Origin of the sequence: Haloarcula sp. S1AR25-4 (assembly GCF_031624555.1) — an archaeon.
GTDB lineage: Archaea > Halobacteriota > Halobacteria > Halobacteriales > Haloarculaceae > Haloarcula > Haloarcula pellucida.
This window is the reverse complement of record NZ_JAMQOR010000002.1, coordinates 277,199-331,502: the sequence shown is the minus strand read 5'-3', so window position 1 is coordinate 331,502 and position 54,304 is coordinate 277,199. Positions and strand designations below refer to the sequence as shown.

The window sequence follows — 54,304 nt, the reverse complement described above, 5'->3', positions numbered from 1 at the left end:
CCCGTTTAAACTCGCGGGCAGATGACACGGGGCCTCTCAGCGAGTCTCGTCGCCGTCCGGACGCGTCATCGCGACGCTGTACATCGTCCCGGCGAACTCCTCGCCGATGGCCTCGACCAGACGCTCGGCCCGCCGTTCCAGCGGGTCGCCCAGTTCCGGCGGGAGGCCTGCGATCGCGTCCGTCACGACGCCCGCGTGTGCAGACAGGTGGCTCGCGGTCCACGGCACCGGGTCCAGCAGCGTCCGCTCCCTGTCGAACGTCCAGCCGTGACCGGCGAAGACGCGCCTGAGCAAGGACGCCGGGTAGAAGGTCAGCGCCGAACGGCCGGTGGCCAGTTCGGTGGCGGCGTTCTCGACGGCGAAGAGGTCACGGACGGCGGCGCTCTCCGGGAGCGGTTCGTAGTCGTCGACGACGAGGTGACACCCGGCGGCCGCGACCCGCGAGAACTCCGCCGCGACGGCCGCCAGCGCCGCCGGGTCGAGGAGGTTACAGAGGCCGTGGGCGGTGACGAGGTCCACCGAGTCCGGGCGAAGCGGCGTCTGCCGGAGGTCGCCCTCGACGACGACGAGGCGGTCCGTGGCGTCGCCACAGCGGTCCCGCACCGCCGCGGCGTGGGCCGGGTCGTCGGTGACGGCATAGACACGCGCCGCGCCGGCCGCCAGTAGTCCAGCAGTCGTGTTCCCGACGCCAGCGCCCGCTTCCAGACAGACCCGCCCCTCGACGGGCCGGTCAGCTATGGCGGCCTTGACCGTCTCGGGCACGGTCTGCGATGGCGTCTCTTCGGCCACGGGTCAGTGGTGGAGTTGTTCTGGCACCGGACTGTCGTCGTGGCGGGACTGCTCGATGAGAGCGCGCTGTGTCGCTTCGTCCATTCCGTCGTACCGGCTTGCGGCGTCGAGTACCATCGAGACGAGTTTCGGGTCGCCCGGCGTCACGACGGTACTCAGGCCCTGCGAGGCGGCGAAGTCGAACCGGTCGCGGATCTCCTCCGGCGTGTCGACCGGTTCGTACCAGTTCGCGTACGGGCGGTCCTCCTCGGGGAGTTCCGAGGTGGGCGGCCACGACCCCTTCGCGAACGCCTTGATACCCAGCGTCCCGATGTTCTCCTCGCTCGCGCGCTCCAGTACGGCTTCGTAGTCGTATTCGTCGTCGTCCTTCCCGGCGACGACGGGGTTAAGCGGGAACATCAGCGTCTCCAGGTCGTCGATGCGGTCGATGGCGTCGAGGATCAGGTCGGGGTTCCCGTGACTCGTCAGTCCGAGGTGGTCTACCTTCCCCTCGGCTTTCGCCTCGCGGATGGCCGCGAGCGCGCCGTCGTCGCCCGTAATCTCGTCCAGTTCCGACTCGTACTCCAGTCCGTGAATCTGATAGAGGTCGATGGTGTCGACGCCGAGGCGGTCGAGCGACCGCTCCAGTTTGTGGGCCGCGCCGTCGTAGCCCCGTTCTTGGGTCTTACAGCCGAGGAAGATGTCCTCGCGGTGTTGCCGGAGTTTCGGCCCGAGTTTCAGTTCGGCGTCGCCGTAGGTCGGTGCGACGTCGAAGTGGTTGACGCCGTGGTCCAGGACGTGTTCGACCATCTGGTTCGCACCCTCCTGTTCCAGCCAGTTCAGGGCGATCGCGCCGAACGTCGCCACGGTGCTCTCCTGTCCGGTCGCGCCGAGTGGGCGGGTCTCCATATCCGTACGTCGGAGCGGACGCGCAAAACTGTTGGTGGCGACACGGTGAGACTTTTGCCCGCCGCCGCCCTTTTCTGTGGTATGTGTGGCCGCTACAGCCTGTTCGCGCCGCCAGCGGACCTCGAAGCGCGGTTCGACGCCGCCTTCGACTTCGAGTTCGAACCCCGCTACAACGCCGCGCCGAGTCAGTCCTTGCCGGTCGTCACGAACGACGACCCCGACACCATCCAGCGGATGGAGTGGGGACTGATTCCCTCGTGGGCCGACGCCCGCGCGGACCACGGCTACATCAACGCCCGCGCCGAGACGCTCGGCCAGAAGCGGTCCTTCGCAGACGCGTACGAGTCTCGCCGCTGTCTGGTGCCGGCCGACGGCTTCTACGAGTGGGTGGATCGCGCGGAGCACCGCTCCGCGAACAGTCGAGCGGCGACGCCGCGAGACAGCGGTGGCGGGGGCAAACAGCCCTATCGCGTCGCCCTGCCCGACGACGACATCTTCGCGATGGCCGGTCTCTACGAGCGGTGGGAACCGCCACAGCGACAGACCGGCCTCGGTGAGTTCGGCGGGGGCGGCGACGACGGCGGCGAGGACGACGTGGTGGAGACGTTTACCATCGTCACGACCGAACCGAACGACGCCGTCCGTGACCTCCACCACCGCATGGCCGTGATTCTCTCACCCGGAGAGGAAGAGACGTGGCTCACTGCCGATACAGCGACCGCTGTGGACCTTCTCGACCCCTACGACGGCCCGATGCACACGTATCCCGTCTCGACGGCGGTCAACAGCCCCAGTAACGACCGCCCGGAGCTAATTGAGGAAGTCGAGGTGTAGGACTTCGACACCCACAGTTTTCTGGTGGGGGGCTTACCCCGACCAATCGTGAAGCCCGCGATATGCAACCAGTCGCGGAGCCACCGGAGACACGCGCTGTCGCATCGGACGTAACGGACCTCGTCGGGAACACGCCGCTGGTCCGTCTGGATTCGTTCGCGCCGAATCTGCTGGGGAAGTACGAGGCGGCCAACCCGTACTCGGTCAAGGACCGCATCGCCGCCTACATGATCGAGGCGGCCGCCGAATCCGGTGAACTGCCGGAGGGCGGCACCGTCGTCGAGGCGACCAGCGGCAACACCGGCATCGGACTGGCGGCGGTGGCCGCGGCCCGCGGCTACGACTGCGTGCTGACGATGCCGGAGTCGATGAGCGAGGAGCGTCGTCGCCTCCTGTCGGGACTGGGCGCCGAGTTGGAACTGACGTCGGCCGACGACGGCATGAGCGGGGCCATCGACCGGGCGGACGAACTCGCCGCGGCCGACGACGCGGTTCGAGCCAGCCAGTTCGAGAACGAGGCCAACCCCCGCGCTCACCGAGAGACCACCGGTCCCGAAATCTGGCGGGACACGGACGGTGCCGTGGACGCCGTCGTCGCCGGCGTGGGGACCGGCGGCACTATCACCGGCATCTCTGAGTACATCGCAGAGGTGGAAGGCGCGGACGTGACTTCCGTCGCCGTCGAACCCGAAGCCTCTCAACTGCTGTCGAGCGACGACCCGGACAGCCACGGGATTCAGGGCATCGGCCCCGGGTTCGTCCCCGACATCCTCCGGACCGAACTGCTGGACGAGGTGCGCGTCGCCAGCGAGGACGAGGCAATGGAGGCGGCCCGCCGTCTCGCACGCGAGGACGGTCTCATGGTCGGTATCTCCGCTGGTGCGGCGCTTCACGCGGCCACCGAGTACGCACACGACAACCCCGACGAGACGGTCGTCGTCGTCCTGCCCGACACGGGAGAACGGTACCTCTCGACGGACCTCTGGGACGGCGGCGAGTAAGTCGGACTTACCGGCGGAACTCGTGTGGGTTCGTGTCCTCGGTCAGGACCCGTCCGTCGTCGTCGCGCTGGAACGCCTCACCGGCCAGCAGGAGGTATAGCGAGCAGCCGGTCGAGAGCAAGACGCCCGCGACGGGTATCGCGAGCGTCGTGCCCGAAAGAAACGGCAGGAGCTGGACGACGGCGATGCCGCCGAACGCGACGACGCCGACCCAGCGGCCCCACGGTCTCCGGAGTGCGATGCCGACGCCGGCGGGAACGAGGAATAGTCCCAGTGCGGCCTGACAGCCGCCCAGAACGAGTACTCCGACGCTGATCGCTGCGAGGACGGTGACCGTGCCGGAGACGACGTGGACCACGCCGAGCGAGAGAGCGAGTGCGGCGAGGACGTACAGTTTCGCCTCGCCGCTGTCATCGACCATAGTCCGCGTCGGAGCGTCTGAAACAAATACGTTGGGTAGCGAGAACTGCCCGCAGAACTGCTTACTGGACGCGCCCGAAGGCGAGGGTGCCGCTGATGCTCTCGATGTAGGCGTTGACGACCTGCCCCTCGCGAGCGCCGGAGACGAAGATTGTGTACTTGCCCTTCTCGGCGACGCCGTCGCCCTCGCGGCCAGTTCCGGTGATCTTGACCTCGTAGGTCTCGCCCTCTTCGAGCGTCGGTGTCTGCTGTTGGGTGGTCTTGCTCGCACTCTTCGAGACGGGGCGGAACGCACCACAGGCCTGACAGCGGAGCATGTCGACGCCGTCCTCGGTCTTGAGGACGGTGTCGGGCAGGCCACACTCCGAACACGTGACGTATTCGGCGACGTAGGCGTCGATTGCGGCCTGGAAGTCAGCGACGTCGAAGGACCCGTTGTAGCGGGCCTCGCCGCCGTCGAACTGCCCGTTGGTCCCGAGTTCGCGCTGGATACTGCTGTGGAGGTGCTGGGCGTCTCGCGAGAGCGCGTCGGCGATGGCGCCGAGGTTCGTCAGCCGCGTGAACGCTCCGTCTGTCTGTCCCTCGGGGTCCGGGATGGAGAGTCGCTCACCGGCCTCTCTGGGTTGGTCTGGGAGTACGTCGTACGCTCGCTGGAGTGCGGCCTCGTAGTTCATACCTGCTAGAGCGTGTTCTGACGTAAATGGGTTCCGTGATAGCCGCTGTCAGTTCCCGACGACGGCCCACAGCACCTCGTAGGCGGCGGGTAAGCTCGGGTTCACGAATCGCCGCCGAGATATGCTCACTATAACAAATTCCTACTCTCCGGTTGACTCCGCTATGACGAGTGATTCGTCAGAATCATTGAACCGCCGACAGTTTCTCGCGACGACGGCGACCGCCGCCGGTGGCCTCGCCGTCGCTGTTGGGGGGGTCAGCGCACACGACGACGGCTTCGTCGTCGAACAGGGCGACCGATGTATCCGCGTCGACCCGCTCTCGGGCGATAAGTCTGTCCGCGACCTCTACCGCTGGGGGCAGGAGGACTTTTTCTACAGTTCCACGGGGACGAAAGACCTCCAGCGAGAGGACACCAGCATCCTGTTTCTCTACGATGGGCCGGACGGTCTGAGTCTCGTCATCGTCCACGACAAACTCGACGACGACTCTCCCGGCGGGTCGGTCTCGTTCACTTTCGAGAACGTCCCGGCGGACGCGAGGTGGGTGGTGAAAGACGACTTCTACGACGGTTCTTCGAACTACGACCGGTGGGACATCGACGACACGGAGACGACAGTCGACTGGACGTGGGCCGCCGAGCGAACCGACGGCGGTGCCCTCCGTGGCCTCGACGTCAGCGACCTCTCGCTGCTCATCAGGCCGCGGTTCAACGAGGACGCCGACCTCTTCGGCGAGTTCTACGACGGCCGTCTCGACCGGTGGGAAATCCTCTCTGGCGACATCGACGACCCCGACCGGTACGAACTGGACCGTGAGAAGCATCTGCGCCTACGCCGTGGGGTCTGTGACGACGACCACGACGATGACGACGACCACGACGATGACGACGACCACGACGATGACGACGACCACGACGATGACGACGACCACGACGATGACGACGACCACGACGATGACGACGACCACGACGATGACGACGACCGGGGACGGGACAAGAAGCGCAAAGAGGACGACGAGGAACGTGGTCCGCCCGACCACGCCGGGCCGCCCGACCACGCAGGTCCGAAGGACGACGACGAGGAACGTGGTCCGCCCGACCACGCCGGGCCGCCCGACCACGCAGGTCCGAAGGACGACGACGAGGAACGTGGCCCGCCGGACCACGCCGGGCCGCCCGACCACGCTGGGCCGAAGGACGACGACGAGGACGACGACTGAGCGCTCAGCAATCGCCGAGCGGAATTCGGAGCCCCGTCCCCGCTCGCTCGACGGTGGTGCCGAACGGGGCCGAGAGCGAACGCATCCGGTCGCGTAGCCACTCCGCGGCCGCGTCGTCGGCGGGCGTCACCCGCGAGTTCGAGATCTCGACCGGGACCAGTTCCAGCGCCGAGAGCGTGCCATCGCGGACGACCAGTTCGAACAGGAAGCTCCGGTCGTTGTGGAGGCCGTCCTTGACGAGGTAGTCGTCGACGAAGTCGCCGGCGTCGTAGACGATGGGGCGGCCCCGATACGTCTCGACGCCCTGTATCACGTGGGCGCTGTGGCCGTGGACGACGTCGGCCCCCCGGTCGACGAGCCATCGGGCGAACGACTGCTGGGTCTCCGAAGGCGCGGTCTCCCAGTTGGGTCCCCAGTGCAGCGAGACGATCAACAGGTCCGGGTCGCGCTCGCGGGCCCGTGCCAGCGCGCCGCCGACCCAGTTGCGGGTGAGCCGGTCGCTCGATCTCAGCGGCGCGTAGGCGGTCCCTGCTGTGTCCGCACGGGCAGCGTAACTCGGTGACTGGTCGGTAGCAGCGACGACGGCGACGTCGACCTCGCCGACCGTGAGGTGGGCCGGTTCGAAGGCCGACTCTCTGTCCGGTCCTGACCCGGCCGTGTGCACCCCGGCGTCGTCCAGATGGGCGAGCGTGTCGGTCAGCGCCCGCGGCCCGAAGTCGAGAACGTGGTTGTTCGCCTGACTCGCGAACACCGTGCCGGCACTCGACAGGGCCGGAATTGCCCACGAAGGATGCGCTCGGAAGTGGAACGTCCGGCCGGGTCGCGGGTCGCCGCGGGCGGAGAGACAGCACTCCAGATTCAGGAACAGGCCGTCGAGCGCGTCGAGACGGGTCGTCATCCCGTCCCAGACGCCGGTCGGGTCGTCGCGCCAGCGGTCGTCGACGTTCCGACCCAACATCACGTCGCCGACGAACCCCAGTCGAGCTGTCTCCTCAGCGTCGACGGGGGCCGGACACTCGACGGCAACCTCGTCCACGCTGCCCAGACAGCCACCGAGGCCGGCGAGGGACGCGGCGAGGACGGCTCGGCGGGTCGGTGCCATTTCGTCAGTGACGAGGGGCGGAGCCCCCTTGAATGCGCTCCCGGGACTGGCCGCCGTGCGTATTCGAGGTGGTGATAGTCGAGTTCGTAGCCAGCCTCTAACGCCCGCTGCACTACCTCGCTCGATTCCCCGGCGCCGCGGGTCCACAACGAGGGCCCGGTGTCGTCCGCGCCGACGACGAGTCCCGGCACCGACACCGCCTCGTACTCGACGTCGTGGTCCTGCGTCGACGGCGCACTGCCCGCTTGGAATCGGTCTCGCATGGTCGAACGTAGGTGCCGAAGCTATCCAAGTTTCTCTCGCGTGCGGGACGGAGCCGGTTCACGCACGTTCTCGGCCCCACAAGAATTTCAGGCCGTCACGTCTACCGAACAGGTCTAGATGGAGACGGACTCGGACCGCCGCGCCCTCGCTGGTACCGTGACGCTCGTATCGCTCGGTCTCGTGATGGCGGCCGTCGCGTCCTACGACGTCGCCGAAGACGCCCTCGTACAGGGCGACCCCGTCGTCCTCACCCTGCTTGAAAACGCGGTTCCCTTCTCGCTCTCCCTCCTCGTCGTGGGCGCTGGCGTCCGCGTCTACACCGACGACGGGCCGCTCGAAGACCGCCTCACGGTCGCCCGCTGGGCGCTGGTCGGGACCGGTGGCGTCGCCCTGATGGTGCTGTGGACGCTCGGGTTCCAGCTCTGGCAGGGCAACGTCAAACCCGCGTTCATCGTCTCCTACACCGCACTTTGGGGCTGTGTCGCCGGCTTGCTCGTCGGCGTGTACGCAGTCAGACAGCGCAGACGCGAGCGGACTATCGAACGGGTCACCGACGTCACCGCCGAACTGTGGAACGTCGACACGGCGCTGGTCGGGGCGTCCTCTCGCGAGGAGATGGAACGGGCCGTCTGTGAGCGATTGACCGAAATCGACCGGTTCAGCTACGCCTGGATCGGCGACGCGACGGCCGCTGACGACGCCGTCGAACCGCGCGTCGCAAGCGGCGTCGATTTCGAGGGACGGGGCGCCGTTACCGACGGCGACCGCACCATCCAGCAGGCGGCCCGGCGCGACGGCGCCCCCACCGTGGACGCGTCGCCGGACACTGACCGCACCGCCAGAATCGCCGTTCCGGTCCGGTACGACGGCGCGCCCTACGGCGTCCTCACCGTCGGTGTCGACAGCGCGGCCGCGTTCGGCACGTTCGAGCGCGACGCGCTGGACGGCCTCGGGCGTCGCCTCGGCGACGCCATCCACGCCCTCCGCTCGCGGGAAGCGCTCCTCGCGGACACGCTCGTCGAATTCACTGTCGAACTCACCGGCGCCGAGCAGTTCTGTACGTCCGCGACGGCGGCCACCGACGCGGCGCTCGAACTGTCGTCGGCCAACGCGACCGAGGACGCGCCGTTCGCCGTCTTCACCGTCACCGAGGGCGACCCAGAGGCCGTCGCGGACGCCGCCGAGGCACACGAAAGCGTCGCGGAAGTGGTCCCGCTCACAGACGGCGATGGCGCGCCCGGGCTGCAGGTGTTGTACGACGACGACCCCTTCTTTACGGGCGTCGCCGAGGGGACGGGCCGACTCGCCGACGTGCGCGTCAGCGACGGGACGGCGACGGTCGAGGTCTGGTATCCCCGGTCGGCCGACACCGCCGACGCCGCACAGTTACTCGGGACGCCGCCAGCGAAGACAGAACTGGTCGGCCGCCGGACCGTCGACATCGACCCGGACCACGTCGAGGCCGTCGAGGATCGGGTCCTCGACTCGCTCACCGATCGACAGGCGACCGTGGCGCGAACGGCGTACTACGGCGGCTACTTCGAGACGCCGAGAGCGCGCACCGGCGAGGAACTCGCAGCGTCGCTGGACATCACCTCTCCGACCTTTCACGACCACCTCCGGGCGGCGGAGTCGAAACTGTTCGAGGCGGTGTTCGAACCCGAACGTGGGGACTGACCCTAGTTTATGAGCCGTGGCCTCTTTCAGGTTGGAAAGCGTACATGAAGCCATGTTCCCCGACACCGTGGCCCGGATCTGTCGCGATGTCGACGACCTCGACGAGCCGCTGGCAGTCGCCGTGACGCGGGCCGTCGCCGACGCGAAGGGGGTCGACCCGACCACGCTTCGACCACTCGACAGGACTCTCCCGAGCGATGCACTCACCGACCTCTACGACGACGCCGAGACGGAGCTAGCCGTCCAGTTCGAGTACGCCGACCACCCGGTGACCGTCCACGACGAGGGGGTCGTTCGCGTCTACCCGACCGACGCCTCGCTGGGAGACTGAGTCAACGCTCGACGGCGACGACGTGTGCGTCTGCCGGGTCGAACCCGACGACGACGTCGCCGTCCGGCGGATCGGTAGTCCGTAATCGAAGCGTCTCTCCGCCCCAGTCGAGGTGGGCACGCGTCGTCTCGCCGAGGAACTCCGTGCTCGTCACCGTCGCCGAGAGCGTCGTCTCGCCGCCGGAGAGCGAGAGGCGCTCGGGCCGAAGACAGAACGTGAGGCGGTCGCCGACGGCGACCCCGTCACGACTGTCGAGACCGACGCCGAGCGATTCGCCGCCGACGTCGACGGTCGCGGCAGGGCCATCTGCTCCCACGCCCACGTCGGTCACCTCGCCCGAGAGGACGTTGTTGTCGCCGATAAACGACGCGACAAAGCGGGTAGCCGGCTCGCGGTATATCTCCCGTGGTGTCCCCACCTGTTCGATATGCCCGTCGTGGACGACCGCCACGCGGTCGGAGACGGCCAGCGCCTCCTCCTGATCGTGGGTGACGTACACCGTCGTGATGCCGAGTTCCCGCTGAATCTCGCGGACCTGCACGCGCAGGCGCTCGCGGAGTTTCGCGTCCAGCGCGCTCATCGGTTCGTCCAGCAGGAGTAGGTCCGGCCCGGGTGCGAGCGCCCGGGCCATCGCGACGCGCTGCTGTTGCCCGCCCGAGAGCGTGTCGGGGTCGCGCTCTTCGGCCCCGGCGAGGTCGACCAGTTCCAGCAGGGTCGACACCCGTTCGTCCCGCGAGACGCCACCGGGCGGGTCGGTAAAGCGCAGGCCGTAAGCGACGTTCTCGCCGACGCTCATGTGCGGAAAGAGGGCGTAGTTCTGGAAGACGACGCCCACGTCGCGGGCCTCCGGCGGGACGCCGGCGACGCTCTCACCGTCGAACCTGACGGTGCCGTGCGTCGGCGTCTCGAACCCCGCGAGCAGGCGGAGCGTCGTCGTCTTGCCACAGCCAGAGGGGCCGACGAGCGTGAAGAACTCGCCCTCCCGGACCGACAGCGAGACGCCTTTCAGCGCGGTGGTGTCGCCGTAGCGTCGGGTGACGCCGTCGAGCGCGACCGCCGGCGTCTCAGAAGCCACCCTCGGCACCTCCCAGTCGGTCGATGACGACGAAACTGCCGGCCGTCACGACGAGCAAGACGACGCCCATCGCCGTCGCGGGGCCGAGTCGGCGGCCGATGAACCGCTCGATGGCGACGGGCATCGTGAACTGGTCGGTGCCGGTCGCCAGCACCACCGTCGCGGAGAACTCCCCCACCGAGATGGCGAACGCGAAGGCGGCCCCAGCGACGACGGCCGGCCACACCAGCGGCAACTCCACGTCCGTGAGCACCCGTGCGCGGGGCGCGCCGAGCGCCCGTGCGGACTCGACCAGCGACTGGTCTACGCTCTCCAGTCCGGGGGCGACGGTGCGGACGACGAACGGGTACCCGGAGACGGCGTGGGCGGCGACGATGGCGACGGCGCCGCCGACGGCGAGGCGCGTGCCACCGATTTCGACGCCGAACACCAGCCCTCGCAACAGGCCGATGCCGACGACGATGCTCGACACCGCGAGCGGCGCCATCCCGACGGCGTCGACGAGTTTCCGCCCGCGGTACTCGCGGGTGGTGAGGACGGCGACGACGACGCCCATCGGCAGAGCCAGCATGAGCGACCCGACGCCGAAGACGAGCGAGTTGCGAACGGCGTCCCACGGCGTCACCTGAAAGGCCGCAGCCGTCGCCTGTCGCCGGACGAGGAACTCGTAGTGGGCCAGCGTCAGGCCGTCCGGCCCGCTCACGCTCGCGTACACCATGCTGGCGATGGGGGCGACGAAGACGGTCAGGGCGACGACGCCGTACGCCGCGAGGCCCGCCCGCGGGAGCAGGTCACCGAGCGAGCGCGACGGCGGACGAAGCGGCCGCCGCGGGAGCGGTCGGATGCCGCGCGACCGGGCGCTGTGGCGCGCCTCGTACCGGAGGTAGGCGTACAGCAGTCCGAGCGAGATGACCAGTTCGACGATAGCGAGCGCGGCGGCCTCGGCGTACTCGAAGTCCCGTAGCAACTGATAGACGAACACTTCGACCGTCGCGAGTTGGAACCCGCCCAGCGCGAGGACGATGGGGAACGTGCCGAACGTGAACACGAAGGTAAGCGCCGCGCCCATCAGCACCGAGGGGTACAGTTGCGGCGCGACCACGTCCAGAAACGCCCGGCGCGGACTCGCCCCCAGACTCCGGGCCGTCTCGACGGCGCTGGCGTCGACGGACTCCCACGCCGCCGTCGTCACGCGGGCGACCAGCGGCGCGTTGTAGAACGCGTGGGCGATTATCACGGCCTCCAGCGTGAACAGCAGGTCGACCGCCCCGAGGCCGAGTGCGCCCAGCACGGCGTTCAGCGTCCCGTTCTGGCCGAACGTGGCGACGAATCCCACCGCGACCATGATGGAGGGGAGGACGAACGGCAGGATGGTCAGCGAGCGCAGGGTCCGCCGGCCGGGGAACTCGTAGCGGGCCAGCAGGTACGCCGCCGGCAGTCCGAGGACGACGCTCGCCACCGAGGAGAGCGCCGCCTGATACGCGGTGAACCCGACGACGCCGAGTCGCCGGTCCGCCGATAGCAGGTCTCCGAGCACGGCCAGCGGCGACTCGCCCGCCGCCAGCCCCGCGAGGTCACCGACGTAGAACGGGTCGGTGAGGATGCTGACGAACACCGAGAGTGTCGCCTGCCCCTCGACGAGGACGCTGTCGACGAACACCGTCGCCACCGGGTAGTAGAAGACGACGAGCAAGAGCGCCACCGTCCCGACGGCTACCGCCGGGAGCACGTACCGTTCGAGGCGAGCGCGGACCCGGTTCTCTCCGGCCCTGCGGCCCGCCCCCGTCCCGTCGGCGGCGTCGGGCACGTCAGTTCTGGGCGAACTGCTGGCTCCAGTCGTCTACCCACCCGCTGACCGAGCCCTGCAGTTCGTCGTAGGTGAACGTCACCGGTTCCGGCGGTTCCAGCGCGAACTCCGCGTAGTCGCTGGGCAACTTGGCGTCTGTCGTCGCCGGGAACGAAACGTTCCGCACCGCGATTTCGCCCTGTACCTCGGGACGCAGGAGGAACTGCATGAACTCGCGAGCGAGGTCGGGTTCGTTCGCGTTCTCGAAGACGGCCATCCCCTCGGGGTTGGCGTATCCCTGGTCGTTCAGGAAGCGAATACGGTGTTTCTTCAGATTCTGGTCGTAGCGGTTGGCGTACACCCGGTCGGTGGAGTAGGAGGTGACGATGGGGGCCTCGCCCTCCGACCACGCGCTGTACGAGTCGTCCCACGACCCCAGCACGCGGACGTCGTTGTCCTGGAGGTCGGCCCAGTAGTCGAGGTAGCCGTCGGCGCCGAACTGCTTGACGGTGTGGAGCATGAACGCGCGGCCGGTGTCGGAACTGCTCGGGTTCTGCGTGATGAGGTCGCCGGCGTGGTCCTCGGCCAGTAGCCCCTCGAAGCTCTCCGGGGCCGTCGTCGCCGTGCCGTCGAAGACGAGGCTGACGTAGCCGGTGTCGAACGGAACCGCGCGACCCTCCGGGTCGAACGTGAGGCCGTCTTTTATGTCACCCTGTCCGCTCACGCCGCCGGCGTCGGCGAACAGCGACTCGTCGAGCGTCTCGTCGACGCGAACGAGGTCGTCGGCGTTGAGCCCCACGTAGAGGTCGGCCTCGACGTCGACGCCGGCTTTCTTGCGCTCGATGTAGTGGTTGAGTTCGTTGCTCGGCGTCTGCCACACCAGTCGGGCGTCGAACTCGCTCTCGAACTGCTCTTTGAGCCACGCACCAGGGCTGGAGGAGGGCGCGTCGATGAACGGGCTGTAGGTGCCGACGACGAGCGTCTGCTTGCTCTCGGTACTCGTCTCGCCCGTGGTCCCGATACCGCTACACCCTGCCAGCGACGTCGCGACCGTCGCGCCGGCCGCCGCGAGGAAACTGCGTCTCTCCATTACGGCGTGGTCACACCCAGTGGTACTTAACCCCCGTGTTCTCCGGAAACGCGGTGTGAGTCCGCAGAACAGACCGTTCGCCGGGCCGTCTCGCCGGACTCAGCCGAACAGGAGGACGGCGTGCGCTCGGGTCGGTGGGCACCCGGGACCGAGTTTTAGGTGCCGGGCGGCGTAGCTCGACGCGATGGACCTCGTCGGCAAGTGCCCGCCGGACCCGAACTCGCTCGACGCCGCGGCCGACCGTGGCTTCGACAGCGTCGAACTCCACCTCCGCCCCGCCGACTTGGCGGACGTGGCGGCGACGGCCGCGGCGGTCGAGGCCGCGCCCGTCGACGCCGCCACGGTGCACACGCTCCACGCCCGCCCGGACGACGCCGAGCCGTTCCGCCGGAGCGACGCGCTGGCCGCCCGCCTCGACGCCTACCTCGTCGTCCACAGCCAGTACGCCCAGCACACGCACGTCGACACGCTGGAGGGGTACGACTTCGACGCCCCGTACGGCTACGAGAACAACCCCGGCGCGAGCACGTTCCACCTCCGGAATCTCGTGCTAGACCGGGGCCACGACCTCGTGCTGGACACGGCACACCTGTTCATGTCTCAACCCGACTACCTCGACGGCCTGACGGACCTCCTCCGAGCCGACGGCGACCGGGTTCGCGTGGTCCACTTCAACGACGCGACGCCGACCGAGGACGGCCTCCCGGTCGGTGCCGGGGCGGTGCCCCTCGAACGCACCGCCCGACTCCTCGACGCCCACTTCGACGGGCGCGTCGTCCTCGAAGTGATGCCCGACCACCAGACCGACGCGCTCCGGCAGGTTCGGGAGTGGGTGGGCTGACGCGCCCTCGGACACACCTTTTTCTCGGTCTGCGCCGATTGTCCCGACAGGATGTCAGCCGACGTGCTCGACCGGGCCCCCGACGACCGCGTGCAGGTGCTAGACCCCGACGGCGAGGTAGTCGCGCCGGACCTCCTCCCGGACCTCGACGACGCGGAACTCGTCGAGATGTACCGGGACATGCGGTTTGCCCGTCGGTTCGACGAGCGCATGATAAGCCTCCAGCGGCAGGGCCGACTGGGGACGTACTCCTCGCTGGCCGGCCAAGAGGGGGCACAGGTCGGGTCGACGTACGCGCTGGCCGACACTGACACGCTGTTCTATCAGTACCGTGAACACGGGGCGCTGGTCGCCCGCGGCCTCCCGTGGGAGTATCTGCTGTACTGGATGGGCTACGAACGGGGCAACGCCGCGCTCGCCGACGTGAACGTCTTCCCGCTGAACATCTCCATCGCGGCCCACATCCCCCACGCAGTCGGGTGGTCGTGGGCGGCCAAACGCGACGGCGACGAGCAGGTCGGCGTGGTCCACTTCGGTGACGGCGCCACCTCGGAGGGTGACTTCCACGAGGCGATGAACTTCGCCGGCGTGTTCGACACCCCGACCGTCTTCGTCTGTAACAACAACCAGTGGGCCATCTCGGTGCCCAGAGAGCGCCAGACGGCCAGCGCCACCATCGCCCAGAAGGCGAACGCCTACGGCTTCGACGGCGTGCAGGTCGACGGGATGGACCCGCTGGCCACCTACGTCGTCACGAAGGCGGCCCGCGAGCGGGCGCTGGACCCGGCCGAGGACGAACCCCGGCCGACGCTGCTAGAGGCGGTCCAGTACCGCTTCGGCGCCCACACCACTGCCGACGACCCGGAGGTGTACCGCGACGAGGCGGAAGTCGAGGAGTGGCGCGACCGGGACCCGCTGGCCCGGTTCGGCGCGTTCCTCTGGGACCGTGGCCTGCTGGACCAGGAGCGCCTCGACGCGATGAACGAGGCGATAGACGACGAGCTAGCCGACATCGTCGACCGGGCCGAGGACGTGGCGGCGGACCCGACGGACCTCTTTGCCGACGTCTACGCCGAGTCGACCGACGAACTCGACGCACAGCGCGAGTACCTGACCGACCTTCGTGGGCGCCACGGCGACGACGCCTTGCTGGACGAATGACCACACGCCCGCGTGGATTCGAGGGACGGCGGGCGGACCGGTCGCCAATCGTGCGCGTATCCACACATACATGAGCGTGGTTGTGGTAGGGCCAGTATGGTCCAGATCGACCTGACCACCAGTCAGGAGCAGACGCTGACTGCACTGGTCAACCACCACCGCTCCGCCGACGGGCCGGTGAAAGGCCAGACCATCGCCGACGACGTCGACCGGAGTCTGGGCACCGTCCAGAACCAGATGCAGAGCCTCGCCCAACTCGGACTCGTCGAAGGCCACTCCGGTCCGGAAGGCGGCTACGTCCCGACCGAACAGGCCTACGCGGCGCTCGGTCGGGACCCCGGCGCCGAGACGGAGTCGCTCACCGTGGCCCGTGACTTCGAGCGACTCGACGTCACCGTCGATGGGATACGGTTTACCACCGTCAACCACCCCGAGGAGTGCCGCGCCCAACTGCACCTCCAGCAGTCCGTCGGCCAGTTCTCCGTCGGCCAGGCCGTCGCGGCCGGGCCGACGCCGAAGCACAACCTCGTCGTCGCGGGGACCATCGTCGCCATCGACGACACCCAGAACACGCTCATCCTCGACATCGCACAGGTCGAGGCCCCGGTCGAACCGCCGGAGTGAGCGCCGCAGCGTCGGTGTCGGTCGTCGCGTTTGCGGTACCAGACGCGTTCACCGACCGACGATTCCTCCCTCGTCTATGTGCCGTCGGCTGACACGGCGGTCCCGCACGGCGAACGTACCGACCAACTCGACGGTCTCGCCGTCGAAGGCGGTCGATTTACCCGCCTGTGGGTCGACCAGCGGGTATGAGAGACTCGTTCGACGAATTCGACCACGAGACGCACATGCGTCGGGCGCTCGAACTCGCCCGCGAGGCGGCCGACCGCGGGGACCGGCCGTTCGGGTCCGTCCTCGTCAGGGACGACCGGATAGTGATGGCGGCGTCGAACCGCGTCGTCTCCGAGGAGGACGTGCGACGCCACCCCGAACTCGACCTCGCGATGCGGGCCCGTCGCGAGTTGTCGCCCGAGGAACGCGCCGAGACGGTCATGTACACCAGCACGGAACCGTGTCCGATGTGTGCCGGCGGCATCCGCCACGCCGGTCTCGGTCGGGTCGTCTACAGCGTCGGCGGCCGGGACATCGGCGACTTCACGGACCAGGGCGCGCCCGTCCAGTCGGCGGCGATTCTGGCCGGCGTCACCGAGGTGGTCGGTCCGGTCTTACACGAGGAGGGGCGGGCGATACACGAGGCGTTCGACTGGTAGTCACCGCTGCCACTCGTAGAACCACCACGCGCTCCCGAGCAACATGAGGCCAGCGCCGAGTGCGGAGGTGGCCGGTTCGGGGATGACGAACAAGACGAAGCCGACGACGAGCATCGTCACGGGCTCTATCTCGTCGTAGTACTGGATGAGAGACATACGGCGACTCTACGACGGCCTCCCTCAAAGCGGTTGGTGCGGCACTCGCAGGTGGGAAAGAGACTTGAGACAGCTGGCCGAGCTCGGGTACACGATGGCTCGCGCCGACGACTGGCTCGGCCATCACAGCAGGAGCCCCGACATTCGGTCGTCGGGCCTCTGGCACGTGACCCACGTCGAGGGGGCCTACGACCCGGCGTTTCTCGACCGGGCCGTCGACGCGACGGCACCGCCGTGACCCGTCCGAGCGAGTCGCCGACGGCATGCATACTCCGGCCGGGGCTATATCCGACCGGACGCGGTACCTACGGGCGAGACGATGACTACTGTCCACGACTCGCCGCTGAACAGACTCAGCGTGCTCTCGACGCTCGTCGACGCCGCGTTCGCGTTCGTCCGCGGCCGAACCAAGAGTGGCCTCGTACTGCTCGGTGCCGCCGCCCTCTCGCGGCGCGTCCCCGGTATCGGTACGGCCGCGTCGGTGTTGCTCCGACTGGTTCGACGGCTCCGATAACGGGCACCGAGGCACTGCCTATCGTCGGTCAATAGCGCACTAACCGCGAGGTAACGCGGCGATAGCGGCGTTGAGCGACGTTATTGCGGTGTTAACGCCACGTTATCGCCAGCTACGTACAGACGAACCGGTGGTTGACTCGTGTCGTCCTCCGGCGACGTCACTCCATGTAGCCCAGCGATTCGAGTCGGCTCTCGACTTCCTCTCGGTCGACGGCGTCGTAGCTCGCGTCCTCGCCGTCCGAGACGGACGCCAGTACTTCCTCGACGACGAACTCGACGTAGGCGCTCGCGTCCTCGAAGTCGGTGTACTGGAGTCGCTGTTCGACGTCGTCGACGAGCGCCGTCGGGAGTTCGACGCGGGTGACGCTCTCCGCGGGGACATCGGAGCGTGGCATGGACGATGAGAGTGCGGGCTATCGTAAAAACGCCAGCAACCGTTCAGACGCTCCGCCGCACAAATTGCGTGTTTATCGGCTGAAACAGTCGACTTATCTGCTGAATAATAACCCACGCTCTCTGACTCCCAGATGGCACATGCCCGACGACCAGAGCGTGGTCCTCGTCACTATCGATAGTTTCCGTACCGACTACTGTGGCGTCGCAGCCGGCGATACCGGCACGATGCCGACGCTCGCGGCCCACGCCGAGGACGGATTGGTGTTCGAGAACGCCGTCGCCCCGGGTGCCGCGACGTTCGCGTCGGCCACCTCCTTTCTGACGGGGACGGACCCGGTCGAACGGCCGGACGCCGCCGGTGCGACCCGCGAGGACATGAAAGCGCACGTCCGCGAACACATGGCCGCCCGACGGAGCGTCGCCGAGGAGTTCTCCGAACGCGGCTACGAGACGGCCGCGTTCACCGCGAACCCGTGGACCTCGCGGTACTTCGGGTTCGACGAGGGGTTCGACCGCTTCGAGGACTTCATGGAGAACGACGCGTCGAGCGACCTCCTCGAAGGGGGCGAACAGGAGAGTACCATCGGGACGCTGGCGATGAACGCCGCCAACTGGTGGCAGGGACAGGACATGTTCATGTCGTGGGAAGCGCTCGCAGACGAAATCACCGAGTGGACGGCACAGGCCGACGACCCGTACTTTCTCTGGGTGTTTCTGGTCGACAGCCACCTCCCCTACCTTCCGCCGAAGGAGTACCGGACACAGTCCCGACTCAAGACCTATCCCGCCAACATGGGGCTGTTCCTGAGTCGGGACTTGCCGTTCGAGTCCATCCTCCACGACGTGTTGACCACGGCCTACGAGAACTCGCTTGCGTACACCGACGAGTTCCTCTCGTTCCTCACTGACGAGGTGGGCGAGGACCCGCTGTTCGTCGTCCACGGCGACCACGGTGAGGCCTTCGGTGAACACGGGATGTACGGCCACGGCCGGCAACTGTACGAACACCTCGTGAACGTGCCGCTCGTGGTCTGTAACGGGCCGTCCGGTCGCGTCGAGGAACCGTTCTCGCTCAGTCGTCTCCCGGCGCTGTTGCACGGCCTCGCCAGCGGTGACGAGTCAGTCCCCGAGCGACTCACAGAGCCCTACGTCTACTCCTCGACGCGGATGCCGAACGTCGCCGTCCGCGGGAAAGATTGGAAGTACATCTGGTCGCCCGACGACCGGGAACTGTACGACTTGACCGACGGCGAGGATGCGGAGGTCGACGACGAGGACCTTCGGGCGGTCGGGCAGGACCTCGTCGACTTCTGGCTCGGGTCCCAATCGGAGAAAGAGCGGGTCGTCGCCGCCGCAGCGGAACTCGCCGAGAGCGGGCGGGTGTAGCGAGCGAGTCGCGACGAACCGGTGTACGGACTCTGCCGGTCGCCGTTACGCCTCGACGACAGTCGTTCCCTCGACCCGCGAGAGGTCGGGATTTTGCAACACGCGGTCGCGCCAGATGGCGAAGGTGATGAGATTCCACGTCACCGGACCGAACTGTTCGACGTGGTCCTCGTACATCGCCGACGGGACGAACTCGGGCGGGTCGTACCGCTCGAAGACGTTCGTCAGCGGTCCGTCCTCGAAGTAGCGCTCGACGGGGAGTGAGCCGGCACCTTTCGGCTGACGGACCGGATAGGCCGGCAGCCGTCGCTTCAGGAGCGACTTGAGGAGGTGTTTCGGGGTGAACGATCCCCGACCGCCGACGTAGCGTCTCGCCGGTGGCACCGAGAGCGCACAGGCGGTCAGTCGTCGGGTCTTGAACGGGGCGACGAGTTCGTGTCCGTGGACGTAGCCCAGTTGGCGCCACTGTTCGGCGGCGTTGTGGCGGAACGCACTCAGCAGATGACCGAGTTCCGCGTGGTCGACGAACCGCCCGCCCGAGGATCGCTCGACGCGCCGTTGCACGTACTCGGTCTGTCGTCGGAACCGCGACTCGACGGTCGCTTCGTCGGTACACTGCGCTACTACTTCGGGGTCGGTGTAGAACGGCAACCGCTGGGCGAACGCCGATGGGTCCGTGATCGGTCGGTCCAGCCACGACGCGATGTCTGGGAGGTGCGTCGCTCGCGGCAGGACGCTCGCGACGCCACGTCGCCACAGCGTGGTCAGACCGGGGGCGGCAAACAGCGGCGCGAGGCGGTCGGCGACGCGTGCACCCTTCACCGCGGGCAGGCCAAACAGCGCGTCGGCACCCTCTCCGTTGACGTAGACCCCGCTCTCGGCGGCCCTGAACACGGCGTCGGTGAGTACCGTCTGGTTGTAGTGGGACGGAAACCCGAGTGCGTCGACGCTCGCTTCGAGATGTGAGAGGAACGCCGACTCCGCGACGTCGTGGCGGTCGGTCGGCACGTCCAGCATCGCCACCGCTCTGTCCGCGGCGTCGACCTCCGAGGCGAACTCCGGCGAGTCCGTCGCCATGACGAGAGCGGGTGCGTCACCGAGGTAGGTGTGAAGCAGCGTCGAGTCGACGCCGCCCGAGAGCATGTTCCGAACCCGACGGTCCGGAAGCGTCTCGTCGAGAACCGTCGTCAGTACGTCGTGGATTCGCGATGGCGCGGTGTCGACGGCGGTCTCGCCATCGGGGTCGAGGCGATCGACGAGGCGCGTCTGTCGGTCACCGGTCGCCGGGTCGTAGGTGAGGTGACACCCGTGTTCTAGCCCCCGAATCGCCTCGACGTACGTCTCCGGTTCGATGGGGTTCCGAAAGAGCAGGTGGTCGGCGACCGCCCGCTGGGATACCGTGCGGTCCTCGACGGGGAGTTCCGCGAGTGCGTTCCGGAAGCAGTCGGCGACGACGACCGGTCCGTCCGGAACGTCCGCGACGTAGACGTTTCGCGTCGCCGTGACGCTCCGGTAGGCGTCGAGTCGCCCGTCGTCCCCGATTCGGACCGCGACGGCGTCGTCCGCGTCGAACCCTTCGACGATGTCGTCGACGTCGGCCCCGGTCTCGATTTGCTCGGCCAGTCTGTTCGGTCGAGTACCGGCGAGTATCCACGTTCCATCCTGTGTCACGACACGGTTCGCCGTCGGGGAGGCCCAGACGACGTGGAGGGCGTCATGCATGCAACGTATGAACCACCGACAGGATTCCCTTCCTTATCAGCCGCCTAATTCGCACCAAGGAACACGTCGACCACAGCGGTAGTCGTTCTGTCACGGGTCCTGTTCGGACCCAAGCAGCACTCGGCGCGCTACAGCGCCGACGCGAGCGAGGCCGTGACTCACAGCGACTGCTCGGGGTCCCCGGCTAAGAGCATGTCAGCGACCATCTGGTCGAACACGTCTCCGTCGACGGATTCGACGACGCGAGTCCGTGGTTCGCCGTCGGTGATGCCGAGTTCGTCGACGAGGCTGTACCCTCGGGTCATCCCCTCGCGTTCGTCCACGTCGACGAAGTACGTCCCCGCCTCCGTCACGAGGTCGGGGTTGACGAGACACGCCATCGCGAGCGTGTCCGGTTGGGTGGCGGCGTCGACGCCGAACCGCTCTTTCGAGAACTCGCGGGCGTGGCTCGTGATCGCGGTAAAGAACTCGGCGTAGGGCGTGTCCGCGTCGGCGAACCTGTCGAGTGTCTCCCCGTCGATGGTCCCGTGGCGGACCGTCAGCCCCCAGTCTACGAGCGTCACGTCGAGTTCGTTCACCACTATCTTCGCGGCGTCGGGGTCGACCCAGAAGTTGAACTCCGCGGCGGGCGTGTCGTTGCCCAGCGTGTTCACCGCCCCGCCCATCACCCACACCTCGTCCAGCAACTCGTTCAGGTCGGGTTCGCGTCGGATCGCCATCGCGACGTTGGTCAGCGGGCCGATACAGGCCAGACTCACCTCGCCGGGCGATGCCCGGACCGTCTCGACGATGGCGTCGACGGCGTGGCCGTCCGCCGAGGGGATGCCCGTATCGGGATAGAGGTCACCGCCCAACCCCCCGTCGCCGTGGACGTGGTCGACGTGTTCGAAGTCCTTGAGTAGCGGACGACGCGCTCCCTCGTAGACCGGCACCGCGTCGGCGACGCCCGCCAGATCGAGCGTGTACTTCGCGTTCTCGACCTCGTACTCGAACTCGACGTTACCGGCGACGATGGTCAGCGCCTCCACGTCGACGGCGTCGGCGAGGGCGGCCATGAGAATGGCCTGCGTGTCGTCGCCCGCGGTGTCCGTGTCGATGATGAGCCTTTCTACCACGGCACTAATACACACGGTCCGGACTTAATTCTCGCGGCGGGGCGTCTCGGACGTAGCTAGCGGTGCGGCGCTCCCGTCGACCCTGCGTTCGTTAGCGACCCACACAGTGAAGACGACGCGGTCGGATGGACTCTCTATGTCGAGCGACCCGTCGGCAGCGGACTTCCGTCGCCGCCTTCGCGCCCGAGTTCGGGAGTACGTCCGTGATGCCGCGACGCCGTTCGACGCCGTCTCTCTCGACGAGGACGTCGGCGAGAAACGGGCGGCTATCGTCGTCGAGTCCGCGCGGACTGGGGGACTGGCCGTCGTGGTCACGAGTGAGACGGCGGGGCCGCTGGCTGCCGATGTCGTCGAGCGAGCGTGTGAGTACGCGGCCGAGGCGGGCGTCGACCACGTCGCCACCTGCAACGCCCGTGACCTCTTTCTCTTTGCGGACGCCGACGCCGCTGCCGGCGCGTACTACTACCTCGACTTTCGCCCCGTCGACCTCGGGGACCCGACGCTCGACGGCCGCCTTCCGGCGCTCCTCGACGCGGTTCGGTCGCTCGCCGCCGACGGCACCCTCCCGGAACAGGCGGCGCGAAAACGGCTACTCGGCACCGTTCAGTCGTTTCACGGTGCCGTCTGGCCCCGACTCCGAACGCTCGCACGGGACTCCTACGAAACGAACCCGTCGTTCACGGCGGGGTTCGACGCGTGGGTCGAGGCGAACGACTACGCGCCACTCGACGCGGATGCACGATTCACACTCGCTGCGAAACAGTACGCCTACCTGTTAGCGACCGAGGCGCTGTTTCTCGACGTGCTCTGTGAACAACCACCCGACTCGGCCGAACCCGGGGTGACGGTCGGATCACTGGTCGACGGGGTCGCTGTGGACAGCGTCGAACACCACCTCGAAGGCCGGTGCGAACTCGACCACGACCCGGAAGTCGAGAGCGGTCGCTCGCTGTTCGCGTCGTTTCCGCACGACGCGGACACGCGGACCGCGCTCGGGACGCTACTGGACCGTCTCGACGCGACGGCGCTCTCGGACGTCGAGGAGGACGTGCTGGGGGAACTGTACGAACGACTCGTCCCCGCGAGCGAGCGCAAGGCACAGGGGCAGTTCTACACGCACCCCGACGTGGCGGCGGCGATATGCGACTGGACCCTCCAGTCGGACGGCGACCGGGTTCCACGAGTGCTCGACCCGGCCTCGGGCAGTGGGACGTTTCCCGTCGAAGCGTACCACCGCATCCGAGACGGGTCGTCGACGGCGACCCATCAGGAGGCACTCGACAACCTCGTCGCCGGCGACGTCAATCGCTTCCCCCTCCGTCTCACCGCGCTGAACCTCTCGTCTCGGACCGTTCGCGAGCAGACCGAGGCGGTCCATACGCTCGCCGACTCCTTTTTCGACGTCTCACCGCGCGACGAACGGCTTCCCGACGCCGGGACCGAGAGGCGTCGGCCGGGGTCGTTCGATGCGGTCGTGGGAAACCCGCCGTACATCCGCCAAGAGGACCTCTCGCCGGACAAAGTGCACTTCCGTGAACACCTACGGGCGTACGGTCCCGAGGGCGCGACGCCCTACTACAGCGGCGCGGGGAAGCTATCGAAGCAGTCCGATGCGTACGTCTACTTCGTCACGCACGCGCTACGGTTCCTCAGGGAGGGGGGCCGACTCGGCGTCGTCGTCCCGACGAAGTGGCTGACGACGAAGTACGGCGAGTCCTTTCAGGAGTTCCTCTACGACCAGACGAAGGTCCACGCCGTCGTCGGATTCGCCGACAGGGCGTTCTCGGCGCTCGTCGACACCGTCCTCCTGTTCGTCGAGAAATGCGCGGACGAACGGGCGCGTCGGGAGACGACGACGGACTTCGTCCGGGTGAAAGAGCGACTGCCGCCGGAGACGCTCGCTTCGGTCGCTGGCTCCCACCGTTCCGTCCCGGACGACCGACTGTTCGACATCGAGACCCACGACGAGTACCGCGTCACCAGCGTGCCCCAGCAACACTTGGCGGAGCAGGGCGGCCAGAAACTCGGCTACTACCTCTACGGGCCGAGTCCGTTCGTTCCGCTCGTGAACAGCGAGAAGACCCGGCGGCTGGACGCCTTCGCTGACGTCGCCTTCGGCAACAAGACGGGCCACAACGGCTTCTTCCTGCTGGACGAGTCCGACGTCGCCCAGTGGGGCGTCGACGAGCGGTTCCTGCGACCCGCCATACGGTCGATTCGGGACATCGACTCCGCTCGGCTGGACGAGACGGGCCAGTATCTGCTGGACTTCCACGAGTACGTCGAGGCGTTCGAAGCCGACCGGACTGGCCTCCGGTCGACGCCGGACCTCGCGGCGGCCGTCAAAGACCAGTTGCGCGAGGACGGCTATCACTCCACCCTTCGGTATCTCGAATACGGCGAGGACGAGGGCGTCCCTGACGGACGTACCGTCTCCACCCACACGCCGTGGTTCAACCTCGGCGAACTGCTCGTCCCCGACGTACTCCACCCGGTGTTCTACAACGAACGGGTGTTCACCGTCGAGAACGCCGGCGGGTTCGCGCCGACGAACGCCATCCAGTGTGTCGACGTCACCGACCACGAGAACGTCCTGCCCCACGTCCTCAACTCGACGGTGTACAAGATTCTGCTCGAACTGTGGGGTCGCCACGAAGGCGGCGGGGCGCTCCAACTACTCACCTACGAGGTGGCCTCGGTGCCCGTGCCGAACCCCGACCTGATGAGCGACGACACCAGAGACCGGATTTCCCGGGCCGGACGGGCGCTGGTGCGGGGGGAGCGCGGGGTTCAAGACGGCCTCGACGCGGCGTTGCTGGACTTTCTGGAGTTGGACATGTCGCCCGGAGAGTTGCAGGCGGCCCACCGCGGGATGGTCCGCCAGCGCGTCGACGGGGCCGCGTCCGAGAACGTGCAGGTGCGAGCCGTCGACGATCTCGACGACTACGACTTGGACTCGCTGATTCCCGAATTCGAACCCGAGAGCGACTACAACGCGAGTCTGCGCGAGTTCTGAGCGGTCACGGGAAAGCGGCCTCGGCACTCATAGGGTTCGTCACCGTCGGGGAGTCACCCCGACTCGGAACGCACTGTCGTCATCGGCCATCGGAGATACCGACTCCGGCGGTATGACGGTTCCCCCTCGCGGGCGCACAGGAGAACAAACGATAAATCGGGTCGAACCCTTCCGGCGAGCATGAAGCGACGACGTCTGCTGGCGATGGCGGGGGCGGGGGCCGTCGGCGCCCTCGCGGGGTGCGGTGGGGGGAGCGACGCGACGGGGGAGTCCCTCGAGGATCACCCGGCGGCGGCGAACTACCGCGAGCAACCGCGGATTGGGGAACTGGGCGGCCACGTCGTTCTGGCGTTCGAGGACCCGTCCTGTCAGCGCTGTGCAGCGTTCCACGAGAACACGGTGCCGAAGATCCGGTCGAACCTCGCCGACTCGGGGACGGGCGCGTACGTCGTCCGAACCTACCCTGTCGTCTTTCCGTGGGGCAAGCCGGCGACGCAGGCGCTCGAAGCGACCTATGCCCGTGACGACGAGGCGTTCTGGTCGCTGTTCGAGCACTACTTCGCGACGCGCTCGCAGTTCACCGTCGACAACGTCTTCGAGCGGACGGCGTCGTTCCTGAACGCCGAGACGTCGTTGGACGGCGACGCCGTCGCACAGGACGCCCGAGACGAGGCCTACGACGACGCCGTGCAGGCCGATATCGCGGCCGCCGAGAACGCCGGTCTCGGCGAGACCACCCCGGTCATCCTCCTGTTTCGCGACGGCGAGTTCGTCACGAAGGTCAACGGGAGCGTCGGATACGAGGTCATCGCCGAAGCGCTCGGGGAGGCGAACTGATGAGCGCGACCCGAATCGGTCGGCGGTTGCCGGTTCGGGGCCGCGACTGGCGGCTGATGGGTCGGACGGCGCGACTCGTGCTGACGCTCCCTGTGTACGCCGCCGTCGCCGTCCTCGCAGGAGTCGTCTCGCTGACGGCGTTCGTCGTCTCGCTGAACGTCCCGCTGGTGCTGGACCTCGTTGTCGGCGGGTCCCTGCCGCTGGCGAGTCGGCTGACGGTCCTCGTCGAGTTGTACCCGTTCGTCGGCACGTTCTTCCACCCGGCACAGGGCGTCTTGCTGGTGGCCGTCGCCGCGCTGACCGGCGTGGACGTAGCGATAGCGACCTATCACTTCCGGGAACACGGTTTGCAGATTCGACAGGGCGGGGCCGGCGCCGCGGGCGTCCTCCTCGGGACGCTCGGGGCCGGGTGTGCGGCCTGCGGGTCGGCCGTCCTGCTGGGACTGCTCTCGCTGTTGGGCGTCTCGACGTCGCTCCTCTTTCTCCCGCTTGACGGACTAGAGTTCGCCGTCGGTGCGCTCGTCGTCCTCACGCTCTCCATCTACTGGCTCGCCGACGGGATGCGCGGCGGCGAGATAAACGGTTGCCCGGTCGATATCTGAGCGGCGGTCTCATACTGGTGGCTGTAACAAACTGAAGTAATTCGCCACCCCGGGGTGGCGAATATCGTTACGAACTTACAGCCACCAGTATCAGTCGTCCGTCGCCTGTTCGCTCGCCACGCTCGCGTGGCCGACGTCGACCGTCGCGTCGGTGTCGTACTGCTGGAGTTCGAACTGCAGGGTCTCCGCGTCGGTCGCGAACGTGTCGACGCTGTCGACCATCTCGCCGACGACGGCGTCCTGCTGGTCGGCGGTGGTTGCTACCTCGCCGGCCTCCGTCGCGGTCTGGTCGGCGATAGCGCTGATGTCGTCGATGCGTTCGACCACGTCCTGTGCGGTGCTGGCCTGCTGGTTCGTCGCGCGGTCTATCTCCTGAATGCTGTCGTTGACGTCGACGGTGGCTTCGACGACGTCTTCGAGCGTGGTGATGGTCTCGGAGATGGTGTCGCTCCCGCGGTCGACGGCGGACTCCATCGTCTCCATCGCCTCGACGGAATCGCCGACCTGCGAGCGGAGCGTCTCGATGAGCGTCTCGACGTCGGCCGTCGCGTCTTTCGTCTCGCTCGCGAGTTGCTTTATCTCGTCGGCGACGACGGCGAACCCGGACCCGGCCTCGCCGGCCCGGGCGGCCTCGATAGAGGCGTTCAGCGCCAGCATGTTCGTCTCCTCGGCGATGCTGTCGATGACGTCTAGGATCTCGGCGACGTCGCCGGCTATCTCGTCGAGTTGCTGGACTTCGCCCGCGGCGGTCATCGACCGATGGCGGATGGCGTCGACGGCGCTCTGGGCCTCCGAGGAGGAGTGTTGGGCGTCCCGGCCGAGTTCCGCGGCGGTGTCGCTCCGGTCGGCGATTTCGGTGACCGACGAGGCCATCTCTTCGGTGGTCGCCGAGAGGTCGCTGAGTTCGTCGGCGGCCGCCGAGAGTTGCGCTCGCTGGGTCGACGCGCCGTCGGCGATTTCGTCGACGCTCGCGGTGACGGACTCGGTTTCGCTACGGACCTGTTCGCCCTGACTCGCGACCAGACCGCTCTCGTCGGCGATACGCGCCGAGATGGCCTGCCCCTGCGCGATGGCCCGTTCGAGCGCGTCGAGCGTCTCGTTGATGGCCGTTCCGACCTCGCCCATCGCGTCGCTCATGCTCTCTGCGTCGACGCGGGCGGTCAGGTCGCCGTCGGCCGCGGCCGCGAGCGTATCGCGGTACTGGGTGGCTTTCAGTTCGAGGTGACTGGAGAGTGCTTCCATCTCGTTTCGTTCGTGCTCGGCGGCCGCTGTCGCGTCTTCGGCCTCTTCGCGGGCCGCTTCGGCGCGCTCCTGTGCGCGTTCGGCTTCGCGTATGGACTCGCCCAGCGAGTGGGCCGTCCGTTCGAGCGTGTCGTACGTCTCGCCGATTTCGTCGACGCGGTCGACGCCGAAGTCGATGTCGTACTCGCCTTCGTCGACCGCTCGGGCTTTCTGGTTTATCTCGATTATCGCACGGTACAGCTCACAGTACCCCAGAAATCCGGTACAGAGGACGATGGCGGCGGCGAAGGCAACAGCGGGTAGCGCATCGGAAAACAGCGTCGCCGCGATAGCCGGACCGACGACGACCGAGATGAGCGCGAGCAAGAAGAGGCGGACACCGAAATCTCGACGAAGCGGGCCCGGGAGGTACGGTTCGGCGGTCATCGGCACGGCACCGACCGAGACGAGCAGTCGGCCGACGAGACGGCTCTCGGCCGTTTCGGGACTCATCTATCCTCCTCCGTACGACGGGCGTCGGCGTGCAGCGACTGCAAGCGAGGTGTCGAATCGGGCATATTCCAAGGTAGCGGCCCGTAGTCTCAAAAAATAGGGCCCCGGATTATCACAGTTGATGCTCGCGGGCCGCCGACCGTTCAGTTCGTCGTCGTGATCTCGACCACGTCGCGGTGGTCCAGTTCCGTGTCGGCACCGACCTGCCGACCCGAGCGAACGTCGTGGGCGTGGAGGAACCCCTCGCCGATGTCCGTATGCAGGAAGTACGCGAAGTCCTCGGCGGTCGACCCGTCGGGCAGGACGAAACAGTCCTGCAGGAACGTGCCGTCGTCCTGTGGCTTTCGCGCACCGGGGAAGACGGCGATGGCGTCGAGTTCCTCGAACAGCGCCGTCTCCAGTGCCTGCTGGACGCCGGTGCCGTCGAACTCGTCGACGAACTCGCGAATCTGTTCGAGGCCGGCGGCCTTCTCCTCGGGGAGGTCCGCCGTGACCTCGAAGTCGTCGTCGCCGGGCCGGTACTCCAAGACGCCCTGTTCGTCGCCGTTCTTCAGGGCCTTCTCGGCGTGGGCCGAGACGGGGACGAACGTGAGGTGCTCGTACTCGGGGTCCGAGGTGACCGTCTCCCAGTTGTCCTGTGCCGCCGGGGTGTCCATCTTGTTGGCCGCGATGACCATCGGCTTGGTGCGGATGCGGATCTCGCGGGCCAGCGCCTCCCGGTCCTCGTCGTCCCACGTGTCGGGGTCGAGTTCCATATCGAGCGAGAGGACGACCTGCTTGATCTCGTCCTCGCTGATCTTGAACGCCGACATCTGCTCTGCGAGGTCGGCCTCTATGTCCTTGTCCTCGCCGTGGTAGCCCGAGCGGTAGCGCTCGATGCCTTTCTCTAGGACGTCGAGGTACCACATGTCCAGTTCGTTCTCCAGAAAGTCGATGTCCTCGCGGGGGTCGTGGTCCTCGGTCGGTTCGCCTTCGAGGTCCGTCTCACCGGTGAAGTCGACGACGTGGATGAGCACGTCGGCCTCGTTGAGGTCCGAGAGGAACTGGTTGCCGAGTCCCTTGCCCTCGTGGGCACCAGGGACCAGGCCGGCGACGTCGACCAGTTTCGTCGGGACGAAGCGCACGCCGTCGGCGCAGTAGCCGTGGTTGGGGGTACAGCTATGGTCGAACTCCGGGGCTGCACACTCGACGCGGGCGTACGCTTCGCCCATCGAGGGGTCGATGGTCGTAAACGGGTACGCCCCCTCGGGGACGTCGTTCATCGTCGCCGCATTGAAGAACGTGGACTTGCCGACAGAGGGCTTGCCGACGAGTCCGATCTTGTAGCTCATTGGGAACTAGCAGGCCAATCGGCGGCTAAAACGTTGCCAAACGGAGCGAGAGCGCGTGTGAGTGGCAGGCACAGGACCCGTCTCGGGTGGAACGGAGTGTGCCGTGGAGCGACGGCGGCGGAGCGAACGAAGCGACGGAACCCTCAAACCAGCGAGCGGCGGTAGCCGCGAGCGTGCGGTGCAGTCGTCGTGGTGTGAGGGCTGCGCTCGTCACTGCGTGTCGCACCCTCGCGACTGTCCGCGGGGTCCCCGTGGTCACCGCTGTGCGTTCCGAGGGGCTTCGCTGGCGCTCAGACCCACCCTAGTCCCACAACGAACGCTCGTATACGTTGACGGGCAGTTCTTTGCCACCGAACCGCTCGGTACGCTGGTCGACGTGGTCGAAGTGTTTCCGGTAGAAACCGTTGCCGACTTCGTTTTCGACGAGTACCTCGTCGCGTATCTTCCGGACCGAGAGGCTCTGGAGGTGTGTCTTGCCCCGGTCGAGAAGTCGACTCCCGATACCTTCGCCCCAGTAGTCGGGGTGGACGTAGAGGTCGAGGTCGCCGATGCCGGCCGGGTCGGTCATCCCGCAACTGGCGTAGCCCACCACGTCGCCGTCCGCCGTCGCGACGAACAGACCGATGTCGTCGAGGTCGACCATCTCCTCTAGGAGGTCGCCGCCGTACCCCTCCGTCAGCAGTGTCTCGACGGTGTCTGGCCCCAGAATGCCGTCGTAGACGGCGTGCCACGAGGCGCGAGCGACCTGCTGAATCGACGAGATGTCGGTCTCGTCCGCCGGTCGGATACGCAGTTGGAACGACATATGTGAACGTGTCACGCCCACAACTATAGAACTATCCCTGCGGCGGGGCTGTGCGGGGGCCGGACTACTCCCCGGCGCGTTCGCGAGCGGCGGCGACGACCAGCGGCAGGGTGATGGTCGCGTCGGCGTAGACGCTCACGTTACGGGCGTCTTTCTCCAGTTTGCCCCACGACCGGGCCTCGTCCAGCGTCGCCCCGGAGAGGCCGCCGGTGTTCGAGGGGTCCATCGTCAACTGGACGGCGTAGTCGTAGGCGTCCGGCGAGACGAGCATCGTCTGGAGGACGTAGTTCTTCGGGACGCCGCCGCCGACGACCATCGCGCCGGCGCTGTCGGCCTCGTAGGCGATGTCCGTGATGTCGGTCATGTCCGCCAGCGCGTCCACCGTGAACTCGCTCGTCTGGGAGTACATCCACGCTTGCAGGCCCAGCACGGAGTCCTGGAACGCGGGACAGTACACCGGGACGTCGTTCTCGTAGGCCGCCGCGAGCACCCCCGCGTCCTCCGCGACGTCCTCGCGGGCGTTGACCTCGCTGTTGGCCCGTCCCAGCTCCTCGGTCATGCGCTGGATGGACACCGCGCCCTCGGCTTCGAGGACGGAGAACACCTCCTCGCGGAGGTGGTTCTCGAACAGCGCGAAGTGTTCCTGCGGGAGGTAGACGTTGTAGATGCGGTCGACGCCTTCATCGCGCAGGGTCTCGTCGTGTTCGCGCTCGGTCCGCTCCGGCGGCGTCACCTCGCCGTGGTGGTGCTTCCCGCCGATGGCCTCGATGGTGTCGTGGGTCAGGTTCGCGCCCGTCGTCACCAGGACGTCGACGTGGCCGTCCCGAATCAACTCGGAGACGACGGCACGCATCCCCGTCGGCACCATCGCGCCGGCCAGTCCGAAGAAGGTGGTCACGTCGTCGTCCAGCATCTCGGCGTAGACGTCGACGGCCTCGTGGAGGTCATTCGCGCCGATACCGGCCTCACCGTAGCTCTCGGCCAACTCGCCGACCGTCATTCCGGCGCGGGCCTCTGCGTGTCCGATGGGGTCGTGACAGAACGTCTCTCGGTCCTCGTGGTCGCTCATTGATCCACTGTGGTCGGTCCGAGGGCTTGAACGACGTGGTTCACACCAGTGTCTCGGTGTGGGTCCGGCCGTCGAACGGGAACCGAGTCCCACGCCCGAACGTCGCGACAAGATACGAGTGGGTCGCCACAAGACCATTCATCCCCCCGCCCGTGCGAAGAAACGATGCCCGCGTCGAACGTTTCGTCCTCGCTGCCCGAGCGAACACGGACACGGTTACAGGGTGGGGTCACACACGTCGCCGACCGCGACCCGCTGACGGTCCGGAGTCCGTTCACCGGCGAGGAGATGGGTACCGTCCCGGCCTGCCAACCAGCGGACGTCACAGAGGCCGTCCGGACAGCACAGGCGGCACAGAGCGACTGGAGCGAGCGCCCCATCGAGGAGCGAGCGGCCGTCCTCCAGCGGTTCGCCGACGAGGTGCTCGACCACCGCGAAGAGTTGCTCGACATCGTCCAGTTGGAGGCCGGAAAGGCCCGACTCGATGCCCACGTCGAACTGCTCGACATCGTTCTCAACGCCGACTACTACGCCCGGGAGGGCCCGAACCACGTCGCGCCGACCCGGCGAGACGGCGGGTTCCCCCTGCTGACGAAGGCCGTCGAACACCACGACCCGGTCGGGGTCGTCGGCCTGATCGAACCGTGGAACTATCCCCTGACGCTGGCCATCTCCGACATGCTGCCGGCGTTGCTGGCGGGCAACGGCGCGGTGCTGAAACCGGCCGAAGCGACGCCGTTCTGTGCGCTCCGGGCGGTCGAACTGCTCGTCGACGCCGGCGCCCCCGAGGACCTCGTGCAGGTCGTCACCGGTCACGGCGCGACCCTGGGCGAACCGCTGATCTCGAGCGTCGACTACGTCACCTTTACCGGGAGTACGGAGACGGGCCGGACCGTGGCGTCGCTGGCCGGCGAACACCTCGTCGACGCCTCGATGGAACTGGGCGGGAAAAACGCCGCCGTGGTTCTAGACGACGCCGACCTCTCGCAGGCGGTCACGGGGACGGTCCACGGAAGCTACGCGAACGCCGGCCAACTGTGTATCTCCTTCGAGAGAATATTCGTCCACGAAGCCGTCTACGACCAGTTCGTCGACCGGTTCGTCGACGCCACCGAGACGCTGGACCTCGGTGCGTCGCTCAAATTCGGCCCGGACGTGGGGTCGCTCATCGGCCAGCACCAACTCGACACGGTCGAGGACCACGTCGCCGACGCCCGCGAGCGCGGTGCCACCGTCGAGACGGGCGGGCGCCGGCGCGAGGAGGTCGGACCGCTGTTCTACGAACCCACGGTGTTGACGGACCTGCCCGACGACGCCACCGCCGCCTGCGAGGAGACGTTCGGCCCCGTCGTCTCGATAACCCCGGTCGCGGACGCCGACGAGGCGGTCGCACGCGCCAACGACACCGACTACGGCCTCCACGCGAGCGTCTGGACCGAGGACACGGACCGCGGCGAGGCGCTCGCCCGCCGTATCGAGGCCGGGTCCGTCTGTGTCAACGACGCCTACCTCGGCATGTGGGCCTCGACGGACGCCCCCATGGGCGGGGTCGGTGACTCCGGCATCGGCCGGCGTCACGGCCCCCACGGCATCCAGAAGTACACGGAGTCACAGACGGTCACGACACAGCGCCTCCATCCACTGGTACCCGTCGAGGGCCTCCCGAACCGCGTCGCCGCCGCGGGCGCGACGCTGAGCATCCGGGCGCTCCGGCGACTCCGACGACTCTCGCCACTGGACGGACGCTGATGCGGTTTCTCACGGGCTTTCTGGGGCCGGTACTCGTCGGCCGACTGGTACGCGCGCTCGGACGGGCCAGCGACCGCCGGGCCGTCCCGGGTACGGTCGGACTCTCGTACGCGGCGCTGTCTCGCCTGCCGCGACTGGCCGACCGACTCGGCGTCGAACCCGAAGCGCTCCCGTACCTCTCGCACCCGACGAGAACACGCGGCGAGCGCTCGCGGGAACCGGCGTCAGGTGTTCGCTGTTCGAGGCGTACGTCGACACGCTGGTCGCGTACGTCCGCGAGCATCCGGGCGTCGACGACGCGGCGATGGTGTGATACGACGGCCATTGTCGAGTGTGCCCACGGACCGTAGAACTATGTCGCCTCGTTGTCTACCCCCGACGATGGAGTCCGAACACGCGTTCCTGCCCCTGTTCGCGGTCGTGCTCTCGCTCGGCGTCACCGGTCTCCTCGCGATACCCTCGTGGTCGATGGTGTTCGCGACCCTCGCGGCGGTCGCGTGTCTCGGTATCGGCGTCGTCGTCTACGCCACGTACTGGTACTGAATCCGGTCAGATGATGCGTGCTACAGTCTCGTCGAGCGCCGACAGCGGGACCGTCTCCGCGTCGACACCGGGCGCGTCTAGGTCGCGTTCGGTGAATCCCGTTCCGGTGGCGACGAGTACGACGTCGTCGCCTGCCACGAGGTCGCCACGGTCGTGCAACCGGCGAGCGCCCGCCAGCACCGTCGCACAGGCGCTCTCGACGAACAGGCCCGCGCTGCTCGCTAGCGCTCGGCGCGCGTCGAGGATGGCGTCGTCGTCCACGGCGAGAACCCCTCCGTCGGTCTCGCTGGCGGCCGCCAGCACCCGATTGCCGCTCGGCGGGTCGGCGTTGGCGATCGAGTAGGCGACAGTCTCCCCTGCCTCGACTGGCGTGACGACGTCGTCGCGCCGGGCCCACGCCTCGGCGATGGGCGCGCAGGCCGACGTCTGTACGAAGTAGAGTCTCGGTACTCGGTCGACGAGGTCCGCGGCAGACAGGTCTCGAAAGGCCTTCCAGACACCGCTCGCGTGACCGCCGCTGGAGACGGGGAGTACGACGGCGTCGGGCAGGTCGGGCGCGAACGACTCGGCGATTTCCAGCGCCGTCGTCCCCTGACCGGCCACGCGGAGCGGCGTGTCCGAGTTGACGAACCGGACGCCGGCCTCGGAGCCGACTCGAAGTGACTCGCGGTAGAGGCGGCCGTAGTCGCCCTCCACCCGGAGTATCGTCGGGTCGTAGCGAGCGAGGAGCGCCAGTCGTTCGACGGGGATGTCCGCCGGGACCAACACCAGACAGTCGAGCCCGGCGCTGGCGGCGTGGGCGGCCATCGACCGGGCCATGTTGCCGTGGGAGACGGTGCCGACGGCGTCGTCCCCGGCCGCTGCGCCCGCCGCGACGCCGACGGCGCTCCCGCGGTCTTTGAACGTCCCGGTCGGGTTCGCCCCCTCGTACTTCACGTGGACGGTCGCGCCCACGTCGTCGTCCAGTCGCGGCGCGCGCACCAGCGGCGTGCCGCCAGCGCCGGCGGCCAGTCCGGCCGGTGTCACGTCCGGCAGGAGGGCACGATAGCGCCACAGCGACCGCTCGGAAGTGTCGGGCCACTCGAAGGTCGAGGGGTCGGTCTGGACCCAGTACGGTTCGCCGCAGTCACAGCGGGCCCCGTCCGCGAGCGCCGCCGTCGTCCCGCAGGCGTAACAGGAGAGCGGCACGTCCATACCGCCTGTTCGACCGTGAGCGACCTAACAGTAGCGCACCGTCAGTCCAGCGCCAGTTCGGCACCACAGCAGTCCGAGCGGTAGCGCTCCCGCTCTCGCACCAGTTTGCAGTCCCGGTAGCGCCGTGCCACGAGGTCCCCGCAGGCTACACACGAGAGGACGTACTTCGGGTCGGCAAAGGCGGGGCAGTGGACGTCGGTGTCGAGGTCGGCCGCTCGTTCGCGGAACGCCCGGCCGTGGTCCGTCGTGCCGTCGCGCTGGTACTGCTCGACGTGGACGAGTTCGTGGCGCAGGGTCGCCTCCCACTCGGTGCGATCGAACGCCTCGAACGCCTCGCGAGTCAGCGACAGGGTACAGGGAAGTGGCCGGCCGTCGGCCCCCTCGAGACGCTCCCAGTCGTAGGGTTCTCCCACCGCGGCGTCGGGAAGCGTCGGGCGCTTGACGGCCGCCGCGCGCCGCTTTGCGCGGGCAGACACCTCCCACTCGACGAGGTCGAAGCGCACGTCGACGCCCCACTCCCTGCGTACGTCCCGACAGTACTCGCGGGACCACGCGACGATGTCGGCGTCCGATGCCACGTCCTCGTAGGCGACGCGCTGGCCCATCAGAGCCCGGTCGGGCAGTCGACGAACGTCGTCTCTAGCCCCCATTCGTCCAGTTTCGACTGCAGCGAGCGGACGCCGAACGTCTCGGTGGCGTAGTGACCCGCCAGCACGACGCTGATGCCGGCCTCGCGGGCCTCGTGGTACACCTGCTGTTTGCCCTCGCCGGTGACGAGGACGTCAGCGCCGACCTCGGCGGCCTCCGCTACCCAGTCGACGCCGCTGCCGGTGACGATGGCCACGTCCTCGACGAGCGACGGGCCGAAGTCCAGCGTCCGGACGGACTGCCCGCCCGTGTCCAGTTCGGCGTCGAGCGTCTCGGCGAGGTCCGAGAGCGTCCTCGCCTCGACCAGCGTCCCGCGCTGGCCGATGTACTCTGGCCCCATCTGACCGAACGGCGCACGGTTGTCGAGGTCGAGTACGTCCGCGAGGCCGGCGGCGTTGCCCAGCGACTGGTGGCCGTCCAGCGGGAGGTGGGCGACGTACAGCGCGAGGTCGTCGTCGACGAGCGGTGCGACACGGCGGTAGGTCGTGTCGGTGACGCGCTCCACCCCGCCCCAGATGATGCCGTGGTGGGTCACCAACAAATCCGCGCCGGCGTCGCTGGCGCGGTCGATGGTCTCGACGGCGGCGTCGACGGCGACGGCCGCGTGGTCGACCGGTTGCTCTGTGGGACCGACCTGCAGGCCGTTGGGGCTAGCGTCGACGTCGGCGTAGGAGGCCACGTCCAGTTCGTCGTCGAGTCGGGCGGCGATGTCGCCTGCGTGCATGGGCTGGTGTTGCCCCTCCGGGGTGGTATGCCTTACTCCGCCGCGACGAACTGCCCGTTCTCCTCGCCGATGAGGCCACGGTCGACGGCGGCGTCGATGATGGCATCGAACTCCTCGGGTTCGATGTCGTAGGCGTTGACGGCGACCGCACGAATCTCGCTGCGGTCGACCGGTAGCTGGCGGTTCTGGAGCAGACGCATCACCTTGCTGTACTCCAGTCGAGTCAGCGACGGGTCGTCACTCGTGTCGTCGGTCCCGGTATCGGCGACCTCGTTGGCCGACTCGGGCTCGCTCTCGGCGGCAGTCGTCTCGACCGCGCCCGGTGACGCCGACTCCGTCGCGGTCGTCCCGCTCGACTCGTCGGCGTCGTCCGTCTCGTCGGCGGCCGCCATCGGATGCGTGCGGTCGGGTTCGGCCGACTGCGATTCGGCCTCGTCGCTGTCGAGCGGTCCCTCGGTTTCGTCGTCGCTCGTGTCCTCCAGCAGACCCGCGTCGGACCCCGCTTCTTCGACGGCCGTCCCCGTCTCGTTGGCGTCGCCGACGGCCATCGGATCCGGGTGCGGGTCCAGCCCGGACTCGTCCATCACACCGCTCTGGTCCTCCGGGTCGTCGTCGACTGCCGCGACGACCTCTCTCAGCACCGTCGCGAGTTTCCGCCGGCAGGTCGGACAGAGCGTCACCCGCTGGTCGGACGCCGACTCGGGCTGGAGGCGCTTCGGGACGACTGGGTACTCGGAGAGCGAGGCGTCTAGGGCCGCGCCACAGAAGTAACACGACGAGAGTCGATCCATGTCGCCACGTGCTCACGCCTCCGTCTTAAAACCGCCACGCCCTAGCCGGGACACCCTCCCTCGAACGCGTCGTCCCGTGCCTCCGCCGGTATCGTCACCCGGACGCGCTCGCCGTAGTCGCGAAACTGCGTCGTGAGCGTCGCCGTGGCCGTCTCGCCGTCGCCGCTGACGACGACTTGCACCTCGCTCCGGACCGGTCTGTTCGTCGTCGCGTCCAGCCACAGGTCGACGGTGACGCTGTCGACGTTCGGCGACCCGAACAGCGGTCGGCTACCCGCCCCGTCCCGGTAGGCGTCGAGCGCCTCCTTCGAGGGCGACCCGGAGAGGTGGACCGTCTCCCGGCCGTCGACCGTCTCCGTGCCGTTGTGGTAGAGGTCGCCCGAGGACAGGAGCGCGAGTTGCCGCCCGAGCGGCGTCGTCTCGGTCCAGTTACGCTCGGCTGGGAACTCCTCGTTGCCCCAGAAGCCGCTCGGTACGCCGCCGCCGCGACACTCGACCAACGCCGTCCGGTTGTCGACGTAGGTCTGACTGGTGGCACCGTCGACCGTCAGGTTGGTCGCGGCACGCCGGGTCGTCACGTTGACTTTCCCGACACCGCTGCCGTCGATTTCCCGAGCGCTGGCCGTCGTCGAGACGGTGATTGCGAGGTCGTACCGGTACGATTCGATAGTTTCTGCGCGCTCGCGAGCGGCGTCGAGTCGGTCGACGGCGGCTTGCTCGCGGACGGGGTCGTCTCCGAGGACGGAACACCCCGCGAGGACGAGGCAGGCAGCGAGCGCTACGTGGAGAGCAGGGCGGCGCATCGGCCGCCGCTACTCACGACGACAGAATGAATCTTGTGTCAGGCCTCGGCGTGGGCGAAGACGAACGCTCGCAGGAGTTTCGCCGCCAGCGTCGCGGCCTGTCCGTCGTCGCGGTCGTTCACCTCGACGACGTCGAACCCGACGGCGTGTGGCGCGACCGACTGCACCGCGTCGCGCATCTCTCGCGGGGCCAGTCCGAACGGTTCGGGCGTCCCCGTCCCCGGAGCGAACCCCGGGTCGGCGGCGTCGATGTCCACCGAGAGGTACACCGATTCGTCGTCGAAATCCGGGGTCCAGTCGGCCACGTCTTCGGGTAGGACGACGGTCACGTCGTCGGCGTCGGCGCGGTTCCACTCCGCCTCGCTCCCGGTTCGAGCACCGAGGACGACCGCGCGGTCCGCGACCGACAGCGCGTGATGGGTCACCGTCGCGTGGGAGTACTCGTCGCCGGCATACGACTCTCGCAGGTCCAGGTGCGCGTCGAGACAGACGAACACGTCCGGGTCGAGCGCTCGCACCGCGGCGACGCTGACGGTGTGTTCGCCACCGACCAGCAGGGGGACGGCCCTGTCCCTGTCGAACTCGGCGACGGCGCTCTGGAGGAACGTCAGGTACTCGGCGGTGTCGGCCGTCGGGCCGACGTCGCCGTGGTCGTAGACCCCCAACTCGGTGAAGTGCTGGTCCGAGCGGTGGTCGTAGTCGTCGAACTGTTCGGCGAAGTCACGAACGCGGCGCGGCCCGAACCGGGCGCCGGGACGAAAGGAGGTCGACACGTCAAGCGGCGCCCCCACGAGGGCGTAGTCGGCGGCCCCGCGCTCGGCGACCGCACCGGGAAACATCGTTACGAGCGGGTGATCTTGCGCTGTTCCTCGTACTCGAGATACTCGATTTCGTCGTCGGGCTGGAGGTCGACGTCCTCGGGCATCAGCATCGTGAACGTCTCGTAGGTGTCTAAGTCCATGACCTGTGCGTCGTCGCCGCTGACGGAGACGACCTGTCCCTGCTTTCGGTCGATGATGGGGACCCACACCTTCGCGTCGACGGGCTGGGAGAGCGAGCGCTTCTTGCTGTCGAAGACGCCCCGTGCGTCGATACGAGCCTTGGCGCTCCCGTGCTTGCCGGGTTTGGCCGTGCTGTAGGAGTCGATCTTACACGGCGCGTCTTCGATCATGACGTAGCTGCCTTCGTCGAGTTCGCGAACCTCAGTCTGCTCTCTTGCCATACGGCCGCGTTACCCCTGTTGGGGTATAAACGGTTTGGAATGGCGCAGTGGCGTCACCGCTGGCGTGAACCGTGTTCTACGGTCGCTGGGGGCCAGAGACGGCGCGGCGAGTTGGAAGGGCTTATTACCGGAGAATAGTAGGAGGTGGTATGCCACTCACAGACGCGCAGTTCGAACAGTACCAGCGGGACGGCTACGTCGTCGTCGAGGACTGCCTCGACGGCGCGACCGTCGAGGCCGTGACGACGCGCATCGAGTCGTACGTCCGGAACGACCGCGAAGAGACGGGGTTCGAGCGGATGCTCGAACCCGATGTCGACGCCGATAGCTTCGAGGACGGCGACCCGGTTCGGAAGTTCGAGGGTATCGACATGGTCCGTGAAGACGACGTCTTCGCCGACCTCGTCCACGACGAGGCCATCGTCGACGTCGTCGAGCAGTTGCAGGGGTCGAACCTCCACCTCCTCCGTAGCGCCGCGATGCTGAAACCGCCCCGCGTCGGCAGCGAGAAGAAGTTCCATCAGGACGCGGCGTACTACCCCATCCACCCGATGGACCACGTCACCGTCTGGATAGCGCTCGACCAGTCGACCACGGAGAACGGCTGCATGCAGGTCGTCCCGGGAGCGCACACGGACGGTTTGCTCGGCCACGAGGCCGTCGAGTACGACACCGACATCGCCATCGCCGAGGCCGACTACGGCCCCGAGGACGCCGTCGCCCTGCCGATGGACCCCGGCGACGTCCTCTTTCAGCACTGCCTGTTGCCCCACTACACCGCACCCAACGAGACCGAGGACTGGCGCCGCGCGTACATCGCCTCGTACATGCGCAGTCGCTCGCGGTTCACCGACGAGAACCCGCCGGAGTGGGTCGACAGCTACGACGTGACCGGCGAGAGATTCGCGGGGTGCGTGTAGATGGCGACCAGCGACTCCGGCGTCCTCTCGCGGTTCTCCGAGATGGGCCCGACGTGGCTCGCGGGCGCTATCGCCACTGGGCCGGCGACTATCGGGGCGCTCGTCACCGCAGGCGCGAGTTTCGACTACACACTCCTGTGGGTCGTCGTCCTCTCTGCGGTGATGGGTGCGACCGCGCAGTATCTCGCGATGCGACTCGGCCTCCTCACGGAGGCCGGCATCGTTACCGCCGTCGAGGACAACCTCGGAGAGGCGTGGGCGTGGCTGCTGGTCGCCGACACCGTCGTCGCCGCCGGACTCGCCCAACTGGTCATCATGAAGACGCTCGCCGGCGTCTCCGCGGAAGTCGCGGGCTTCAGTCCCGTCGTCTGGGCGGTCGTCTGGGGCGTCGTACTGGCCGTCGGCCTCGCCGGCGGCGGCTATAAGTACGCCGAACTCGGTGCGAAAGTACTCGTCACGCTCGTGGTTCTCCTGTTCGTCGCCTCCCTGTTCGTCGTCCCCATCGACTTCGGTGCGGCGGCAGCGGGCCTCGTCCCGGCCATCCCGGCCGGCGTGGAAGGGGCACTGCTCGCGGCCGGTATCCTCGGTGGCGCCGTCCACATCGCCCTCGTGACGATGCAGTCCTACACGATGCGGGCCCGCGGCTGGACGACCGAGGATTCGGACCTCGCCGTCTTCGACGTCGGGGCGTCGATGCTGGTCGCCTTCGGCATCGCCAGCCTCGCTATCTTCCTCGTCGCCGCGTCGGTGCTCAGCGACCCCAGTCTCGGGGCGGTGGGCGCCGCGACAGCGCTCGGCCCCCTCGTCGGATCGAACGCGAAGTGGCTGTTCCTGCTCGGTCTCTGGGGCGCGGCCGTGACGACGCTGGGCGGCAACACCGTCGTCCCGCCGTACCTCGTCGCCGACAAGATGGGATGGGCACAGGACACCTCGGACTCGCGCTATCAGGCTACCGTCGCCGCCTTCGCGCTCGTCAGCATCCTCGGCGTCTTCATCCCGGGTGCCGTGTTCGGACTGCTGATTCAGGCGCTGGCTATCGGCTTCGTCGGCACGCCGTTCGTGCTTGCGCTCGTCGTATACCTCCTCAACGACCCGACCGCCGTGCCGAAGACGAACTCGCTGCTAGAGAACGTCGGCGGCCTCCTGCTGATCGGTATCAGCACCGTGGTCGCCGGCCAGTGGGTCAAGCGCGTGGCGGCCGGCGGCGTGACCGACCCCGTGTCGCTGTCGATTCTTTCCTTCGCCGCCGTCCTCGCCGCGGCGATGCTCGGCCTCGCGGGGCTGTCGGTCCGCAACTGGCTGGGGCGGGACGCCGACCGCTCGATGGCGGCCGACTGAGACGATGTCGGACAGTCCGGTCCCGCTCGACGGCTCGGCGCTCGTCGTCGGCCCCTCGAACGTCGGCAAGACGCGGTTGACGGCACGGGCCCTCGACCGCTGGATCGCCCGGCACGGGACCGACGGCTGTGTCGTCCTCGACTTCGCGCCGACGGTCGAACGGGACGGCGAGGTGCTGGGCGGCCCGCTCACGCAGTTCACCACCGTCCCCGAGGGCGTCTCCAACGGCGTCGTCGACGCCCACGCGCCGCGCTCGGAGGGCGAGACCGACGACGAGGCCCGCGCGCTCGCCGCGGAAAACGCCGCGGCGGCCTTCGAGGCGCTCGACGCCGCACCGGCGACCCCGGCGGCCGTCTTCGTCAACGACGCGACCATCGCGCTGCAGGCAGACCCGGACGCGACGGGGCGACTGACCGACTACTGCGAGCGGGCCGACTGTGCGGTTTTGAACGCCTTCGAGAGCGACGAACTGGGTGTCGACAGTTCAGTGTCGGAAAACGAGGTCGCTGGACTCGACGCGCTCCGGTCGTGGGCAGACCGGATCGTCGAGCTTTCGTAGGAACGCCAAATACAGCTCTTGACAGGACCGTTTTCAGCCAGTAATGACTGATACAGCCGCTCAGTAGTGTGCGGATCGTTGGCTCTAATTCTGTCATAATCAAGCCATCTGAGATGATCAGTCCTACTGGAGAGACTGAAACATAGGGCTCCGTTGAAACCCTCAGATGAGGACGTATTTCGACCCGGGTCTGGTCAGTACAGTGCGTGCAGCTATCGTGAGGTAGTGACAATGAAAACGACGAGTATACCGAGTGCCAAAACAATCGCTGGCCAGAAGGCGAGTCCTGTCCCAATAACAAGCGAGCTTACCCAAGAGAATAGCACAGCAGTAGCAACCAGAAAGCAGACGGCGAGTAGAAGTCCGCCTACGACCCTTCCGACCCCTCCGAGTGGTTCTTCTTCGGGACGACCCTGCGAAGGTGAACTATCGTCGGTCACTAGTAGAAGTGATTAGCTAGCTATACAATTACTTATTGAAACACACACCTGACTGATCGCTCAATAGAAGAGATGTCCTGAAATCAACAGGTGCAGCAGGCACCGGGCTAATGGATGGTTGTCACCCCGAACCCCCCTAATACGTTCTGGGTCGTCTGTTTCCCGATTCAGGAGCGTGGGACACTGGATCGCTGCACCGCTGTCAAGCACACCCGCGGTGACGCTGCTCATCGTCGTCGAACCCGACTAGGCCTCCTCGTCCTCGAACGAGGTGGCGAGGCCGCCCGTGCTCTCGCCCTGCTGTCGTTCCCGCATACTCTGGCGGGTGAACTGCGGTTTCGCGCGGACGCCCTTCTTCGAGCGAAACGACCACCACAGCGCGCCAGACACGGCGAGGACACCGGTACCGGCGATGGCGGCGACGATGGGGGGCGCCTCGGCGTAGAGGAACGCCGTCGAGAACACGGTGCTCGCGAGCAACATCCCAAGAATCAGTCGCTTCGTCATCGTCGCCAGCAGGCGGTCCGAATCCTCGATGTCGGCCCGAATCTGGAGGTCTTCGCGCTCGACCCGGTCGAGGACGGATTCGAGTTTCGGCGGGATGCGGACCGCCGACTGCGCCGCGTCTTGCACCTCCGTCGCCCGGTCCTCGACGTAGTTTCGGACGCCGGCGGCGATGTACCCCTCGTCGCGGAGGTACGCTGTCGCCACCGAGATGAAGTCGAACTCGGGGTCCAACGTCACGCAGACGCCCTCGACGACCGTCGCCACCCGCAACACGAGCGCCAGATTCGACGGAAGGCGAAGCGGGAACTCGTAGATGGTGTCCTCGACTTGCTGGATGATTTGCTGGACGCGGTACTGTTCGATGTCCTCGCCGCGGGCGTCCGCGATAGCCAGTTCCATCACGTCGCCCATCACCTGCCGGTCGGCCTCCGGGGAGAGCGTCCCCATCTCGATGAGGGCGTCTAAGATGGCGTCGATGTTCTGGTCGGCGACGGCGGCGTAGAAGTCGACGATCTTCTCCTGGACGAACGGGTCGACGCGGCCGGACATCCCGAAGTCGTAGAAGACGAGTTTGCCGTCCTCCTGTACCGCGAGGTTCCCCGGGTGCGGGTCGGCGTGGAAGACGCCATCGTCGATTATCATCTGGAGGTACGCGTTCTGGAGCGTCTCGGCCAGTTGCGTCCGGTCGAAGCCCCGTTCGTCTAAGTCCTCGATGTCGTTTATCTTCGTTCCCGGGACGTACTCCATGGTGAGGACACGTCGGGTCGAGTGCGTGTCGATGACACGCGGAATACGGACGCGGTCGTTGTCGGCGAAGTTCTCCCGGATCTCGCCGAGCATTCGCGCCTCGCGCTCGTAGTCCATCTCCTCGCGAATGGTCTTTGCGAACTCGTCGGCCAGCGTCTCCAGCGAGAACGAGCGGGACTCGTCGATGAAGTACATCAGCAGGGGCAGGGACCACCGGATGACCCGTAGGTCGGCCTCGACGAGGTCCTCGATGTCCGGGCGGCGAACCTTCACCGCGACCGGTTCGCCGTCGACCTCGGCGCGGTAGACCTGTCCGAGCGAGGCCCCGCTGATGGCGTCCGTCTCGAACTCGGCGAACCGGTCGTCGACCGGCCCGAGTTCGGATTCGAGGACGCGCTTGGCTTTCGCCCACTCGGCGGGCGGGACGCGGTCCTGCAGTTTCGAGAACTCGTCGATGTACTCGGGCGGGAGGATGTCGGGCCGCGTCGAGAGCAACTGCCCGAGTTTGATGAACGTCGGCCCGAGCGTCAACAGCGACTCCAGCAGTGCCGCCGCACGCTGGCGCCGTTGCTCGTTCGTGACCTGTCGCGAGGACCCGACCAGCAGGAACCGGTTCCGGTCCCGGGCGTACGCGAGCAACAGCGGCAGGAACTGCCATGCGACGACGAAGAACCGTCGGTACGCGCGGAGGTTCACCTACAGGGCACCCCGCTCAGGCCTCGTCGATGGGAATCGTCGTGCTCGGTGCGGCAGTGGCCTTCGGGAGGGTGAGTTCGAGGACGCCGCGGTCGACGGCACCCTCGGCCCCCTGACCGGTCGCATCGGGTGGAAGCGGGAGTTCTACGTCTAAGAACACCGACCGGTCCTCTCGGACGAATCGGAACTCCTGGGGGACGTCCTTGCTGCGCTGTCCTTCGATGACCAGACGGCCGCCTTCGACGCTGACGTCGAGTGTCTCCGCGGTCACGCCCGGCAGGTCCAACACGAGCAGGTACGCCTCCTCGGATTCGAGCACGTCCGCGAATACGGCGTCCGGGAGGTCCCGCAACGCCTCACGCAGCGCTGACATGCGACGGTCTAAGGACGGCGGGGCGTTAAACCCGGCGGTTTCGGCAGGCTCAGAAGACGACACGGACCAGCGTCGTCCGGCGTGTTGCCGGACCCGTAGCACGACTGGTCACAACACGACGGAACCGACGAACAGCAAGCCGAGCACAGCGAGACCGACGCCCAGACCGACTCGCCAGAGCCCGGCGCGGGCGAAGCGCCACGCGGTCCCTCGTTCCGACGCGTCCGAGACGACGAACACGGGCGTCCCGTCGCCGTCACCGACGACGGCGTCGACGAGGTCGCTGCCCCACTCGACGGCCGGTCCCCGACTGGTCTGCCCGTACACGTACACCGACTCGCCGACGTCGAGGCGGCGCTCGGTGAAGCGCTGTCTGTTCCCGACGCTGAGTTCGGTGACGAGCAGGTCCACCGTCCTGTCCTGTGGGTCGACGGCGTCCGTCTGGCCGACGTACCGGGCGAGTCTGTCGGGCAACTCGGTGCCCGGCGGGACGGTCACGGTGTGGTCTTCGAGGCGGATGTCTGCCCCCGTCGGGTCGACGCGGACCCGGTCGGTGCCGTCGTCGACGACGAAGTCCACGCCGTCCATCCCCTCCTCGAGAGTGTGCCACGAGGAACTCTTGCCCGACGAGCGGAGTTCCTCGACTTCGTAGGTGTAGGCCAGACACGGCGACCCGGTGAACGGGGCCGTCACCGTCCCGTCTTCGCCCTCGACGGCGGTGCCCACTATCTCGACGGGGCCGGTGTAGCCGTGTAGCTCTCGGACGGGAACCGGGTCGTTTCGAAGGATGTGAAACACCGTCGTGAGTTCGCGTCCGCCGGTGACACAGAGGTATCCGGCGACGGCGAGGAACGCGAGGGCGACCAACTGCGGGAGGACCATGCGCGGACCCGCGGCGGCGAGGCGCAAAAGCGTTCCCGAACCGACGGCGGAATTGCCCCACTCCGGAGTCTTTTGCCGTCGCAGTCCCAACGAAGGGTATGGCCGGGGCTTCGCCGACGGATTCCGAAGAGTGCAGTCTGGAGACCGCCCGCCGCCAACTCGGGAGCTACGCCGTCCCGGTCGACCGGACCGACCGCATCCCGCTGTCGGTCGCCGTCGGGCGGGTGCTGGCGACAGACGCGACGGCCTCCGAGCAGGTGGCCGACGCCGCAATCGGCGTCGACGAGACGGTGTTCGAACGAGGCCATCAGATCAGGCCCGCCGACGTGGGACTGCTGAAAGCCGCCGGGGTCGACGAACTGCTCGTCCGCCAGCGCCCGCAGGTCGGTATCCTCCCGACCGGCGACGAACTCGCACAGCACGTCTCCGGTGCGGACGCCCGCACCGAGACGGCGGGGTTCACGCTCGCACAGTACGCCGACCGGTGGGGCGGGAAAGTCACCTATCGCGACCCCGTCGCAGACGACCCGCCGGCGCTTCGGATGGCCGTCCAGCGCGACCTGACCCGGGATATGCTCGTCGTCACCGGCACCGAACCGGGCGACACGCTCCGTGAGGTCGTTCGCGAACTCGGCGACGTCGTCGCCGACCGCGTCGCCATCTCCCCGGGCCGGGAGACGGGACTGGCGGTCGTCGAGAACCGCCCGGTCCTCCTGTTGCCGGAGTCGGCGGTCGCGGCTCGCGTCGGCGCGCTCCAACTCCTCCGGCCGCTGTTGAAGGCCTTCGGCGACGCGCCGCTCACGCCCCATCCGACCCGGACGGTCCCGCTGACCGACGGCATCGACGCCGACCCGTCGCTCCGGACGTTCGTGCCGCTGGCAGTTGACGAGGACGGCGCTACGCCGCTCCCGGGCACCGACATCGCCACCGCGACGCGGGCAGACGGCTGGGTCGCCGTCCCGGAGGGGTCTGCGGGACCGGCCGCCGGCGACGGCGTCGCGGTCGAAAACTGGGACTATCTGCCGTAGCCACTCGATACAGTAGGCCCCTGATACGGCACCGAGCGAGTTCGCTGCCCGGCCTTACAGGTCCAGCAGCGTCGTGACGCGGTGGTCGCCGCGCACGCACCGGTCCGTGGATACCGGCGACTCCCGGTGGACGTGGATGCCGTCCAGTCCGGCGTTCCGGGCGGCGCCGATGTCGCCGGGGTTGTCGCCGGCCAGTGCGCCGACGTGACCGTTGTGCCCGACGCCCATCTCGCCCATCGCCCGGTGGACCGGCGCCGGGTCCGGCTTCCAGCCGATGTCGTCGTCACAGCAGACGACCGTGTCGAACCAGTCGGCGATGTCGAGGTGGTCGAGCACCGGATCCGTCAGATACCGCTGACAGTGCGTCACGAGCCCCACGGGGTCCGTCCGGTCGGCGAAGAACTGCTCGGCGTCGTCGTAGAGGTACGTCGCCTCGGCACGGGCCTGCGGGTCCTCCTCGTCGTGGAACGCGGTCCAGAACTGCTCCGGGTCCACACCGCGGTCGGCGAGCAGTTCGGCGCGGGTATCGCCCTGCCCGTACCACAGACGGGCGGCGTCCTGTTCGGTGAACCCCTGACCGAGGCGGTCACCGACTCGGGCTATGACTTCGACCGTGTACGACGGGTCGACGTCGACCAGCGTCCCGTCGAGGTCGAATAGCCAGAAGTCGTAGTTTCGGGGCATAGGGAACAGTGCATAGGGTAGTTTCGGGTATAGTCTTTCTGTCCCTAACGGGTCCGTAACGAACGACTAATCGGGGACCGGTATCACTCGACGCGGATGGAACTCCCGAGGTACTTCGAGAGTACCTCGGTGACGTTCTCGGCGTTGAACGCGTCGAGGTCGGCGGCGATAGCCGCCCGCAACGCATCGAGGTACGCCTCGGTCGTCTGGAGTTCGCTAAAGGAGGCCGACTCGACGGGGACGCCGAGCGCGTCCGTGGCCTGCCGCCGGAAGTGGGCTTCGTCGGCGAGGCTCCCCCGCCAGAGGTTGTCCCGGAAGAACAGCCACCCGTCCTCACCGGGTGGGTTCGCCGTCCGGTACAGCACCGTCTCGAAGCGGTCGGGTTCGACGGCGAGTCCCTCGCCCGGCGTCAGTCGGACCGTCACGCGGAACACGTAGCGGGCCGGTGCGTCGTCGGGATCCCCTGACACGGCCGTTACTCGTAGATGCCGTTCAGTCGCTCGGCCATATCGACGTCGTTCTCGGTGATGCCGCCCGCGTCGTGTGTCGTCAACCGAACCTCGACTTCGCCCCAGCGGATGGTCATCTCGGGGTGGTGCCACGCGTCCTCGGCGACGCCCGCCGCGGCCGCGAGGAACCCCGACGCGTCGAGGTAGGCATCGAACTCGAACGTTCGGACGATTTCGTCGCCCTCTCGCTCCCAGTCCTCGGGGAGGCGCTCGGTGATCTCCGAATCGGAAAGCAACTCTGCCATACGCTAGCGGTCGCCTGCCAGCCGCAAAACAGTTGTGTCGGCCGGTTCAGTCGGCGTCGAGTCGCTGCCGGAGTCGACGCTGGAGGAAGACGACGCCAACGACGGCGACCGAGAGGCTCGCGAACAGCCAGAACGGCAGGTCGGCGTTCTGGAAGCCGACCCACGTCGTCGCCAGCCCCAGCGCGAGGACCAGCAGACAACCGTAGGTGAACGCCTGCACGAGCCGTCGCTCGCGCCGCCGCTGTGTCTCGGTGTAGTTCGTCACCTCGTACAGTCCGCCGACGGCGGCGACGACGAAGCCGACGCCGACGACGAACGGGAGCAGCGTGACCATCTAATCGTCGGCCAACTGTTCGAGCACGGACGCGGGGATCTCGTCGCGCATCCCTTCCGGGATGTCCTCGATAGCCACGTCCTCGATCGCGGCCGGCGGATCGCCGCTCTCGGGTCCGAACTCGGGGTCGAACAGTTCCAGTGCCGTCTGGATGGTCGACCAGTCGTCCTCCTCGGCGGCGTCCCGAAGGCTCCGGGTCGGCGCCGCGAGCAGTTGCGAGACGATGGCGTCGGCCATCGACTCGACGATTTCCCGTTGCTCCTCGTCGAAGTCGGCACCGGTCATCGCCGTGTTGAGTTCGGCGGTTTTGACCTGCTCTGCGCTCTCGTACATCGCCGAGATGACGCGGTCGGCCCGCTTGCGCTTGTACTGGGTCAGCAGGTGGTCGAACTCCTCGTCGACGAGGCGCTCGACCGCCTCCGCCGCCCGGCGGCGCTGGGCGCGCGTCTCCTCGGTGACCGACTCCAACGCGTCGAGGTCGTAGACGGTGACGCCGGGCACGCCGTCCGCGTCGGCCGGGACGTCCCGTGGCTGGGCGATGTCGACGACGTACGTCTCGCCGGACTCGGCGAACGTCTCGGCGTCGAAGACGTGCTCGTTGCTTCCGGTCGCCGTGACGACGATGCGGGCCTCCTCGACGGCGGCATCGGCGGCGTCCAGCGCCACGGCGCTCGCGTCCACGTCGACGGTTTCGGCGACGTGTTCGGCGTGCGGGACGGTGCGGTTGGCGACGATGACGCGGTCGACGCGCGTCGAGAGCGCCTTCGCGGCGAGTTGTCCCATCTCGCCGGCGCCGACGACCAGCGCCGTCTCGCCGTCCAGCGAACACTCGCGGTCGACCAGTCTGACGGCGGCCGACGCCAGCGAGACGACGCCTTCGTTGATTCGGGTCTCGTTACGGGCGCGCTCGCCGACGTGGATGGCCTTCGTCACGCCGTCTTCCAGCAGCGGGCCGATGCCGCCGACGCCACGGGCGTCCTCGTAGGCGTCGCGTAACTGGCCCAGAATCTGGTCCTCGCCCAGCACGATGGACTCGAGGCCGGCGGCCACTCGGAGCAGGTGGCGCAGGCTCTCTTCGTGGTCCATCGTGACGGCTACGTCGTCCGAGATGTCGTGCGTGAAAAGCGAGAGGGCGTCCAGGCCCGTCTCGTGGTCGGGTGCGACAACGTACCCCTCCGTCCGGTTGCACGTCTGGAGCGCGAGCGCCTCCTCGACGCCCGGTCGAGAGAGCAGCGACTCGACGGCGTGGCGTTGACTGTCCGTCGCTGCCGTCTCCAGTTGATCGACGCTCGCGCGGTCGTGTGATACGCGAACGCCGACGATGACGCCGTTGTCCTTCATCACGTGGTCTCACCCGGGAAATCTCCGATCACGTCTTGGGCTACCTGTCGGGCTTTGGTTCTACCACTATCTAAAGCCTTCCAAACCTCTCGCTCTCTGACGACGGCGCGGACTGCGTCTCGCCGTTCGGCGGGCGGGACTCCCTCCGATTTGAGGGTCTCTCGCAGTTCGCCCGTCAGTTCAGCCATCTCGCCCGCGCCGGCGAACTCCGACTCGAACCGCTCGCGGAGGTGTTTCGACAGCGCCGGGGCCCGGCCGCCGGTGGCGACGGCCATCGTCACCGGGTCGTCCCGGACCGTCGCCGGCACGACGACGTTCCCGACCGACTGGTCGCCGTGGTCGTCGGCGCGGTTGACGAGTGCGCCGTGGTCCCGGGCGGCCGACTCGGCGGCCGCGTTCAGGTCCGCGTCGTCCGTCGCGGCGACGACCAGCGCCGGGTCGGTTCGCGCTATCCACCGTCGAATCTCGTCGGTGTCGGGCGCGGCACGAATCAACTCGGCACCGCCGAACTCGCGGTCCCCGAACTCGGGACTCACGACGACGACGGACGCCTCCTCGGCGAACCGCCGGGCTTTCCGCGCGCCGACGGGGCCGCCGCCGACGACGAGCACGGTTTCGCCTTCGAAGTCGTGGAGTAGCGGTATCATCCCTGGTCGGGGGCCGATTCGACGTTCGCTTCGGCTCTATCCTTAACTCTAATGCCCGTCTTCTTCAATATTCGCGTCGAGAACAGGGTGTCCCAGTCGTCGTCGCCGACGTCCCAGTACTCGGCCATCCGGTCGTGGACCTGCTGGATGCGGCGCTCGCTCTCGGCCTCGTCGCGGCCGTGGGTCATCGCGAAGAAGTTGTACGGCCAGACGTCCTCGTGGCGCGGTCGCTCGTAGCAGTGGGTGACGAAGTCGAACTCGGCGATAGCCGGTCCCACCTCGTCGACGACGTCGTCGGGCACGTCCCAGACGGTCATCCCGTTCTCCGAGTAGCCCAGCGCGTAGTGGTTCGGGATGGCACCGACCCGGCGGACCTTCCCCTCCGCGTCGAACCGCTTGATAGTCTCTAGGACCCACTCGGTGTCGGCACCGATGGCGTCGGCCACGTCGGCGTACGGCGTCTCGGTGACGGGGAGTCCGCCCTGAATCTCCAGGACGAGGTCGAGTTCCTCGGGGGTTAGGGACTGCCTGTCGGTCGGTGTCACGTCGGGGCCGGCGTCCGAGCAGTCGATAGCCTGCGTCTGTGGGCCCTCGACGGGGAACTTCGCGCCGACGTGGAACTCCTGCTGTTTGGGGAGGTTGAACGTCGGTTCGCCGGTCTCTGCCTCTATCTCGGCCAGTACGTCCTCGACGCGGCTCTCCTCGGCCACCGAGAGGACGAACCACATGTTGAGATAGGGGTGTTCGCGCTCGTAGTTGTGGGCGACCTCGGGGTGGGCGTTCACCATCTCCGCGTGGTCGTCGTAGGCGTCCTCGGGGGCGTGTGTCGCCACCAGCGTCGCCGTCCCACCGATTTCCTCGGCGTTGATGAGTGCGCCAAAGCGGGTCAACACTCCCGCCTCGTCGAGTCGCTGGACCCGTTCGAGGAGGTCGTCCGCGCTCACGTCCACGTCGTACTCGGCCAGTGCGGCCGCCGCCGGTTCGAACGGTCGCTCGACGACCGGGAACCCGCCCTGAAACGCGTTGAGGATGGCCCTGTCCACCCGCCCGAGGTCTTCGCTCATGTACGACGCTCGGGACTCTGTGAATAAAAACGGCGCGGGAGCGGTATCGCCACACGCGGGCGGGACTGGGAGTTTGTGGTCCGCTCCGGTCTGTTCGACCCAGTGCTTTAGCGCCTCCGACACCTAGTCGCCCCGTGCAGATATCCACCGCTGAACTGGCGGTGCGGTTGCTCGTCTACTGTCTCGTACTGGTGGGTGCGCCGCTCTTTTTCGTCGTCATGTTCCGCGTCATGGACTACACCGCACGGGAGTCACTCGTCGAGCAGTTCAGCGGTCGGCGGGCCGGCCTCGATACGGGCCAGCTAAACGCCTACTTCGAGAAGGCGGGCGTCGAGGCCCGGACCTGCCAGTTTTGTGGGTCGGCGAACGGTCCCGACTACACCTACTGCCACAACTGTCAGGAACGGCTCTCCGATTAGTCGCCGCGGACGCCGGTGACCGCGAACCCGCGGTCCTCGATGGCCGCTAAGATGGCCTCGTGGTCCGCGCTGGCCTCGTAGTAGAAGACGAGGTCGAACGACCCGTTACGCAGGAGTTGCTGGCACTCCCAGACGAACTCCTCGCCGTCCAGCGTCAGCCCCTGGTGTTGGTTCGAGGCGAACTCCGGGTCGTCGCTGCCGGAGTAGACGAAGGTGTCTGTCGGGTCCATCCCGTACCCCTCCGCGATGTCGTCGCCGACGTCGATGGTGGCCTGCATCATCTCTATCTCGTCGCTGCCGTCGTACTCCGTGTGGACGACGGCGCCGTTGAGTTGAATCTCGCCGGGTTCCAGCAACTGTTTCGTCCGGCGGTACAGGTCGTCATCGAGTGTGTCGGCGTCGCTCATACGAACACCTGCGCTTGCGGGTGCCTAATGCACTTCGGATTCACGACGCCGTAGCGGCCGCTCTCGCCACCACGACAGTCTCGTCGGCCACGAACGTGTTCGCTTACAGGCGCGTCACGTTCTCGGCGCGCGGACCCTTATCCGCCTGCACGATGTCGAACTCGACCTCTTGGCCTTCTTCGAGGTCGGGGCCGCCGACGTCCTCCATGTGGAAGAACACGTCCTCCTCGGCGTCGTCCGTCTCGATGAAGCCGTACCCGCCCGTGTCGTTGAAGAAGTCGACTGTGCCGGTCGCCATCGTTACAACCTCGTGAGGTTCTTCGCTCGCGGACCCTTGTCCGCCTGCTCGATGTCGAACTCGACCTCTTGGCCCTCTTCGAGGTCGGGGCCGCCGACGTCTTCCATGTGGAAGAACACGTCCTCCTCAGCGTCGTCTGTCTTGATGAAGCCGTAACCGCCCGTATCGTTGAAGAAGTCTACCGTACCGGTCGCCATTGCATCTCTACGTAGACGTCGGGGGTATTAAAACTATGCGGCGCAGTCACACGGGCGGTCGGAGCCACAAACGCCTTATCGCTCGGTTGATACACTACGGGTGATGCGAGACAGGGTCCACAGTCTCGGCTACGCCGCCTACGAACGCCTCCTCCGCTGGGAGCTGTCCGGGACCCCGAGCCACGTCGCCGTCATTCAGGACGGGAACCGCCGCTACGCCCGGAAGGAAGACGTCGAAACGAACCAGGGGTACACGGAGGGTGCGGAGACGACCGAGTCGCTGTTGCACTGGTGTGACGAACTCGACATCGAGGAGGTGACGCTGTATGCCTTCTCGACGGAGAACCTCGACCGACCCGAAGAACAGCGGGCGTACATCTTCGACCTCGTCGAGGAGAAACTCCGCACGTTCGCCGACGCAGACCGGGTCCACGACGCCGAGGTGTGTATCCGCGCCATCGGTGAGACGGAGATGCTGCCAGAGCGGGTGCAGGACGCCATCGACTACGCCGAGGCCAGAACCGCACAGTACGACCGCCTCAACCTCAACGTCGCGCTGGCCTACGGGGGGCGCGCGGAACTGCTCGGCGCGGCCCGGGCGGTCGCCGAAGCAGTCGAGGCCGGCGAGATCTCGTCGGGCGACGTCGACGTCGACACCGTCGAGGACCGCCTCTACGAGGGCCCGACGCGCGACGTGGACCTCATCGTGCGCACCGGCGGCGACGAGCGCACCTCGAATTTCCTGCCGTGGCACGCCAACGGGAACGAGGCCGCGACGTTCTTCTGTACGCCCTACTGGCCCGAGTTCCGGAAGATAGACTTCCTCCGGGCCATCCGGACCTACCAGAACCGCGAAGAATCGTGGCGCACGACCCGCGCCCGGCGGGCGCTGACGCTCGTCCGCGCACTGGAGAACGCCGAGGTCGAACAGGCCCGCCGCGTTCTGGGCCGGTTCCGCGACGCCCTCCCGAGCCGCGAACGAGAGGCCCTCGACGAGGAGTACGAGGCCGCCGACTGAGTACGGACACCGGACGAGGGACTGGTGGCGGTCGCCGAGCGACGCTCGGCAGGATTCGTCCTACCGGCCGAATCGCCGCTGGCGCTCCTGATAGTCCCGCAACGCCCGTAAGTAGTCCCGACGCCGGAAGTTCTGCCAGTTCACGTCGGTGAAGTACAGTTCGGAGTACACCGACTGCCAGATCATGAAGTCCGAGAGCCGTTCAGCGCCCGTCTTGATGACGAGGTCCGGGTCCGTCGGGAAGACGAGGTGGTCTTCGACGGCGGCCTCGTCGATATCCTCGGGGGCGAGCGTGCCGGCCTCGACGTCCTCGGCGAGTTTCTGGACGGCCGTGGCGAACTCCGACTGGCCGCCGAGGCCGATGGATATCTGTATCGGCGCGTCGGCGACCGTCTCGTCGTCCGGCCCGCGGATCGCGATCGGCTTCGGCGCACGCAGGTCGGCCAGTTCCCGACGAATCGTCGGCACCACGTCCTCGTCGAGGACGCTCACGTACACCACGACAGTATCGGCCTCGTACTGGACCGCCCAGTCGAAGAATCGCTCTAAGGTGGTGTAGGCGCCGTCCGTCAACAGATCTCGCTCGGTGATGACGAGTGCCACCGTCTCCGGGAGGTCGGCGTCGCTCATCCGCAGTCGGGTGGCGAGGTACCTATCGTAGAGGCCCACGACGACGGGTACACCGACCGCTCGCCTAAACTTCACGGTCCGGGACCGTCGGCCTGCGGACGTGTTCACAACGTACTGACGGATAGCCCGCAAGTTCGGAAAGGGTAAGTGGCTCTCGGGGATACCGGCGGGACGTGACTTCGACAGTCCGACGTGCTGGGGCGTTCGCTGCGGTCGGGACGCTAGCGTTCGTCGTG

At 67.5% G+C, this 54,304-nt stretch carries 62 protein-coding genes and 1 pseudogene (1 of these 63 only partly in view); 26 read left to right on the top strand and 37 right to left on the bottom strand.

Going from position 1 to position 54,304, the window contains the following annotated elements; all coding sequences use genetic code 11:
• Positions 1–36: 36 nt before the first annotated feature.
• Positions 37–789, bottom strand: coding sequence for a class I SAM-dependent methyltransferase (locus NDI85_RS10385; RefSeq protein ID WP_229783099.1), 753 nt, complete (start codon positions 787–789; stop codon positions 37–39).
• Between the two features lie 3 nt (positions 790–792).
• Positions 793–1,677, bottom strand: a complete 885-nt coding sequence (locus tag NDI85_RS10380; RefSeq protein ID WP_188996836.1) for an aldo/keto reductase — start codon at positions 1,675–1,677, stop codon at positions 793–795.
• 81 nt (positions 1,678–1,758) lie between these two features.
• Here NDI85_RS10380 and NDI85_RS10375 point away from each other — a divergent pair, with 81 nt between their 5' ends.
• Together NDI85_RS10375 and cysK are read left to right on the top strand one after the other, a co-directional pair.
• Positions 1,759–2,511 (top strand): SOS response-associated peptidase, encoded by a 753-nt coding sequence (locus NDI85_RS10375; protein WP_310915713.1) that lies wholly within the window; start codon positions 1,759–1,761, stop codon positions 2,509–2,511.
• 62 nt (positions 2,512–2,573) lie between these two features.
• Positions 2,574–3,512: a cysteine synthase A gene (gene cysK, locus NDI85_RS10370; RefSeq protein ID WP_310915712.1), complete on the top strand. Its 939-nt coding sequence runs from the start codon at positions 2,574–2,576 to the stop codon at positions 3,510–3,512.
• A 7-nt stretch (positions 3,513–3,519) separates the two neighbouring features.
• Here the strand turns inward: cysK and NDI85_RS10365 are convergent, their stop codons facing one another.
• Entirely contained in the window at positions 3,520–3,933 is a 414-nt protein-coding gene (locus tag NDI85_RS10365; RefSeq protein ID WP_310915711.1) for a hypothetical protein, read from the bottom strand.
• A gap of 61 nt (positions 3,934–3,994) precedes the next feature.
• Positions 3,995–4,606, bottom strand: coding sequence for a translation initiation factor IF-2 subunit beta (locus tag NDI85_RS10360; RefSeq protein ID WP_188996845.1), 612 nt, complete (start codon positions 4,604–4,606; stop codon positions 3,995–3,997).
• Between the two features lie 163 nt (positions 4,607–4,769).
• Here NDI85_RS10360 and NDI85_RS10355 point away from each other — a divergent pair, with 163 nt between their 5' ends.
• Positions 4,770–5,828 carry a hypothetical protein gene (locus tag NDI85_RS10355; RefSeq protein ID WP_310915710.1) on the top strand — a complete coding sequence of 353 codons (1,059 nt, stop codon included), beginning with the start codon at positions 4,770–4,772 and terminating at the stop codon, positions 5,826–5,828.
• A gap of 4 nt (positions 5,829–5,832) precedes the next feature.
• Here the strand turns inward: NDI85_RS10355 and NDI85_RS10350 are convergent, their stop codons facing one another.
• Entirely contained in the window at positions 5,833–6,930 is a 1,098-nt protein-coding gene (locus NDI85_RS10350; RefSeq protein WP_310915709.1) for a CapA family protein, read from the bottom strand.
• A 381-nt stretch (positions 6,931–7,311) separates the two neighbouring features.
• On the opposite strand from NDI85_RS10350, the gene NDI85_RS10345 reads away from it, so the two are divergent.
• The gene (locus tag NDI85_RS10345) at positions 7,312–8,871 is read left to right on the top strand and encodes a helix-turn-helix domain-containing protein (protein ID WP_310915708.1); all 1,560 of its coding nucleotides are present in this window, start codon (positions 7,312–7,314) and stop codon (positions 8,869–8,871) included.
• A gap of 52 nt (positions 8,872–8,923) precedes the next feature.
• Positions 8,924–9,202 (top strand): HalOD1 output domain-containing protein, encoded by a 279-nt coding sequence (locus NDI85_RS10340; RefSeq protein ID WP_188999138.1) that lies wholly within the window; start codon positions 8,924–8,926, stop codon positions 9,200–9,202.
• Between the two features lies 1 nt (position 9,203).
• On the opposite strand, the gene NDI85_RS10335 is transcribed toward NDI85_RS10340, so the two are convergent.
• Genes NDI85_RS10335 through NDI85_RS10325 form a run of 3 tightly spaced genes read right to left on the bottom strand, consistent with a single transcriptional unit; the run spans position 9,204 to position 13,153 of the window.
• On the bottom strand, positions 9,204–10,277 hold the full coding sequence (locus NDI85_RS10335; protein ID WP_310915707.1) for an ABC transporter ATP-binding protein: 1,074 nt from the start codon (positions 10,275–10,277) through the stop codon (positions 9,204–9,206).
• Complete coding sequence (locus NDI85_RS10330) at positions 10,267–12,084, bottom strand: iron ABC transporter permease (RefSeq protein WP_310915706.1); 1,818 nt, start codon at positions 12,082–12,084, stop codon at positions 10,267–10,269. Before NDI85_RS10330 ends, NDI85_RS10335 begins: the two co-directional genes overlap by 11 nt.
• 1 nt (position 12,085) lies before the next feature.
• Positions 12,086–13,153, bottom strand: a complete 1,068-nt coding sequence (locus tag NDI85_RS10325; protein WP_188999129.1) for a thiamine ABC transporter substrate binding subunit — start codon at positions 13,151–13,153, stop codon at positions 12,086–12,088.
• A 184-nt stretch (positions 13,154–13,337) separates the two neighbouring features.
• On the opposite strand from NDI85_RS10325, the gene NDI85_RS10320 reads away from it, so the two are divergent.
• From NDI85_RS10320 to NDI85_RS10305, 4 genes are all read left to right on the top strand, one after another.
• Positions 13,338–13,994: a sugar phosphate isomerase/epimerase gene (locus tag NDI85_RS10320; protein WP_188999126.1), complete on the top strand. Its 657-nt coding sequence runs from the start codon at positions 13,338–13,340 to the stop codon at positions 13,992–13,994.
• Positions 13,995–14,045: 51 nt separating this feature from the next.
• Complete coding sequence (pdhA, locus tag NDI85_RS10315) at positions 14,046–15,155, top strand: pyruvate dehydrogenase (acetyl-transferring) E1 component subunit alpha (protein WP_310915705.1); 1,110 nt, start codon at positions 14,046–14,048, stop codon at positions 15,153–15,155.
• Positions 15,156–15,251: 96 nt separating this feature from the next.
• Positions 15,252–15,779: an HTH domain-containing protein gene (locus NDI85_RS10310; RefSeq protein ID WP_166971894.1), complete on the top strand. Its 528-nt coding sequence runs from the start codon at positions 15,252–15,254 to the stop codon at positions 15,777–15,779.
• Positions 15,780–15,964: 185 nt separating this feature from the next.
• Positions 15,965–16,426 (top strand): nucleoside deaminase, encoded by a 462-nt coding sequence (locus tag NDI85_RS10305; protein ID WP_310915703.1) that lies wholly within the window; start codon positions 15,965–15,967, stop codon positions 16,424–16,426.
• Here NDI85_RS10305 and NDI85_RS10300 read toward each other — a convergent pair whose 3' ends face one another.
• On the bottom strand, positions 16,427–16,582 hold the full coding sequence (locus NDI85_RS10300) for a hypothetical protein (RefSeq protein ID WP_188999117.1): 156 nt from the start codon (positions 16,580–16,582) through the stop codon (positions 16,427–16,429).
• A gap of 94 nt (positions 16,583–16,676) precedes the next feature.
• Between NDI85_RS10300 and NDI85_RS10295 the strand changes: the two genes are divergently transcribed.
• Positions 16,677–16,820: a hypothetical protein gene (locus NDI85_RS10295; protein WP_310915702.1), complete on the top strand. Its 144-nt coding sequence runs from the start codon at positions 16,677–16,679 to the stop codon at positions 16,818–16,820.
• Positions 16,821–16,901: 81 nt separating this feature from the next.
• Positions 16,902–17,096 (top strand): hypothetical protein, encoded by a 195-nt coding sequence (locus tag NDI85_RS10290; protein ID WP_166971884.1) that lies wholly within the window; start codon positions 16,902–16,904, stop codon positions 17,094–17,096.
• Between the two features lie 160 nt (positions 17,097–17,256).
• Here the strand turns inward: NDI85_RS10290 and NDI85_RS10285 are convergent, their stop codons facing one another.
• On the bottom strand, positions 17,257–17,493 hold the full coding sequence (locus NDI85_RS10285) for a hypothetical protein (protein WP_188999114.1): 237 nt from the start codon (positions 17,491–17,493) through the stop codon (positions 17,257–17,259).
• A 139-nt stretch (positions 17,494–17,632) separates the two neighbouring features.
• Here NDI85_RS10285 and NDI85_RS10280 point away from each other — a divergent pair, with 139 nt between their 5' ends.
• Positions 17,633–18,880: a sulfatase-like hydrolase/transferase gene (locus NDI85_RS10280; RefSeq protein ID WP_310915701.1), complete on the top strand. Its 1,248-nt coding sequence runs from the start codon at positions 17,633–17,635 to the stop codon at positions 18,878–18,880.
• A gap of 45 nt (positions 18,881–18,925) precedes the next feature.
• Here the strand turns inward: NDI85_RS10280 and NDI85_RS10275 are convergent, their stop codons facing one another.
• The gene (locus NDI85_RS10275; RefSeq protein ID WP_310915700.1) at positions 18,926–20,602 is read right to left on the bottom strand and encodes an asparagine synthase-related protein; all 1,677 of its coding nucleotides are present in this window, start codon (positions 20,600–20,602) and stop codon (positions 18,926–18,928) included.
• Between the two features lie 158 nt (positions 20,603–20,760).
• Entirely contained in the window at positions 20,761–21,717 is a 957-nt protein-coding gene (locus NDI85_RS10270) for a nucleoside hydrolase (RefSeq protein WP_310915699.1), read from the bottom strand.
• A gap of 136 nt (positions 21,718–21,853) precedes the next feature.
• Between NDI85_RS10270 and NDI85_RS10265 the strand changes: the two genes are divergently transcribed.
• The 3 genes from NDI85_RS10265 to NDI85_RS10255 all read left to right on the top strand — a co-directional run bounded on the left by NDI85_RS10265 (position 21,854) and on the right by NDI85_RS10255 (position 26,172).
• Complete coding sequence (locus NDI85_RS10265; protein ID WP_310915698.1) at positions 21,854–24,733, top strand: Eco57I restriction-modification methylase domain-containing protein; 2,880 nt, start codon at positions 21,854–21,856, stop codon at positions 24,731–24,733.
• 180 nt (positions 24,734–24,913) lie between these two features.
• Positions 24,914–25,570 (top strand): thioredoxin domain-containing protein, encoded by a 657-nt coding sequence (locus NDI85_RS10260; protein ID WP_310915697.1) that lies wholly within the window; start codon positions 24,914–24,916, stop codon positions 25,568–25,570.
• Positions 25,570–26,172, top strand: a complete 603-nt coding sequence (locus NDI85_RS10255) for a hypothetical protein (protein WP_188999077.1) — start codon at positions 25,570–25,572, stop codon at positions 26,170–26,172. Before NDI85_RS10260 ends, NDI85_RS10255 begins: the two co-directional genes overlap by 1 nt.
• 90 nt (positions 26,173–26,262) lie before the next feature.
• Here the strand turns inward: NDI85_RS10255 and NDI85_RS10250 are convergent, their stop codons facing one another.
• The 4 genes from NDI85_RS10250 to NDI85_RS10235 all read right to left on the bottom strand — a co-directional run bounded on the left by NDI85_RS10250 (position 26,263) and on the right by NDI85_RS10235 (position 31,111).
• Positions 26,263–27,906 (bottom strand): methyl-accepting chemotaxis protein, encoded by a 1,644-nt coding sequence (locus NDI85_RS10250; RefSeq protein ID WP_310915696.1) that lies wholly within the window; start codon positions 27,904–27,906, stop codon positions 26,263–26,265.
• A gap of 143 nt (positions 27,907–28,049) precedes the next feature.
• On the bottom strand, positions 28,050–29,237 hold the full coding sequence (locus NDI85_RS10245; RefSeq protein ID WP_188999070.1) for a redox-regulated ATPase YchF: 1,188 nt from the start codon (positions 29,235–29,237) through the stop codon (positions 28,050–28,052).
• 301 nt (positions 29,238–29,538) lie between these two features.
• A complete protein-coding gene (locus NDI85_RS10240; RefSeq protein ID WP_310915695.1) occupies positions 29,539–30,042 on the bottom strand; it encodes a GNAT family N-acetyltransferase in 504 nt (167 codons plus the stop codon).
• 64 nt (positions 30,043–30,106) lie between these two features.
• Entirely contained in the window at positions 30,107–31,111 is a 1,005-nt protein-coding gene (locus NDI85_RS10235) for a deoxyhypusine synthase (protein WP_188999062.1), read from the bottom strand.
• Between the two features lie 165 nt (positions 31,112–31,276).
• On the opposite strand from NDI85_RS10235, the gene NDI85_RS10230 reads away from it, so the two are divergent.
• The 3 genes from NDI85_RS10230 to NDI85_RS10220 are packed head-to-tail and all read left to right on the top strand — an operon-like array spanning position 31,277 to position 33,403.
• Positions 31,277–32,860 (top strand): succinic semialdehyde dehydrogenase, encoded by a 1,584-nt coding sequence (locus tag NDI85_RS10230; protein ID WP_310915694.1) that lies wholly within the window; start codon positions 31,277–31,279, stop codon positions 32,858–32,860.
• On the top strand, positions 32,860–33,210 hold the full coding sequence (locus NDI85_RS10225; protein WP_310915693.1) for a hypothetical protein: 351 nt from the start codon (positions 32,860–32,862) through the stop codon (positions 33,208–33,210). Before NDI85_RS10230 ends, NDI85_RS10225 begins: the two co-directional genes overlap by 1 nt.
• A gap of 31 nt (positions 33,211–33,241) precedes the next feature.
• Complete coding sequence (locus NDI85_RS10220) at positions 33,242–33,403, top strand: hypothetical protein (RefSeq protein ID WP_188999050.1); 162 nt, start codon at positions 33,242–33,244, stop codon at positions 33,401–33,403.
• 6 nt (positions 33,404–33,409) lie between these two features.
• Here the strand turns inward: NDI85_RS10220 and NDI85_RS10215 are convergent, their stop codons facing one another.
• Genes NDI85_RS10215 through NDI85_RS10185 form a run of 7 tightly spaced genes read right to left on the bottom strand, consistent with a single transcriptional unit; the run spans position 33,410 to position 38,785 of the window.
• The gene (locus NDI85_RS10215) at positions 33,410–34,597 is read right to left on the bottom strand and encodes a threonine synthase (RefSeq protein WP_310915692.1); all 1,188 of its coding nucleotides are present in this window, start codon (positions 34,595–34,597) and stop codon (positions 33,410–33,412) included.
• A gap of 41 nt (positions 34,598–34,638) precedes the next feature.
• Entirely contained in the window at positions 34,639–35,202 is a 564-nt protein-coding gene (locus NDI85_RS10210) for a transcription elongation protein SprT (RefSeq protein WP_188999040.1), read from the bottom strand.
• Positions 35,202–35,969 carry a Nif3-like dinuclear metal center hexameric protein gene (locus NDI85_RS10205; RefSeq protein ID WP_310915691.1) on the bottom strand — a complete coding sequence of 256 codons (768 nt, stop codon included), beginning with the start codon at positions 35,967–35,969 and terminating at the stop codon, positions 35,202–35,204. Before NDI85_RS10205 ends, NDI85_RS10210 begins: the two co-directional genes overlap by 1 nt.
• A gap of 32 nt (positions 35,970–36,001) precedes the next feature.
• A complete protein-coding gene (locus tag NDI85_RS10200; RefSeq protein WP_310915690.1) occupies positions 36,002–36,760 on the bottom strand; it encodes a hypothetical protein in 759 nt (252 codons plus the stop codon).
• 41 nt (positions 36,761–36,801) lie between these two features.
• Positions 36,802–37,563, bottom strand: a complete 762-nt coding sequence (locus NDI85_RS10195; protein ID WP_310915689.1) for a hypothetical protein — start codon at positions 37,561–37,563, stop codon at positions 36,802–36,804.
• A 38-nt stretch (positions 37,564–37,601) separates the two neighbouring features.
• The gene (gene speB, locus NDI85_RS10190; protein ID WP_310915688.1) at positions 37,602–38,402 is read right to left on the bottom strand and encodes an agmatinase; all 801 of its coding nucleotides are present in this window, start codon (positions 38,400–38,402) and stop codon (positions 37,602–37,604) included.
• A 2-nt stretch (positions 38,403–38,404) separates the two neighbouring features.
• Positions 38,405–38,785 carry a translation initiation factor IF-5A gene (locus NDI85_RS10185; RefSeq protein ID WP_188999020.1) on the bottom strand — a complete coding sequence of 127 codons (381 nt, stop codon included), beginning with the start codon at positions 38,783–38,785 and terminating at the stop codon, positions 38,405–38,407.
• 149 nt (positions 38,786–38,934) lie between these two features.
• Here NDI85_RS10185 and NDI85_RS10180 point away from each other — a divergent pair, with 149 nt between their 5' ends.
• From NDI85_RS10180 to NDI85_RS22295, 4 genes and pseudogenes are all read left to right on the top strand, one after another.
• The gene (locus NDI85_RS10180) at positions 38,935–39,705 is read left to right on the top strand and encodes a phytanoyl-CoA dioxygenase family protein (protein ID WP_310915687.1); all 771 of its coding nucleotides are present in this window, start codon (positions 38,935–38,937) and stop codon (positions 39,703–39,705) included.
• Positions 39,706–41,043: a divalent metal cation transporter gene (locus NDI85_RS10175; protein WP_310915686.1), complete on the top strand. Its 1,338-nt coding sequence runs from the start codon at positions 39,706–39,708 to the stop codon at positions 41,041–41,043. It begins immediately after the preceding gene.
• 4 nt (positions 41,044–41,047) lie between these two features.
• Positions 41,048–41,602: a hypothetical protein gene (locus tag NDI85_RS10170; protein WP_310915685.1), complete on the top strand. Its 555-nt coding sequence runs from the start codon at positions 41,048–41,050 to the stop codon at positions 41,600–41,602.
• Positions 41,603–42,101: 499 nt separating this feature from the next.
• A pseudogene (locus NDI85_RS22295) lies at positions 42,102–42,182 on the top strand (twin-arginine translocation signal domain-containing protein); the annotation flags it as partial.
• Between the two features lie 106 nt (positions 42,183–42,288).
• Here NDI85_RS22295 and NDI85_RS10165 read toward each other — a convergent pair.
• The 3 genes from NDI85_RS10165 to NDI85_RS10155 form a co-directional block, all read right to left on the bottom strand.
• Positions 42,289–43,992 carry an AarF/ABC1/UbiB kinase family protein gene (locus NDI85_RS10165; RefSeq protein ID WP_310915684.1) on the bottom strand — a complete coding sequence of 568 codons (1,704 nt, stop codon included), beginning with the start codon at positions 43,990–43,992 and terminating at the stop codon, positions 42,289–42,291.
• 16 nt (positions 43,993–44,008) lie between these two features.
• A complete protein-coding gene (locus NDI85_RS10160; protein ID WP_166971832.1) occupies positions 44,009–44,365 on the bottom strand; it encodes an Hsp20/alpha crystallin family protein in 357 nt (118 codons plus the stop codon).
• Between the two features lie 108 nt (positions 44,366–44,473).
• Positions 44,474–45,247 (bottom strand): GIDE domain-containing protein, encoded by a 774-nt coding sequence (locus NDI85_RS10155; protein WP_310915683.1) that lies wholly within the window; start codon positions 45,245–45,247, stop codon positions 44,474–44,476.
• Positions 45,248–45,345: 98 nt separating this feature from the next.
• On the opposite strand from NDI85_RS10155, the gene NDI85_RS10150 reads away from it, so the two are divergent.
• Positions 45,346–46,275 carry a molybdopterin-binding protein gene (locus tag NDI85_RS10150; RefSeq protein ID WP_310915682.1) on the top strand — a complete coding sequence of 310 codons (930 nt, stop codon included), beginning with the start codon at positions 45,346–45,348 and terminating at the stop codon, positions 46,273–46,275.
• 54 nt (positions 46,276–46,329) lie between these two features.
• On the opposite strand, the gene NDI85_RS10145 is transcribed toward NDI85_RS10150, so the two are convergent.
• The 7 genes from NDI85_RS10145 to NDI85_RS10115 all read right to left on the bottom strand — a co-directional run bounded on the left by NDI85_RS10145 (position 46,330) and on the right by NDI85_RS10115 (position 51,099).
• On the bottom strand, positions 46,330–46,959 hold the full coding sequence (locus NDI85_RS10145) for an HAD family hydrolase (RefSeq protein WP_188999000.1): 630 nt from the start codon (positions 46,957–46,959) through the stop codon (positions 46,330–46,332).
• An 83-nt stretch (positions 46,960–47,042) separates the two neighbouring features.
• Complete coding sequence (gene lwrS / locus NDI85_RS10140) at positions 47,043–47,429, bottom strand: LWR-salt protein (RefSeq protein ID WP_310915681.1); 387 nt, start codon at positions 47,427–47,429, stop codon at positions 47,043–47,045.
• A 5-nt stretch (positions 47,430–47,434) separates the two neighbouring features.
• Positions 47,435–47,713 (bottom strand): 4a-hydroxytetrahydrobiopterin dehydratase, encoded by a 279-nt coding sequence (locus NDI85_RS10135; protein ID WP_166971822.1) that lies wholly within the window; start codon positions 47,711–47,713, stop codon positions 47,435–47,437.
• 46 nt (positions 47,714–47,759) lie between these two features.
• On the bottom strand, positions 47,760–48,047 hold the full coding sequence (locus NDI85_RS10130; protein ID WP_310915680.1) for a hypothetical protein: 288 nt from the start codon (positions 48,045–48,047) through the stop codon (positions 47,760–47,762).
• Complete coding sequence (gene hemA, locus NDI85_RS10125; protein ID WP_396275521.1) at positions 48,048–49,391, bottom strand: glutamyl-tRNA reductase; 1,344 nt, start codon at positions 49,389–49,391, stop codon at positions 48,048–48,050. It abuts the gene before it with no gap.
• Positions 49,388–50,035: a bifunctional precorrin-2 dehydrogenase/sirohydrochlorin ferrochelatase gene (locus tag NDI85_RS10120; RefSeq protein WP_188998991.1), complete on the bottom strand. Its 648-nt coding sequence runs from the start codon at positions 50,033–50,035 to the stop codon at positions 49,388–49,390. The genes hemA and NDI85_RS10120 overlap by 4 nt, the downstream gene beginning before the upstream one ends.
• Entirely contained in the window at positions 50,032–51,099 is a 1,068-nt protein-coding gene (locus NDI85_RS10115) for an Lrp/AsnC family transcriptional regulator (RefSeq protein WP_188998988.1), read from the bottom strand. The genes NDI85_RS10120 and NDI85_RS10115 overlap by 4 nt, the downstream gene beginning before the upstream one ends.
• 134 nt (positions 51,100–51,233) lie before the next feature.
• Between NDI85_RS10115 and NDI85_RS10110 the strand changes: the two genes are divergently transcribed.
• Positions 51,234–51,518 (top strand): hypothetical protein, encoded by a 285-nt coding sequence (locus NDI85_RS10110; protein WP_310915679.1) that lies wholly within the window; start codon positions 51,234–51,236, stop codon positions 51,516–51,518.
• Here NDI85_RS10110 and NDI85_RS10105 read toward each other — a convergent pair.
• The 3 genes from NDI85_RS10105 to NDI85_RS10095 form a co-directional block, all read right to left on the bottom strand.
• Positions 51,515–51,925, bottom strand: coding sequence for a DUF5778 family protein (locus tag NDI85_RS10105; protein ID WP_166971810.1), 411 nt, complete (start codon positions 51,923–51,925; stop codon positions 51,515–51,517). The genes NDI85_RS10110 and NDI85_RS10105 overlap by 4 nt on opposite strands.
• A gap of 103 nt (positions 51,926–52,028) precedes the next feature.
• The gene (locus NDI85_RS10100; RefSeq protein WP_166971808.1) at positions 52,029–52,223 is read right to left on the bottom strand and encodes a cold-shock protein; all 195 of its coding nucleotides are present in this window, start codon (positions 52,221–52,223) and stop codon (positions 52,029–52,031) included.
• 2 nt (positions 52,224–52,225) lie between these two features.
• Complete coding sequence (locus tag NDI85_RS10095; protein ID WP_166971806.1) at positions 52,226–52,420, bottom strand: cold-shock protein; 195 nt, start codon at positions 52,418–52,420, stop codon at positions 52,226–52,228.
• Between the two features lie 103 nt (positions 52,421–52,523).
• Here NDI85_RS10095 and uppS point away from each other — a divergent pair, with 103 nt between their 5' ends.
• Complete coding sequence (gene uppS, locus NDI85_RS10090; protein ID WP_188998982.1) at positions 52,524–53,438, top strand: polyprenyl diphosphate synthase; 915 nt, start codon at positions 52,524–52,526, stop codon at positions 53,436–53,438.
• Between the two features lie 60 nt (positions 53,439–53,498).
• Here the strand turns inward: uppS and NDI85_RS10085 are convergent, their stop codons facing one another.
• Positions 53,499–54,107, bottom strand: coding sequence for an undecaprenyl diphosphate synthase family protein (locus NDI85_RS10085; protein WP_188998979.1), 609 nt, complete (start codon positions 54,105–54,107; stop codon positions 53,499–53,501).
• 134 nt (positions 54,108–54,241) lie between these two features.
• On the opposite strand from NDI85_RS10085, the gene NDI85_RS10080 reads away from it, so the two are divergent.
• On the top strand, positions 54,242–54,304 hold the 5' end (the start) of the coding sequence (locus tag NDI85_RS10080) for a DUF92 domain-containing protein (RefSeq protein ID WP_188998975.1). 1,281 nt of this gene lie beyond the right edge of the window; the window shows 63 of its 1,344 coding nt (coding positions 1–63); its start codon is at positions 54,242–54,244; its stop codon lies beyond the right edge, outside the window.

Coding starts and splice junctions, on each gene's coding strand:
- NDI85_RS10380 (WP_188996836.1), bottom strand. CDS start 1,677: ATGGAGACCCGCCCACTCGGCGCGACCGGACAGGAGAGCACCGTGGCG.
- NDI85_RS10375 (WP_310915713.1), top strand. CDS start 1,759: ATGTGTGGCCGCTACAGCCTGTTCGCGCCGCCAGCGGACCTCGAAGCG.
- cysK (WP_310915712.1), top strand. CDS start 2,574: ATGCAACCAGTCGCGGAGCCACCGGAGACACGCGCTGTCGCATCGGAC.
- NDI85_RS10365 (WP_310915711.1), bottom strand. CDS start 3,933: ATGGTCGATGACAGCGGCGAGGCGAAACTGTACGTCCTCGCCGCACTC.
- NDI85_RS10360 (WP_188996845.1), bottom strand. CDS start 4,606: ATGAACTACGAGGCCGCACTCCAGCGAGCGTACGACGTACTCCCAGAC.
- NDI85_RS10355 (WP_310915710.1), top strand. CDS start 4,770: ATGACGAGTGATTCGTCAGAATCATTGAACCGCCGACAGTTTCTCGCG.
- NDI85_RS10350 (WP_310915709.1), bottom strand. CDS start 6,930: ATGGCACCGACCCGCCGAGCCGTCCTCGCCGCGTCCCTCGCCGGCCTC.
- NDI85_RS10345 (WP_310915708.1), top strand. CDS start 7,312: ATGGAGACGGACTCGGACCGCCGCGCCCTCGCTGGTACCGTGACGCTC.
- NDI85_RS10340 (WP_188999138.1), top strand. CDS start 8,924: ATGTTCCCCGACACCGTGGCCCGGATCTGTCGCGATGTCGACGACCTC.
- NDI85_RS10325 (WP_188999129.1), bottom strand. CDS start 13,153: ATGGAGAGACGCAGTTTCCTCGCGGCGGCCGGCGCGACGGTCGCGACG.
- NDI85_RS10320 (WP_188999126.1), top strand. CDS start 13,338: ATGGACCTCGTCGGCAAGTGCCCGCCGGACCCGAACTCGCTCGACGCC.
- pdhA (WP_310915705.1), top strand. CDS start 14,046: ATGTCAGCCGACGTGCTCGACCGGGCCCCCGACGACCGCGTGCAGGTG.
- NDI85_RS10310 (WP_166971894.1), top strand. CDS start 15,252: ATGGTCCAGATCGACCTGACCACCAGTCAGGAGCAGACGCTGACTGCA.
- NDI85_RS10305 (WP_310915703.1), top strand. CDS start 15,965: ATGAGAGACTCGTTCGACGAATTCGACCACGAGACGCACATGCGTCGG.
- NDI85_RS10300 (WP_188999117.1), bottom strand. CDS start 16,582: ATGTCTCTCATCCAGTACTACGACGAGATAGAGCCCGTGACGATGCTC.
- NDI85_RS10295 (WP_310915702.1), top strand. CDS start 16,677: ATGGCTCGCGCCGACGACTGGCTCGGCCATCACAGCAGGAGCCCCGAC.
- NDI85_RS10290 (WP_166971884.1), top strand. CDS start 16,902: ATGACTACTGTCCACGACTCGCCGCTGAACAGACTCAGCGTGCTCTCG.
- NDI85_RS10285 (WP_188999114.1), bottom strand. CDS start 17,493: ATGCCACGCTCCGATGTCCCCGCGGAGAGCGTCACCCGCGTCGAACTC.
- NDI85_RS10280 (WP_310915701.1), top strand. CDS start 17,633: ATGCCCGACGACCAGAGCGTGGTCCTCGTCACTATCGATAGTTTCCGT.
- NDI85_RS10275 (WP_310915700.1), bottom strand. CDS start 20,602: ATGCATGACGCCCTCCACGTCGTCTGGGCCTCCCCGACGGCGAACCGT.
- NDI85_RS10265 (WP_310915698.1), top strand. CDS start 21,854: ATGTCGAGCGACCCGTCGGCAGCGGACTTCCGTCGCCGCCTTCGCGCC.
- NDI85_RS10260 (WP_310915697.1), top strand. CDS start 24,914: ATGAAGCGACGACGTCTGCTGGCGATGGCGGGGGCGGGGGCCGTCGGC.
- NDI85_RS10255 (WP_188999077.1), top strand. CDS start 25,570: ATGAGCGCGACCCGAATCGGTCGGCGGTTGCCGGTTCGGGGCCGCGAC.
- NDI85_RS10250 (WP_310915696.1), bottom strand. CDS start 27,906: ATGAGTCCCGAAACGGCCGAGAGCCGTCTCGTCGGCCGACTGCTCGTC.
- NDI85_RS10245 (WP_188999070.1), bottom strand. CDS start 29,237: ATGAGCTACAAGATCGGACTCGTCGGCAAGCCCTCTGTCGGCAAGTCC.
- NDI85_RS10240 (WP_310915695.1), bottom strand. CDS start 30,042: ATGTCGTTCCAACTGCGTATCCGACCGGCGGACGAGACCGACATCTCG.
- NDI85_RS10235 (WP_188999062.1), bottom strand. CDS start 31,111: ATGAGCGACCACGAGGACCGAGAGACGTTCTGTCACGACCCCATCGGA.
- NDI85_RS10230 (WP_310915694.1), top strand. CDS start 31,277: ATGCCCGCGTCGAACGTTTCGTCCTCGCTGCCCGAGCGAACACGGACA.
- NDI85_RS10225 (WP_310915693.1), top strand. CDS start 32,860: ATGCGGTTTCTCACGGGCTTTCTGGGGCCGGTACTCGTCGGCCGACTG.
- NDI85_RS10220 (WP_188999050.1), top strand. CDS start 33,242: ATGGAGTCCGAACACGCGTTCCTGCCCCTGTTCGCGGTCGTGCTCTCG.
- NDI85_RS10215 (WP_310915692.1), bottom strand. CDS start 34,597: ATGGACGTGCCGCTCTCCTGTTACGCCTGCGGGACGACGGCGGCGCTC.
- NDI85_RS10210 (WP_188999040.1), bottom strand. CDS start 35,202: ATGGGCCAGCGCGTCGCCTACGAGGACGTGGCATCGGACGCCGACATC.
- NDI85_RS10205 (WP_310915691.1), bottom strand. CDS start 35,969: ATGCACGCAGGCGACATCGCCGCCCGACTCGACGACGAACTGGACGTG.
- NDI85_RS10200 (WP_310915690.1), bottom strand. CDS start 36,760: ATGGATCGACTCTCGTCGTGTTACTTCTGTGGCGCGGCCCTAGACGCC.
- NDI85_RS10195 (WP_310915689.1), bottom strand. CDS start 37,563: ATGCGCCGCCCTGCTCTCCACGTAGCGCTCGCTGCCTGCCTCGTCCTC.
- speB (WP_310915688.1), bottom strand. CDS start 38,402: ATGTTTCCCGGTGCGGTCGCCGAGCGCGGGGCCGCCGACTACGCCCTC.
- NDI85_RS10185 (WP_188999020.1), bottom strand. CDS start 38,785: ATGGCAAGAGAGCAGACTGAGGTTCGCGAACTCGACGAAGGCAGCTAC.
- NDI85_RS10180 (WP_310915687.1), top strand. CDS start 38,935: ATGCCACTCACAGACGCGCAGTTCGAACAGTACCAGCGGGACGGCTAC.
- NDI85_RS10175 (WP_310915686.1), top strand. CDS start 39,706: ATGGCGACCAGCGACTCCGGCGTCCTCTCGCGGTTCTCCGAGATGGGC.
- NDI85_RS10170 (WP_310915685.1), top strand. CDS start 41,048: ATGTCGGACAGTCCGGTCCCGCTCGACGGCTCGGCGCTCGTCGTCGGC.
- NDI85_RS10160 (WP_166971832.1), bottom strand. CDS start 44,365: ATGTCAGCGCTGCGTGAGGCGTTGCGGGACCTCCCGGACGCCGTATTC.
- NDI85_RS10155 (WP_310915683.1), bottom strand. CDS start 45,247: ATGGTCCTCCCGCAGTTGGTCGCCCTCGCGTTCCTCGCCGTCGCCGGA.
- NDI85_RS10150 (WP_310915682.1), top strand. CDS start 45,346: ATGGCCGGGGCTTCGCCGACGGATTCCGAAGAGTGCAGTCTGGAGACC.
- NDI85_RS10145 (WP_188999000.1), bottom strand. CDS start 46,959: ATGCCCCGAAACTACGACTTCTGGCTATTCGACCTCGACGGGACGCTG.
- NDI85_RS10135 (WP_166971822.1), bottom strand. CDS start 47,713: ATGGCAGAGTTGCTTTCCGATTCGGAGATCACCGAGCGCCTCCCCGAG.
- NDI85_RS10130 (WP_310915680.1), bottom strand. CDS start 48,047: ATGGTCACGCTGCTCCCGTTCGTCGTCGGCGTCGGCTTCGTCGTCGCC.
- NDI85_RS10120 (WP_188998991.1), bottom strand. CDS start 50,035: ATGATACCGCTACTCCACGACTTCGAAGGCGAAACCGTGCTCGTCGTC.
- NDI85_RS10115 (WP_188998988.1), bottom strand. CDS start 51,099: ATGAGCGAAGACCTCGGGCGGGTGGACAGGGCCATCCTCAACGCGTTT.
- NDI85_RS10105 (WP_166971810.1), bottom strand. CDS start 51,925: ATGAGCGACGCCGACACACTCGATGACGACCTGTACCGCCGGACGAAA.
- NDI85_RS10100 (WP_166971808.1), bottom strand. CDS start 52,223: ATGGCGACCGGCACAGTCGACTTCTTCAACGACACGGGCGGGTACGGC.
- NDI85_RS10095 (WP_166971806.1), bottom strand. CDS start 52,420: ATGGCGACCGGTACGGTAGACTTCTTCAACGATACGGGCGGTTACGGC.
- uppS (WP_188998982.1), top strand. CDS start 52,524: ATGCGAGACAGGGTCCACAGTCTCGGCTACGCCGCCTACGAACGCCTC.